The sequence below is a fragment of the Gilliamella sp. X-57 genome (genome assembly GCF_057063565.1).
In genome coordinates, this window is record NZ_JBXSQI010000007.1 from 57,672 (window position 1) to 99,107 (window position 41,436).

Sequence of the window (41,436 nt, forward strand, 5' to 3'; positions counted from 1 at the left end):
ACAGGGGAGTGCACCTTATTTAAGTATGGATGGTGGTGTAACCAAGGCAATGAGTGACGAAGGTTTGCTCGGTATAAAATTCCCAGATGGCAGCTTGTATATTGCTCCGGGTGCAAATACTGATTTATATCCTAACGCAAAGATAGATAATTCAAGCTTTAACACTCCTATAACATTACCCAGCGAAACCAAAACCTTTGCTGATATTCAAACATTAGTGCCATTAGTGGGTAATAGTCATTATCCTCGAATTGAACTGAATAATTTAATTGCTGAACCCTATAATTATTGGGGAGATACCGATGGTGATGGAAATGCCAGCGCGACAGGTAGCCTAACAGTTGCATGGAAAAACGCCAATAATAAAGATATTACAGCCGAAATTAAAGCCAACCCGAATAAATTATTAACGGCTTGTGATGTGCCTTATCAACTGACCATTACGGCAACTAAGGGTAGCTTATCAACCGAGTATGGCGTGCCACAAACCAGCACTTTTAATGATATCAGACACACTTATTATCTTGGAGTTAAGACAGACAAACCAGCAGCCTGTTATGCCTCCCCTAATATTCTATATTCGGGGGGAATTCGACATGACGACCGTATGAATGGTCCTAATTGGGTGTCATTTGTGGGATTTAAAGTGAATGATGCCGATAAGCCCAGTGATAACTTCCCGACAACTGGGGCAGATGGTTTACACTTTTTCTTAATATTATCAGGCATAACGCCAGAACAGATTATTGCCGCAAATGGTGCTACTGTTAGTGCGGAGAGTGGGCATGGCGTTACTTTGTCCCTCTCTGCTGACAAGGTAAATTGGGATCCGACATGGGGGAGAGCAGATGAAGAACGCTGGAATGCAAGACCGATAGATGTTAGAAGCGGTCTAAAGATAAAGCTAAAAGGGCCAACGCTTGATTCAAAAGATAAGCGTTTTTCGCCTTCGGTATTTAAGCTTTACGCAGATAGTAGCCATACTAAATTACTTTATAGCTTTAAGATAGAGCGTTGGTATATAAATAATCCAGTCATTCTAAAAAATCGGCATTTGGAATATAACCCGATGACATATGAGCAAGCTATACAGTTTTGTCAAGGGTTAGGTAGTCATTATCGTCTCCCCGATGTTAATGATTACACTAATAACAATGAACCGTGGCTCGGTTGGACTGGTGGTCTACCAGAGTTGGGTGATTTTTACGGATATCAACGACGCTTAAGTTTTAAGCGTGGCAACCGTTGGGTAGGGGGATTATTTAATGAATGGGGGCGTATGGCTAGTTCATATCCATGGAGCAATGAAGAGGATACCCTACAAGAAGGAGATTATGCTGTTCCTTGGGAGATAAGTGGTAGCTCTTCCGATGGATTTTGGACGGCTTCCCTGCGCGAGCCTAATAAACATTTTACCGTTTACGCAATCGATGGTGGTATATGGTCTTATGATGATTCTGGACGCAATGTACAAGCAGCATGTGTCAGTCCTTAAAGGTGATGATGTGTTAGATGTGCGATTATGTTAATTCTGTCACCAGTCATTAAAACAGTGATGATTAGCCACTTATCAAAAGATAGGTGGCATTGAGTGAAGGTCAATTAAAATAGCAATCTTGCGCGAATGGTGGCAGCTACATTCTTTTCTATATCTTTTATCTATCAAGCAATTCCTCGGGTTTATTTGAAAATACCTTTATACATATGGGAATTATTTGCTTTATTGTTTGTCTTTTAATTCTCCATGCAGTTTAGGGAAAATTGCAGTATTGGGTTCTTTGGTATTTTTAAAAGCAGCTAGCTTAACTTTCATCTTAATAAACTCTAATAAACGTTAATAAATCTTAATAAAACATGTTTTTTTGCTTTCAAGCAATGTTAATTTTTGTTTATAATTTACTTTGCTCCTTTCGTGATGTAGTGCCCTTTGTATATTTCAGGTGTTTATAGCATGATTTTTACAGGACTATTCATAAAAAAGGTGGGTAAACTATCAAAATTTATCTGGCAAATTAATTTGATTACATAAAAATAAATTAAGCTGAATAAGGCTTATATATGGAAATGGATAATAGTAATGATGGAACGAAAAGTCACATCTTTTGAACAATTAACAAAACGAACATCAACAGCATTATTGGGCTTAATGGTCTCAACAAAAGCTATTGCGTTATCGGCAACGACCACCAACATTATACAGGGGAGTGCACCTTATTTAAGTATGGATGGTGGCGTAACCAAGGCAATGAGTGACGAAGGTTTGCTCGGTATAAAATTCCCGGATGGCAGCTTGTATATTGCTCCGGGTGCAAATACTGATTTATATCCTAATGCAAAGATAGATAATTCAAGCTTTAACACTCCCATAACATTACCCAGCGAAGCCAAAACCTTTGCTGATATTCAAACATTAGTGCCATTAGTGGGTAATAGTCATTATCCTCGAATTGAACTGAATAATTTAATTGCTGAACCCTATAATTATTGGGGAGATACCGATGGTGATGGAAATGCCAGCGCGACAGGTAGCTTAACAGTTGCATGGAAAAACGCCGATAATAAAGATATTACAGCCGAAATTAAAACTAATCCGAATAAATTATTAACGGCTTGTGATGTGCCTTATCAACTGACCATTACGGCAACTAAGGGTAGCTTATCAACCGAGTATGGCGTGCCACAAACCAGCACTTTTAATGATATCAGCCACACTTATTATCTTGGAGCTAAGACAGACAAACCAGCAGCCTGTTATGCCTCCCCTAATATTCTATATTCGGGGGGGAATTCGATATGACGACCGTATGAATGGTCCTAATTGGGTGTCATTTGTGGGATTTAAAGTGAATGATGCCGATAAGCCCAGCGATAACTTCCCGACAACTGGGACAGATGGTTTACACTTTTTCTTAATATTGTCAGGCATAACGCCAGAACAGATTATTGCCGCAAATGGTGCTACTGTTAGTGCGGAGAGTGGGCATGGCGTCACCTTGTCCCTCTCTGCTGACAAGGTAAATTGGGATGCGACATGGGGGGGAGCAGATAAAGAACGCTGGAATGCAAGACCGATAGATGTTAGAAGCGGTCTAAAGATAAAGCTAAAAGGGCCAACGCTCGATTCAAAAGATAAGCGTTTTTCGCCTTCGGTATTTAAGCTTTACGCAGATAGTAGCCATACCAATTTACTTTATAGCTTTAAGATAGAGCGTTGGTATATAAATAATCCTCCTTCTATAGAAGGTATAGATGATTATAAAGGGATGACATATGAGCAAGCCATACAGTTTTGTCAAGGGTTAGGTAGTCATTATCGTCTCCCCGATGTTAATGATTACACTAATCACAATGATCCGTGGCTCGGTTGGACTGGTGGTCTACCAGAATTGGATGATTTTTACGCATATCAACGACGCTTAAGTTTTAAGCTTGGCAACCGTTGGGTAGGGGGATTATTTAGTGAATGGGGGCGTATGATTAGTGGATATCCTTTTGAAGATGAGGAGACAGTTCTGCAAAATGGTGAATACGCTGTTAGTTGGGCATCTCCTAGCAGTTTTCCTGAATATTTGACGGCTTCTCTGACAAATATGCCTAATAAACATTTTACCGTTAGCTTAATCGAGGGTGGTATACGGTATTATGATGATTCATGGGACTATGCACCAGTAGCATGTGTCAGCCCTTAAAGGTGATGATGTGTTAGATTAGCGATTATATTAATTCCACCGCTAGTTTAAATTAGTAATGATTAGCCACTTATCAAAAGATAGGTGGCATTGAGTGAATGTCAATTAAAATAGCAATCTTGCGCGAATGGTACCAGACACTTTTTTTAATCTATCAAGCAATTCTTCGGCTTTATTTGCATTTACTCTATCGATATCAATAACAACATAACCAATTTTTGCGTCGGTTTGTAAATATTGTGCTGAAATATTAAGCCCTTGTTCTGCAAATAAAGTATTGATAGCGGTTAATACACCAGGCTGATTATGGTGAATATTAATAAAGCGACTTGAACCTTTGGCTGGAATAGGTAACGAGGCTTCAGGGAAGTTAACCGCCGAAAGAGTTGCGCCAGTATCTGAATATTTTGCAAGTTTTGTGGCAACTTCAATTCCTATGTTTTCTTGCGCCTCGCTAGTTGAGCCGCCAATATGCGGTGTAATAATCACGTTATCAAATTGACATAATGGTGATTCAAAAGGATCATTGTTACTGGCTGGTTCTGTTGGAAAGACATCAATAGCCGCGCCACTGAGTTTGTTGGCTTTGAGGGCTTGAGTTAATGCATCAAGATCAATCACTTTACCGCGCGAAGCATTAATTAAAATTGCGTCTTGCTTCATTGCATCAATTTCGTTGTTACTTATCATTTTGATCGTGGTTGCATTTTCGGGGACATGCATTGAAACAATATCGCTTGTCGCCAGTAATTCTTTCATTGATGAAACTTGCTTAGCATTACCTAACGGTAATTTGGTTTCAATATCGTAAAAATAAACATTCATGCCTAGTGATTCAGCTAAAATGCTTAATTGACTACCAATATGTCCATAACCAATAATACCTAAATTTTTACCTCGTGCTTCGTGCGAACCCGTGGCAATTTTGTTCCATTTGCCTTGGTGCGCTTTAGCATTCGCTTCGGGCACGCGGCGCAATAATAAAATCGCTTCAGCTAGCACCAGTTCTGCAACAGATCGTGTATTAGAAAATGGTGCATTAAACACTGGGATACCTTTCACTGTGGCAGCATCCAAATCAACTTGATTAGTACCAATACAAAAGCAGCCAATTCCTGCAAGTTTTGGAGCTGCATCAATAATATCTTTGGTTAAATGTGTTCTGGAACGAATACCAATAAAGCGAACATCTTGCAGGGCTTGTTTCAGTTCTGCTGGTGATAATGCACTTTTATGATATTCAATATTGGTAAAACCAGCTGATTTTAATATTTCAATGGCACTAGGATGAACGCCTTCAAGTAATAAAAACTTGTTTTCATCTTTGGTTAAAGCCTGAATAGCCATTATTTCCTCTCTTTCTTTCCGTATACAAATTGGTATTTACTGTGGTATACCGTTATAAATTTGCTCTAATATATGATTTTACCTAAGCTCTTTCACACCCGTGCTACATCCGACAAGCGCAATATCAGCCCCTTTATTGGCAAATAATCCCACCGTTACCACACCCGCAATATTATTGATTCGATTTTCTAATTCTATGGGATTGGCGATGATAAGATCATGGACATCTAAAATCACATTACCATTATCCGTGACTACGCCTTGACGATAGATGGGTTTACCACCTAGTTTAAATAGTTCGCGAGCAACATAAGAACGCGCCATCGGGATCACTTCAATAGGTAATGGAAACTTACCTAACACATCAACAACTTTTGATTCATCAACAATACAAATAAATTGTTTGGCAATGGCTGAAACAATTTTTTCACGTGTTAAGGCCGCACCACCGCCTTTAATCATTTGTAAATGATGATTGATTTCATCGGCACCATCGACATAAACATCTAAACTATCGACCTCATTACAATCAAGAACTGGAATCCCATAGCTTTTTAATTTTTGTGTGGATGCTTCTGAGCTTGAAACTGTGCCTTTGATCTGATCTTTTATTGTGGCTAATGCATCAATAAAATACGCTGCCGTTGAACCTGTTCCTACGCCGACATAAGCATCAGGTTTGATAAATTTTAATGCTGACCAGCCTACAGCCTTTTTTAATTCGTCTTGTGTCATGGTATCACCCTATTTTGAGGATAATTTTTCTTAAAAAAATAAAATTTTGAAAGCAAAATGATTGAAGATATGGCATAGTACCCAATTGGAAAGTAAAAATCATTAGGATTTTAAGAAAATATATCAACTTTTGATATGTTGAAAACTTATTGCGATATTAAAGTAGTTTGAATATTCAAACAATGATCAAATCATTAGTGTAGAGATTATGAAGCGTCCAGATTATAGAGCATTACAAGCATTAGATGCAGTGATAAAAGAACGAGGATTTGAACGGGCAGCAGATAAACTGTGTATTACACAACCTGCGGTATCGCAACGCATTAAGCAGTTAGAAAGTTTTTTTGGTCAGCAATTGTTGGTTAGAACTATTCCCCCCAAAGCCACTAAGCAAGGTGAGCATCTTTTAGGATTATTGCACCAAGTTGAGTTATTAGAACAACAATGGTTGGGTGATAATGAACAAAACTCAACGCCATTGTCATTATCTGTTGCAATCAACGCCGATTCTTTAGCGACTTGGCTATTACCTGCGTTAAAACCCGTTTTAGATAAAAATATCTTACGTTTTGATATACAGGTAAAAGACGAAGAACATACCTTAGAACTGCTCCGTTTAGGTACAGTGGTTGCGGCAATTAGTATTCAAGCTAATCCTTTACCTGGTTGTTTATCTGATGTGTTAGGCGCGTTAGATTATATTTTTGTGGCTTCGCCTGATTTTGCTAAAAAGTACTTCCCACATGGTGTGAATCGCTCATCTTTACTAAAAGCGCCTGCTGTTGCGTTTGACCATTTAGATGATATGCATCAGGCTTTTTTGCAAGAAAATTTCAATCTTACCCCAGGTAGTGTGATTTGCCATATTACCAGTTCATCCGAGGCTTTTGTGCAATTAGCTAAACAAGGTTCAGCTTGTTGTATGCTGCCAAAGTTACAGGTTGAACAAGAGTTAAAAAACGGTGAGTTGGTTAATTTAACAGAAGGGTTATATCAAAGGCGTATGCTATATTGGCATCGTTTTGCGCCAGAAAGTAGCGTAATGCAAACTATTTCTGAAACTTTAATTGATTATGCCCAAAATACATTATCACAACCTTAAGCTTTGGAGCACAAATAATAGATAATTAGATGGTTTTATACTAAAACGCATACTTTCCTGAAACTTTTTGACAAACTAACATCTTTACTTAAAGAGCTGAGGATATGAGCCAATTAAAAAATGACCGTTATTTACGTGCTTTGCAATGTTTACCTGTAGATTACACGCCGATTTGGATGATGCGCCAGGCGGGGCGCTATTTGCCAGAGTATCGTCAGTTAAGAGCCCACGCGGGTGAATTTATGACGATGTGCCAAACGCCAGAATTAGCTTGCGAAGTCACTTTACAGCCATTACAGCGATTTGATCTTGATGCTGCTATTATCTTTTCTGATATTTTAACTATTCCTGATGCTATGGGACTTGGCTTATATTTTGAGTCGGGCGAAGGTCCAAAATTTTCAAAATCGATATCTTGTCTGTCCGATATTAAACAGTTACCCATCCCTGATCCTGAGCAATCACTTAAATATGTGATGGATGCGATTCGATTAACGAAAAAAGAACTCAATGGTAAAGTTCCATTAATAGGCTTTTCAGGGAGTCCATGGACATTAGCAACCTATATGGTTGAAGGGGGCAGTAGCAAAGCATTTACTAAAATCAAAAAAATGCTCTATAGTGAGCCCAAAGCACTGCATTTGCTACTTGAAAAGCTCGCCAATAGTATTGCGTTATATTTAAATGCGCAAATCCAAGCTGGAGCGCAATCTATTATGATTTTTGATACATGGGGTGGCGTATTGAGCCATCAAAGTTATCAAACATTCTCACTTGACTATATGCAATTAATCTTGTCGCAATTAAAGCAAGGTCAAAAAAGTAAAGTTATAACCTCGTATATCCCTGTCACTTTATTTACTAAAGGGGGGGGGTTATGGCTGGATAATATAATCAACACTGGCTGTGATGCTGTGGGGGTGGATTGGACGGTGAATTTAAGCCAGATCACCCAAAAAGGGCAAGTTGCGGTGCAAGGTAATTTAGATCCTTCTGTTTTGTATGCAGAAAAACAAACAATTGAATCCAATGTAGAAGCCGTTCTTAGTGAATTTGGGCATCACAATGGACATATTTTTAATTTAGGGCATGGTATTCACCAAGATATCCCCATAGAACATGTACAGCAACTAATTGAAGCAGTACATTGGCAGTCAAAAAGGTTTCATCATGATTAAAAATCCTGTTCAATTAAGAGTAGAAAAGTTACCACAATGGCAACAACGTTTGTTTATGGTTTGCCTGTGCGAACGAATGTATCCCAATTTTGTTTTTTATTGTCAACAACAGCAAAATGACGATGATGCAAAAAGTTACAAAAAAATACTAGATTTAGTTTGGGAATCATTATTAGTTGAAGATGTAAAAATCAATTTTGATTTACAGCTTGAAAAATTAGAAGCGATAATTCCGATTGTCACTGAAGATAGCCCTTATATGATTTATCCAGCTATCGATGCTTGTCAGGCGCTTGGTGAAGTTTTACACTCTTATTTGAGTGGTGAAATGGCCGAGCATACCGCTAAAGTAAGTAGCATATCGGCAACCACCGTTGCTGAATTTGAAATGACCAAAACCAATGTTAATCTTTCACAAGATGCGCAACAAACTTTACCTAGTGTGATTGATGAATTTGATTTACAGTGGGAAATATTAAGATTATTACGTGATGAAAATAATGAAATGATTGCGCTCATAAAAGGCTTAAAAGACGAAATTCGAGCCTCCAGAGTAAGTAATATTGGTGTTTTTTTAAGCGATTAAGCGGTTTAAAGTGTAATTTTTTTATTTTTTATTAAATTTTTCTTTAATATTAGACGAATATAGACTACATTTAACCACAATGTAATCTAAACACTATTTACAGTAGCGAAGCTGAATTTTAGCTTCGTTTATAATGTTAACTTTAACAATAAAATAATATGTAAGGATATACCCATGAATAAAACAGAACTTGTCGACGCTATTGCTAGCAAAGCTGATATCACTAAAGTTGCTGCTAAAACAGCATTGGAAGCGACACTAGCTGCTATTACTGAATCATTAAAAGCTGGTGAACCAGTTCAATTAGTTGGTTTTGGTACCTTTAAAGTTAATGATCGCAAAGCGCGTACTGGTCGTAACCCAAAAACAGGTAAAGAAATTAAAATTGCAGCAAGTAAAGTACCTGCATTTGTATCAGGTAAAAGTTTAAAAGAAGCAATTAAATAAGTTGCTTTTTATCTTTCTGTCAATTTGATTGATAGAAGAATAGGTCATAGGGTATAGCCTTATGGCCTTATTTTTCCGAGAAAGAAAAAACTCATAAAATAGCATATCTGTTGGTTTTTCTATCCTATTTATAAACAATATTGTTTCCCAATTAAAATTTATACTGTTAGTCATTTTAAACAGCTATTTCAATCAATTTAGCTTGTAATATATCGGCTAAATCTTGTGGTGTAATTTCAATTTCTAATCCTCTTTTGCCACCTGATATGAACATTGTTGTGTGTTTATTGGCACTTAAATCAATGAGTGTGGGCAGTTGCTGCTTTTGACCTAGTGGACTAATTCCTCCCACTAAATAACCTGTTACCTTTTGAGCTAAATTAGCATCAGCTAAATCTATTTTTTTACAGTTTAGTGCTTTGGCCACTTTTTTTAGATCTAAATGACACTCAACTGGCAATACGCAAACCGCTAACATTTTATTGTTACCGTTCAAACTCACAATCAGCGTTTTGAATACTTGCGCTGCAGTGACATTTAAACTGGGATCAAGTTTAGCAACCGCTTCTTGCCCGTAGTTGGTTTGATTTGGATCATGCTTATACTGGTGAATGTTAAATTTAGTTTTTAACTTTTTAAGTAAATAAATAGCGGGTGTCATAATTGTTATCCAAATGGTTTTTCATTATAACAAATATAATACACAGCAAATTGATATAGCAAGTGAGTTTCCTCACCAATCTAAATTGGTAAGGATGAGAATGATTAAACGATCAAACTATTAGTTTCTTGCTGATCATCTTTTGTTGGAAAGTTTGAGTTAGCATCATTAGTTACTAACCAATAAAGACGATAGAAAAAGCTCGTCAGGAAGATATCAAAAAAGACAGAACAGAACGAAAAGATAATATTAACTACTATAATATTGTTTTCATCGATTATCATAGACAATATAGTAATAATCATTAAATATGCGATATTAATTAATAGCATAAGAAAAGAAGGATGCCATTGCATTTTTGTCAGTTGACAACTTAACGAAAATAAATCAGAGAAACTTTTTTGTTTAGATTCAGCCAATAATCCAAAAAAGAAGCTAGTGAAAATAAAGAAAAGTACAGAGGAAATAATTAGCGTTATAAAAATTAATGAAATAATCAAAGATTTGGGAAGTAGTAAATTTAAAATAATAAGGATTAAAAATAAAAATAATACTATAACAACTAAGTGAAAAATCATAACAAGGTAAAAAGCAATAATTTTTAATAGATTTTCTAATACTCTAGACAGTAATAATTTGGGGTTAAGTTTATCACTTACATAAAGGTTATAAACTGTTGCAATACTAATTGATTTCATAACAATAGAGATTGCAACTGCTATAATAATAACTGATACATAGCTAGTGGTATTTCCTGATAAATATAATTGTGTATACGTTTCTGGTTTGTAAAGGTAGTAACTTATAACTGAGCTCATTAGTGCTACTAATAGACTTACAAGCGCAATTGGTATAATACGATTACGAAAAAAATTGCATGTTTGTGTAAAAACTAAAGAAAAAGAGATTTTTTTTTGCATTTCCATATAAGTTCCTTACAAGTGGTAACCGATTTAGTTACCACTATTATTTTTGAATGATTGAATTCGCAAATTAAGCTTGCAATAATGAAATATCAGCGACTTTTAAGAATAAGTTTTGTAGCTTTTTCAAAAGTGCTAATCGATTAAGTTTAATCTGTTCATTGTCAACCATAACCATGACAGAATCAAAAAACGCATTCACCGTTTCTTTTAGTGACGATAATTCAACTAACGCATCTTGATAACGACCTTCATTAAAATAAGGTGAAAGTTTATCGGTTAAAATTGCCAATTTTTTAGCTAATTCGCCTTCAGCGCCTGCTTCTAGCAAGGCTGCATTGATCTGCTCTGGAATAGCAATTTCGGCTTTAGATAAGATATTTGATACTCGTTTATTAGCTTCAGCTAATGATGAGGATTCTGGCAAGGTTCTAAAGTGAGTGACTGCTTTAATGCGCGCATCAAAATCAGCCGGTTTTGTTGGATTAAGCGCTAAAACTGCTTGAATAGTATCAATGGCAAAGCCTTGTTCTTGATACCATGCGCGGAAACGACCTTGCATAAAATTAACAATATCTTCAACCACATTTTTATTATTCAGTTTTTCGCCATATAACGATGTGGCATAATTGGCTAATTCAACAAGATCTAAAGATAATGCCTTTTCTACAATAATTCGTAAAACACCAATCGCAGCGCGTCGCAATGCAAAAGGATCTTTATCACCTTTAGGGTGCTGGCCAATGCCAAAAATACCCGCTAAAGTATCCATTTTTTCAGCGATAGAAACTGCACAAGACACTGCCGTACTCGGTAATTCATCACCTGCAAAACGCGGTTTATATTGTTCTTCAATAGCGGTGGCAACTTCTATGCTTTCGCCATCTTTAAGTGCCAAATAGCGCCCCATAATACCTTGCGTTTCAGGGAATTCAAAAACGGTGTTGGTCACTAAATCGCATTTTGTTAATTTACCTGCTCGTTTAGCTTGCTCAATATTAGCGCCAATTTTGTCGGCAATAAAGCCTGATAACGATGCTATGCGAATTGCTTTATCTTTAACAGTTCCAAGTTGTTGTTGAAATAACACCGTTTCAAGACGAGGCAAACGATCTTCTAAACGTTGTTTTAAATCGGTTTGATAAAAGAATTCTGCATCAGCAAGGCGTGGGCGAACCACTTTTTCATTACCCGAAATCACAACTTGTGGATCTTTCGATTCAATATTAGCCACAAAAATAAAGTTTGGTAATAATTTGCCTTGTTTATCATAAACAGGAAAGTATTTTTGATCCCCTTTCATGGTATAAACCAGTGATTCAGCCGGCACTTGTAAAAATCGCTCTTCAAATTTAGCGGTTAGCACAACAGGCCATTCAACAAGAGAACAGACTTCTTCAAGTAGCGTGTCAGTTAAATCAGCCTTACCATGAAGTTTAGCCGCTTCGCTTTCAGCTTGTTGCTTAATCATAGCTTTTCGCTTGTCATAATCAGCAATGACTTTACCACGCTGTTCCAAAATTTCGGGGTACTGATCGGCATTATCGATAGTGAACTCTTGTTCACCCATAAAACGGTGACCACGAATAACGCGGTTTGACTCAATATCTAAAATGGTACCAGGCACAAGCTCATCACCATACAACATGGTGACAGTATGGCATGGACGAATAAATTCGACTTGACTAGCTGCCCAACGCATTGGTTTAGGGATAGGTAATTTGCTTAATGCAGTTTTAACCATATCACATAAAAGATTAACTACGGGTTGACCTTTTTGATTGTGAGTATACGACAACCATTCGCCTTTATCGGTTTTTATACGCTGGGCTTGATCAACTGTAATACCACAACCTCGCGCCCAACCTTGAGCGGCTTTAGTTGCATTACCATTGGCATCAAATGCCGCACTGACCGCAGGACCGCGTTTAACAATTTGGCTATCGGGTTGTGTGTTATTTAAATTTAAGACTTTTAACGCTAAACGGCGGGGAGATGCATACCAAAGTACTTTGCCATGTTCTAAATTGGCATTATCAAGCTGCTGTATAAAATTAGCCGCAAAGCTTTCTGCTAAAGTGCGGAGTGATTTTGGTGGTAACTCTTCGGTACCAATTTCCACTAAAAATGTTTTTTGCATAATCTTTTAATTCCTACTTTGATGCACTTTCGTTAGACTGTGAATTTTGGCACATAGGAAATCCAAGTGCTTCACGTGATGCGTAATAGGCTTCCGCCACCATTTTGGTTAATGTTCTGATGCGTAAAATATAACGTTGTCGCTCAGTCACTGAAATCGCTTTACGTGCATCAAGTAAATTAAAACAGTGGGCGGCTTTTAAAATACGCTCATAAGCTGGTAGTGGAAGTGGTTTTTCTAACTCAAGCAAAAATTTTGCTTCTTTTTCGTGTTGCTCAAAACAATAAAATAAAAATTCAACATTCGCATATTCAAAATTATAAGTGGATTGCTCAACTTCGTTTTGGTGGAATACATCGCCATAAGTGGTTTTACCAAATACACCGTCGCTCCAAACTAAATCATAAACGCTATCCACACCTTGAATATACATCGCTAAGCGTTCAAGCCCATAAGTGATTTCACCGGTAACAGGCTTACATTCAAGTCCACCAACTTGTTGAAAGTAAGTAAATTGGGTTACTTCCATCCCATTTAACCAAACTTCCCAACCTAGCCCCCATGCCCCGAGCGTTGGGTTTTCCCAATTGTCTTCAACAAAACGAATATCATTAACAGTGGGATCAAGTCCTAACTGTTTTAACGAGCCTAAATACAGCTCTTGGATATTATCAGGAGAAGGTTTTAAGATAACTTGAAATTGGTAATAGTGTTGTAACCTATTTGGGTTTTCGCCATAGCGGCCATCTGTTGGGCGTCGCGATGGTTGAACATAAGCGGCATTAATTGGTTCTGGCCCCAGTGCGCGTAAGCAGGTCATAGGGTGAGAAGTGCCGGCACCAACTTCCATATCTAAAGGCTGAATCACGGTGCACCCCTGATTGGCCCAGTAATCTTGTAATGTAAGAATTAACCCCTGAAAGGTTTTGACATTAAACTTTTGCATGATGTTATCTTTATGGTTGAATTGATATTTCGATAATTTAAATAGTGCTATATATTATACTTTTTATCAATACTTGTGAAATGCCTAATCGTATTCTATTTGCCTAGCTTAGTTTATTGTAAGAATACGACGGACCGTTTATACATTATCATGAAAATAATCCACTAAAAATTCATAAAATCTTTTATCTAAAAGCAAATTATGCGGTTTAACGATATTGTAGTTATTAATAAATCGCTCAAGGTATAGTAATTACTCGCATTTTTTACAGTCATTTTCAAGTTATAGTCAATAATGTGGGTATTTCTCTCATCATGTTCTCTGATAAAAAATAAAAAACTTTCTTCTGTTCATTTTTCAAAAAATCCAATCTACATCACACTTTTTCACATTGGTGATTTACTTTGAGAAAATGTGAATATAAAGTTGTTTTAACATTTGTGATTTAAATAGAGAATTTGTGAGGGTGCTAAATGAATATTATTTTGGCTGGACACGGAAAAATTGCCTATGAAATGAAAAATAGTATTGAGATGATTGCGGGGCAATACTCTCATTTGTATGCGATAACTTTTGAACCAGGGGATAGCATTGATAACCTAAAAGATAAATATCTAAAAATTATTAGCCAATCAGAATCCAAACAGTTCATTATTATCACTGATATATTTTCTGGCAGTCCTTATAACGCAGCCTCTATTCTAGCCATACAGTTAGGTAATATCGAAGTAATTAGCGGTTTATCTCTGCCACTTTGCTTAGAGTTATTAAATCTTGATTTGTCTTTAATGAATATTGAAAACGTCTATGCACAACTCGACGAAGTTAAATTAGATTTTATTAAATCTTTCAAATCACTATCTAAAAATATATCTACAGAGGAGGAGTTATAAATGATCATAAATTTAGTTCGTATTGATGACCGATTGATTCATGGTCAAGTTACCACTGTTTGGACAAAAGAAGCCAAAGCAGAAAGAATTATCATTGTGAGTGATGAAGTTGCTAATGATCAAATTCGTTCAGCACTAGTTAAACAGGCTGCTCCCCCAGGAATTAAAGTGTCTGTGGTTAGTATCGATAAAGCTGCTGCAGTCTATAAAAATCCTAAATATGAAAATGATACTGTTTTTTATCTTTTCACCAATCCAACCGATGTCTTGCGATTAGTCAATGCGGGCGTTCCTATTAAAGAGGTTAATATTGGAGGAATGTCGTTTAAAGAGGGAAAAAAACAGATTACCAAAGCGGTTTCTGTCGACGGAAATGACATATCTGCATTCAAAAAAATGCATGAGATGGGTATCAATCTATGTTTAAAAGTCGTTATTACCGATCCAAATGTTGATTTTATTAAACTTCTTTAACAAGGTTATTCAAATTAACTAACATAATAAATGGTAGGAGGGAAACATGGACATTTCAGTACTGCAAATCATGTTCATATTTATTTTCTCGTGTATCGCAGGAATGGGAAGTGTACTTGATGAGTTTCAAACACATCGTCCATTGATTGCATGTACCGTAATTGGCCTAATATTAGGTGATATAAAAACAGGTATCATTTTAGGTGGTACGCTTGAACTAATCGCATTGGGTTGGATGAATATTGGGGCAGCACAATCTCCCGATTCTGCATTGGCGAGTGTGATATCAACAATCTTGGTTGTTATAGGACAGCAAGATATCCAAACAGGAATAGCCATCGCTCTTCCTGTTGCCGCGGCAGGGCAAATATTAACCGTTTTTGCAAGAACTATCACGGTAATTTTTCAGCATGAAGCAGATAAAGCGGCAGAAAAAGTTCAATTCCGAAAGATTGAATTACTCCATTTTAGTGCTCTTTTTGTACAAGCATTAAGAGTTTCTATTCCTGCCACGCTCGTTGCCATTTATGTTGATGCAAATACTGTGCAATCCCTATTAAACATGTTACCTGATATTGTCACTGGTGGGCTTGCTGTTGCTGGTGGATTTATCGTTGTTGTCGGTTATGCAATGGTGTTAAACATGATGATTGTTAAATATTTAGCTCCTTTTTTCTATTTAGGTTTTGTTTTAGGTGGATATCTAAATTTTAGTTTACTTTCATTTGGTATTTTGGGGGTTATTTTTGCCATTATTTATGTTCAATTAAACCCAAAGTTCAATGTAATAAAAGTTAATAACGAAATTGCAAATCCAATGGCAAATACCAACCAAATAATCACTGATGATGAATTAGAAGAATAATTTATAGGAATTTTATTATGAAAGAAATGTTAAAAACTATTCAAAAAAAAGATGTGATTAGTACTTTTATTCGTTCTAATTTCCAGCAAGCTTCTTTTAATTATGAACGTATTCATGCGCTTGCTTTTTGTGTAGATATGATTCCAACAATCAAACGAGTTTATCAAACACAAGAGGAACAACGTCAAGCGTTAAAAAGACATTTAGCCTTTTTCAACACCACTCCTGCAATGTGTGGCCCTGTGCTTGGTGTCACTATAGCAATGGAAGAAGCAAAAGCAAATGGCGCACCAATTAATGATGGAACAATCAATAGCCTTAAAATTGGATTAATGGGACCTTTAGCAGGAGTCGGTGATCCCCTTGTATGGGGTACATTGCGACCTATTACTGCAGCACTTGGTGCATCTTTAGCACTCAACGGAAATATTGCAGGTCCATTATTATTTTTTATTTTGTTTAATTTCGTCAGACTTGCCATGAAATGGTATGGTTTAACCTATGGATTATCGAAAGGAATCGGTATTGTTAAAGATCTTTCGGGTAATATCTTGCCTAAACTGACAGAAGGCGCTTCTATTCTTGGTTTATTTATTATGGGGGTATTGGTGACTAAATGGACTTCAATAAATGTCCCTTTAGTGGTATCTAAAACTGCTGATGCAAATGGTAATGAAATTGTTATGACAGTACAAGGTATACTCAATGATCTTGTACCAGGTTTACTACCGTTGGGTCTAACACTCTTAATGATGAAATTGCTCCGAAAAAAGGTCAGCCCAATTATCTTAATTTTTGCATTATTTGCCGTGGGTATTATTGGTTATGGGTTAGGTATTCTAGCTTAAAATACAAATAAACAGTCTTAAACATCTATGTAATATTTTTGAACCAAAGGAAATAAAGCAAATTGTTATAAATACATTTTTCCTTACAACTGCAGTATAACAAGGTATTTATGCATTATTGAGTATAAATTTGTATCAAATTTAATTTATTAAAGAGGAATATATGAAAACTCGAGCTGTTCGATTATATGGGAAAAATGATCTTCGCTTAGAATCTTTTGAACTTCCACCTATCACAGATGAAGAAGTGTTAGTATCAGTCATTGTTGACAGTATGTGCATGTCTTCATTAAAGCTAGTAAATCAAGGCGAAAACCATAAAAAAACACCACCAGACCTAAAAAATAATCCAATTGTTATTGGACATGAATGCTGTGGTGATATTTTGCAAGTAGGTAAAAATTGGCAACATAAATTTAAAAAAGGGCAAAAATATGTCATACAAGCCAACTTACAGCTCACTAATAGCCCTTATTGTGTAGGTTATTCTTATCCTAATACGGGTGGGTGTGCAACCTATATGATAGTCAATCACGACGTATTACAACAAGATTGTTTGATACCTTATGATGGAAAAACTTATTTTGAAGGTGCGTTAATTGAACCCTTATCCTGTGTTATTGGTGCTTTTAATGCTAGCTATCATTTGAAACCAAATAGTTACGATCATATTATGGGAATAAAGCCTAATGGTGAATTGCTTATATTAGGGGGAACTGGCCCTATGGGGATGCTTGCAATAGACTATGCTTTGGGGGGGGCGATAAAACCCAAAAAAGTGGTTGTCACTGGGCGAAACAAAGAAAAAATAGCGCATCTGAAAACACTATATCAATCACGCAATGGGGTCGAACTTGAATTCGTCGATATATCTGAGAGCGCAGATCAATTGTCTCTATTGAAAAGTAAATCTTCCAAAAATTGTTTTGATGATATCTTTATCTTTTTACCATCAAAAGAGTTAATTCATTTAGCATCGCAATTATTAGCATTTGACGGTTGTCTGAATTTTTTTGCTGGTCCTCAAGATAAAAATTTCGAAGCAGAAATTAATTTTTATGATGTACATTATAATTTTACTCATATTGTTGGAACATCAGGAGGAAATACTGATGATATGCGCTTAGCTGTTAAGTTAATTGAGTCAGGCAAGGTTGAAGTTGCTAAAATTGTTTCGCATATAATGGGAATTGATCAAGCCAGTGACATAACTCAACGACAAGATAAAATTAGAGGTGGAAAAAAATTAGTCTATACTCACAAGCAGTTTGCGCTTAAAAGTTTAGAATCGTTAACAGATAGTAGTGATGATGTAGCATTAAAGAAAATATTAAATAAAAGCCATAATATTTGGTCAAAAGAAGCTGAAGATTTTGTATTAAACAATTTTCCTGATATTGAGTCTTAATTTTTTTGATATACTTTAATAGCATCAAGATGCCATAATATGAATTACCATACATGACATCTTGATATTTTTTTAATAAATAGTGATTTAAAAACATGACTAATAAGATAATACGAACATGATCAATAATAACTTTGGTAACTACGATTTTGAGCAACACAAATTATTAATAAAAATAGCTCAACTCTATTATGAAGAAAATAAAACTCAATCCGAAATAGCCAAAATCGTTAATATACACAGATCAAGTATTAGTCGAATGCTAAAAGTAATACGAGAATTAGGTATTGTTTCTATTTCAATAAATTACGATCTATTGCCCAATATTGCATTAGAAGAAAAAATTCTTAATAAATATAATTTGAAACAAGTTATTATTGTACCTGTCAATCAATATGTTGATAATGACAGCAAAAACCAAATTGTTTGTAATGTTGCTGCAAATGTATTAGTCAAAAATATCCATGATAATGATGTCATTGGCATTTCATGGGGACGCACAATTAATTATATTGTTAGCAGTTTAAAAAATGACAACACTCAATTCAATAATACGACCATTGTACCAATGATTGGAGGACCATCAGGAAAAATTGAAACAAAATATCACGTCAATAATATTGCTTATAAACTTTCGAATAAATTAAATAGTCAAGCCATACTGATTGATTACCCAGCCATTGTTGATACCGAACTATTAAGAATAGAAATTGAAAAAACTCAACATATGAAAGAGTTGAAAGATTGGTGGAGCAAGATAACCGTCGCTCTATTTAGTATTGGTTGTCCTGCTATTTCAAAAAGTTCTATTTGGTATGGATTTTATGGTGAGTTGTTCCAAACGATAGCCAATAAGGACATTGTAGGCGATATTTTATCCCGCTTTTTCGATCAAAATGGAACTGAATTAACGACACCATTTTGTAATCAAATTATCGGAGTGACATTAGATAATCTGAAAAAAATTCCTTTAAAAATATGTGCAAGTGGCGATTGCGAAAAAATTAATAGTCTAAAAGCGGCACTAAATGCCAATTACATTGATATATTAGTAATTAGTGATGAAATGGCTACCCAATTAATTAACTAAGTTTTCAATTAAAACGATTAGCAAATCGCCTTGGGTACTACACAATAATACTGCCTATAAGACTTAATGCTAAAAAAACTATAATATATCAAATATTAAAATTTTGGAATTTCTTTGATAATTATAAAGTTGTTTCTTTTTAATAGGCAAGTCATCTACTTCTGCTGGATTAAAGCCTTTTTCTCTAAACCAGTGAATGCTTCGTGTCGTTAAAACAAATATTTTTTTAAGGCCTAACTGAATTGCTTTTTCCGTTAACTTTTCGATAAGAACGTTTCCTCGAGATGAGTTGCGATATTGCGGATGAATAGCCACACAGGCCATTTCACCCATTTTTTCTTCAGGATAAGGGTAAAGTGCAGCACAACCAATTGTCATGTTATCTCGTTCAATAATGGTAAATTTATCAATTTCCATTTCTAATTGTTCACGTGAGCGTTTGACCAAAATACCTTGCTCCTCAAGCGGACGAATGAGCTCTAAAATTCCACCAATATCGTTAATCGTTGCCGAACGAACCTGTTCAGAATGTTCCATTGAAACTTGTGTTCCAATGCCATCGCGCGAGAATAGTTCTTGTAAAATCGAACCATCAATCAAATAACTTACTAAATGGCTTCGCCTGACGCCACTACGGCACGCTTTTGATGCTGCGCGTAAAAAGCGTGCTTCACTGGATAAATGTTTGCCTTGCATTTCTTTTTGGTTGACATAATTATCTGCATCAACCGGATAAAGATCAATAATGACATGACCATGTTCATCTAAAACTCCTTGCTCTGCACAAAAACTAATTAATTTATCAGCTTTTAAGCGAATAGCTACTTCGGCTGCAACATCTTCAGACGCTAAATTAAAACTTTCACCAGTCACTGAAACACCAACTGGGCCCAACAATACAATAGAGCCTCGCTCCAACTGCTGTTCAATGGCCTCTTTATTTATACGGCGGATTTTTCCTGTATGGCAATAATCAACGCCATCATCTACCCCCAAAGGTTGCGCAATGACAAAATTACCACTGACAACACTAATATGTGCGCCTTGTAATGGTGTATTGTTTAAGCTCATTGATAAACTCGCTGTGATATTGAGCTGTAAAAGTCCGGTGATCTGTTTAACAATATCGAGTGTGCAAGCATCGGTAATTCGAGTATTTTTGTAATATTTAGGTTGAATGTTATGATTTTTAAGCGATTCATCAATTTGATTACGTGCACCGTTGACAATAACAAGTTTAATGCCAAGACTATAAAGTAAGCCGATATCATTGATAATATTTGAATAATGATTACTTTTTAATACAGCACCAGTCAATAAAATAACAAAGGTTTTTCCATGATGTGCGTTGATATAAGGTGCAGAATGTCTCAATCCTTCAACTAACTCTGTTGTACGCTCTTTCATTTGACATCACCCTTAAAATGAATAGTTATTCATATTTTATGTATTTTTATTTATTTTTGGGTTGATCGCAAGGTATTTTTGTAAAATATTTAAGATAAAATTTTCTAAATGCCGGATAGTTAATATGAATATTTAAGATGAATTATTAAGTCAGTTTATTTTATAATCAGATCGTTTTTAATAACTAGAACTAATGAAGAAAACAAAAATGAAAAAGGCATTAATTGCGTTAACAACTTTTGCATGTTTCCCAAGTTTTGTTTATGCTGAAACAAAATAGAAAACTTTATATAAAAATTTGATTTTAATGAAAATATTAAAGAATACTTTAATAAAATCAATACTCCACCTGAACGTTTTTTATGAAAAAACACACTGATTTTTCACAGCATTGGAATGTTGCTATTTATTGCTTTTGAATGTGCTTATAACAAAAATCAAACTAAAAAGTAGTCAATGCCGCAAAATGAAATTACAACATACTTGGTATGTGGTTTTCATTTTGCATCTTTACCTATTTATCGGTATAGTGGCAACCATATTATTGCTTGGTTACAAATTATAAATACAACGCCATGTCTATTTGTCAAAAAATTGTTGTTATTGCTTTTATTGGATTAATGAAGATTAATTTTTTATATGCTGATGATAATCAGCAGCTTCAATCTTTACGTCATGCAATTGAAGAACAAGAAAAGCGTTTAGCACAGCAAAAAAAAGAGCGTAATGAGCTTGTTAATAACCTCAAAGAACAAGAAACCGAAATTGCTAAACTTTTAACATCAATTGAAAGAAATGATTTATCACTCAGAAAGCTCGATCAAGAAATCAATAATTTAATTGAACAAATCGATGTATTAACGATAAAACAAAAACAACAACGAATGATATTATCAAAACAGCTAGAAAGCGCATTTAAATTAGGCAATACAACTGGGTTGGAGTTGATTTTTTCGGGTGAGAAAAGTGAACGTAATGACCGTATAATCACTTATTACGGTTACATTAACCAAGCACGTCAACAACAAATTCACGATCTTCAAGATACACAAACCCAATTAAACGAAAAAAGAGTTGAGTTACAAAAAAAGCAAGCTTTGCATAAAACATTACAAAGTAAACAGAAAGAGCAACAAGCAGGGCTTGAAAAAAACCGTCAAAATCGGCAAAACACGATAACTTCTCTTGAGTCATCCATGCAAGTAAATCAACAAAAATTAATTGATTTACGTCATAATGAAATTAAATTACAAGCGAAAATCGCCCAAGCGGAAAAAGAAAATCGGCGCATAGCAGAAGAAGAAGCAAAACAAGCAAAAAATATTGAAGAAAAGCAAAAGAATACGCGTTATAATCCGAATTCTGATGAGCGGTCATTAATGGCGCGTGTAAGTGGTATTGGTAAACCTCAGCACCAGTTTAGTTGGCCTGTGAATGGTCGTGTTGTACATAGGTTTGGGGAGTCACTCCAAGGTGAATTACGCTGGAAAGGAATAGTGATTAATGCCAAAGATGGCACGCAAGTTAAAGCCATTGCTGATGGTCGAGTTATATTGGCAAGTTGGTTACAGGGCTATGGCTTTGTTGTTGCGCTTGAGCATGGTAAAGGTGATATGAGTTTATATGGCTATAATCAACGCATGTTGGTTGCGGTGGGGGACAAGATTCAAAGTGGGCAACCTATTGCATTAGTTGGTTCAAGTGGTGGGCAAAATACGCCTGCTTTATATTTTGAGATCCGTCGTGATGGTAAGGCACTTGACCCGAGTGGGTGGTTAAAATAGTGCGTTATTTTATTATTATTCTTATTATAAGCCTATGGGCGTTAAATACTCACAGTGTTTGGGCTGCAAAACTTGCTATCGTCATTGATGATTTTGGATATCGTCAACATAATGAAGAGCAAGTAATTTCATTGTCGCCTAATATTAATGTTGCGGTTTTACCCAATTCGCCCCATGCTAGGCGTATTGCAAATAGGGCTCATGATCATGGTAATGATGTGATAATTCACTTACCTATGGCACCACTAGGTAAACAGCCTCTAGAGAAAGACACGCTATTTCCCTCTATGAGCGACGTTGAAGTAAATCGCATTGTAACCAATGCGATTGAGCAGGTGCCGCATGCGATTGGTGTTAATAATCATATGGGTAGTTTGATGACATCAAATCTTACTGGTATGGCACATGTTATGAAAGCATTGAGCCATTATTCAATGTTTTTCTTGGATAGTAAAACAATCGGTAAAACTCAAATAAAAAAAGCTGCCAGCTATTATAATATCCCAGTGTTAACGCGAGATGTATTTTTAGATGATGAGCAAAAAGAAAGTGCTATTAGCCAGCAATTTGATTTGGCCGTTAAGCTGGCACGAAAAAATGGTATAGCCATTGCTATTGGTCACCCTCATCCGCAAACGATTAATGTATTAAGAACAAAGCTTGCTAATTTACCTGAAGATATTGAATTGACCAAACTGAGTCATTTGATTACGACAATACCAACATCAGCGAAGCATAAAACTACGCTGAAAGACATTTTTGAAAAATGTAAAAAACAAATTGAAGAATTATCAAATTATAAAACTTTAGACGAATAATGATTACCTTTTTTCTAAAGTTCGATGCCGAATTTGCACTTGCTTGTTTTGGGCTTTAAAAAATGCGGCTAATTGTTCCACAATAAAGACAGAGCGATGTTGACCTCCAGTGCAGCCAATTGCAATGGTTAAGTAACTGCGGTTATTCTTTTCTAACAAAGGTAGCCATTGATTTAAGTAATTGGCAGTTTGATAGATAAAATTAGATACTTCGTCGTGTTTTAATAAATATTCTTTTACAGGCTCATCTAATCCTGTTAGTGGCCGCAAGCTGACATCCCAATGCGGGTTGGGTAAAAACCTAACATCAAACACAAAATCGGCATCAACCGGTAAACCATGTTTAAACCCAAATGATTCAAAAATTATGGTTAATTCGCGTTCTTTTTTACCCAAAATACGTGATCTTAATATGCCAGATAGTTCATGAACTGAAAGGTTATCGGTGTTTATAACTAGGCTTGCATGCGATTTTAAAGGTTCTAGATATTTTTCTTCAAGATCGATTGCTTCTTCAAGAGAATATTGTTGATTGGTTAATGGGTGAATTCGCCTTGTTTCACTATAGCGCCGAATTAATGTATTGCGACTACAATCAAAGAAAATAATTTCGGGTGTGACTGTTTGAGGTAAGCGTTGAAAAATATCGCTATTAAAATCAAAATTCTCAGGTAAGTTTCGAATATCAATACTAATAGCAACAGGGGTATTATTGTCTTTTAATGAGTTGGCTAATTGCGGTAATAAAACAACGGGGATATTATCAACACAATAAAATCCCATATCTTCTAGCGCTCGCAGAGCGATTGATTTGCCAGAACCCGAGCGACCACTTACTATCAATAGAATCACAATATTAACTCCAATATCATTGATGGTTTAATTATATACTGTTTATTTCTTTATATACAATTTCGAATATAAATAATAGTGTTAACAATTAATATTCAGTTTTAATTTTAGTGATCAATTGTTTAAGTGCTTGACCTCGATGTGATATTTGGCTTTTCTGTTCTTTAGTTAGCTGCGCTGCGCTGCAGCCTAATTCTGGCACATAAAAAAGTGGGTCATAACCAAACCCCCCTTCGCCTTGTTCTTCATTTAAGATTAAACCATGCCATTTGCCTAAACAGATGATAGGAGTTGGGTCGTTTTCGTGTCGCATAAAAACCAGCGCACAATAAAAGTAAGCGGTGCGTCTTTCTTTTGGCGTGTTTTGTAATGCCTTAAGTAATTTTTTATTGTTGCTTTTATCATCACTATGTTCACCCGCATAACGAGCAGAATAGATGCCAGGTTGTCCACCTAGCGCATCGACCGCTAAGCCAGAGTCATCAGCAATGGCTGGGAGTCCTGTTAATTTGGCGGTATGCCTTGCTTTTAAAATTGCATTTTCAATAAAGGTTAAACCGGTTTCCTCGACATCGGGCACATTAAATTGGCTTTGCGCAATAATATCAAAACCTGCATCGGCGAGTAATTTTTGCAATTCATTGACTTTGCCTTGATTATTTGTTGCTAAAACAATTTTTTGCATTTTATTTCCTTTATATCAATTGGTTATAATTTATTAGTACGAGCAGATTTTATATAATTGGCGCTAATGTTATATCCCTATTTTAAAAATCCGGTTCACAGCTAAACGTCATACTTTCGCCTGTTTTGGGGTGATTAATTGTGAGTAATTGCGCATGTAATAGCAGTCTTTTAGACATGGCAAATGCTTCGGGATGCGCATAAAATTTATCACCTAAAATCGGGTGACCAATGGCTTGCATATGAACACGTAATTGATGCGATCGCCCTGTAAAAGGCAATAATTTTACTCGTGTTGTATTATCTGGATTGCGTGAAATCACCTGATATTCAGTTAGCGCATGTTTGCCATTTTCTAAATCGACCATTTGCCTTGGGCGATTGGGCCAATCACAAATTAAAGGTAATTCGACACAACCTGTGTCATTTTGAATATGCCCATGTACAACAGCAATATAGATTTTTTTAGGGATCCTTTCTCGAAACTGTTTTTTTATTTCTCGATCAGCCAGTTTAGACAGTGCGGCAACCATAATGCCACTGGTTGCCATATCTAACCGATGAACGGATTCGACGTAGCTATATTTTTGCTGTAATCGATGAATAATACTATCAATAAATTGGGGTTTATTGCCTGAAACTGACAAAATACCAGGTTGTTTGTTTACAACCACAATATGGTCGTCTTGATACAAAATAGATAGCCAAGGTTCAATAGGCGGGTGATATTCCAAAAGCATTTATGTGTGACAATTTGTAAAATAAAATTGCCACACATTCTAACAAACTCAACAAAAAGTGCCAGTGTTATAAATAACGTTACTTATTACTCCAGATTGAACCTTTAGGCGATGGGAAGATCTGTGAGATTAACACGCCTAAACCAACAATAAGATAGCAGGCAAAAATAATAATCATCCATTGTGACATTTCGATGGTTAAAAATGACCAAATTTTATCGGCACAAGAACCATAAGCTTTAAACATGCTAGGAAACCAAGAATCTAAGGGCAACCAAACGGGAAATTGCGCATTAATTGTGCAAGTGTCGCTTAAGTTAGGTTCGAACTGTAAATGGGCATGGAATGCTGCTAAAGTAAAGCCTTGATAGGCGCTAAAAAGCCAAATTAAAAGCCCCATTAACCGAACCACAATATTAGAAGGTGCAATAAATCCAATAATACTCGCCAGCATGATACCGAAAATAGCACAACGTTGATAAATACAGAGAGTACAAGGAGCAAGCCCTAAACTATGTTGAAAATAAAGTGCGGTTATTTCAAAAGTAAGAGTAGAAAAGAACAATAAGAACCAAGCAAATCGACCTTTTGAGTATTGATTAAGCAACGATAACATACTATTTTATTCTCCCATATTCCGTTATAATCTTTTCTTTAATTATATCGAATATAATCTATCTTATTTTTTAATTACGATAGTGTAGTTTATTTTTGAATAATGTAAACGACTTTATCTATAGATGGCGGGTTAATCATTTCTTATGGACTCAACTGTTCCACAATCAAAATTACAAGTCTCATTTGTTACTATTTCAGAGGAAAATGCGACGCAGCGAATTGATAACTTTTTAATCACCTATTTAAAAGGTGTGCCAAAAAGTATGATTTATCGTATTTTAAGGAAAGGTGAAGTTCGTGTTAACAAAAAACGGATCAAACCTGAATATAAATTGAATATTGGTGATGAAGTCCGAATTCCTCCTGTTCGCATGACAGAAAAATCTATGCCCGAAATTTCGACTAAGCTTAATAAAGTTGCTGACTTAGAAAAAGCAATTATCTATGAAGACGAGGTAATGCTGGCGATCAATAAACCATCAGGTATTGCCGTTCATGGTGGTAGTGGCTTAAGTTTTGGCGTAATTGAAGGCTTGCGCGCCTTAAGACCAGAAGCGAAGTTTTTGGAGTTGGTTCATCGCATCGACCGTGAAACATCGGGTGTGTTGTTGATTGCTAAAAAGCGCTCTGCATTAAAAGCGCTACACGAACAATTACGACTTAAACAAATGCAGAAAAATTATTTGGCACTTGTTAAGGGGAATTGGTCTTCTGACTGTAAAGTGATACAAGCACCATTGCTTAAAAATGTATTAAAAAGTGGTGAGCGAGTGGTGAAAGTTGATAAAGAAGGTAAACCATCTGAAACGCGTTTTAAAGTTGAAGAACGTTTTAATTTTGCCACGTTAATTAAAGCAAGCCCTGTTACTGGGCGTACCCATCAAATCCGTATACATACGCAATATGCTAATCATCCAATTGCTTTTGATGATCGCTATGGTGATAGGCAATTTGATGCATTATTGGCTGATACAAAGCTTAATCGATTATTTTTACATGCCGCCAGTGTTAAATTTATTCATCCTAAAAGTTTACAAGAGATGCAATTACATGCGCCAATGGATGCTACTTTACAGGCTTGTTTAACCTATCTTAGAAAAGATAAATATCAGCAAAAAGAATTTTAAAATAAAAAAGGTAGTGAGTACGAATGAAAGATATTAATTTATATTTAATTAGACATGGTCAAACGCAGTGGAATATTAAAGATCAGATGCAAGGGTCACAAAATTCACCGTTAACCGAACAAGGTATTTTAGGTGCTAAAGTCACGGGGCAACATTTAAAAAATGTTCCTTTTATGCAAGCATACTCAAGTCCCCAACAACGCGCAATGGAAACCCGCGATTATATTGTGAACGAAAATAATCTTGCTATTCCTACTTATGAGCTTGCTCATCTACGCGAAATGGATTTTGGCATTTGGGAAGGTAAACATGTACCAACTTTAAAACAAGAAGTGCCCGAATTTAACGTTTATTTAACTGATCCCGCTAATTTTGATGCCGCTGTCAATCAAGGCGAAAATTACCTTGATATACTCGCGCGTATGAAGCAGGGGCTAAACACTATTGTACAAAACGCACCCCAAGATACCGGTAATATTTTGGTTGTATCGCACGGTACAGTATTACGCATATTACTTTGTGTTTTAAATGGTGGCGATTGGCGTTTACATCGTGATGAGGCTTATTTTCCACGGATGTTAAATACCAGCATTAGTGTAGTTAACTATAAACAAAGTAATGATCAGGATGAAGGTATATTTACTGTGAAATTTTTCAATAATGTGGATCATTTAGCTGAAAAATAAAGGCGTTATCTTCTCGACTAGTGGTTATTTCAATGATTAGTCGAGAAGTTATCGTTACAGTCAATTATCGCTTATAAGCTGCATAACGTTTTTGTAGCTGTTTTAATTGATTGATTCTGGCATCAATTTTGGAAATCATTGTTTGATTACCTTTGGTTTGAGTTTTAGCATTTTGTAGTAATTGAATGGCTTGCTGAAATTGACCTTCTAGTGCAATTGCTTCGGCTTGCGCACTCATTTCTTGAGCCCTTGAATGTAACCCGCCATAAGCTTTAATGAGTAACTCCCAGCCATTGGTATCATCATTGTGGTCAAACGTATAGCGGTGTAACAAGCTTACAGCTTGTTGATAGTTTGCATTTTTTATATATGCATTAGCTAAATTCAACTGCAATGCAGAGCTATCCGGTGCTTTTTTTAACGCTGCTTGTAGGCGGGTTATTGCGGTACTACTATTGTTGAGCGCCAAATCAATATCAGTCATTAAATCAATATACCAAATATTATTCGGGTCACTGTCTAATAATGGTTGCAGTTGTTGTTTTGCTTTTTGATTATTTCCACTTAGGTTGTCAGTTAAAGCATTACCATAAATAATGGCTATTTTACTTTGTTCATTATTTAGTTTTTTGTAATCCTCAATTAATCGTTTTGCGGTATTTTTATTTTTAGCCATCAATATTGCTAACCGAGCTTTTACTAAATAATAGCTTAACGATGGCGATACGTTCTTTTTACTATATTGCATTGAGCGATTGCGGATATCAGTTAATCGGCTATTAGGTAATGGGTGAGTAAGTAGTATTTCAGGCGCTTTACTACTAAAACGGCTTTGATCGGCGAGTTTTTGTAAAAATTCAGATGAAGCATAAGGATCAAATCCAGCTTTAGCAAGCGTTCTTAAACCAACACGATCGGCTTCTTGTTCATTACTTTGCGTAAAGCTAATCATACTTTGAGCCGAGCCTGCCATGGTGCTGGTCATTGCCGCCATACCAGCTTCGGGATTGGCTAATGTTAGTAATAAAGACCCTAATGTTGCCCCCCAAACATAAGGACTATTACGGTTTTGGTTTTCCATTGCTCTGGCCAAATGACGTTGGGTGACATGCCCAATTTCGTGAGCCATAACAGAGGCCAATTGGCTTTCATTATCGGTATCTAATATGAGCTTAGAATGAATGACAACATTTCCACCAAAAAAAGCGAATGCATTAAGTACATCACTTTTCATAATATAGAAATGAAAAGGCGTTTTTACTGATTCTGATTTAGCAACTAATTTATTACCTAAATCATTAATATATTGGTTTAAAACTGGGTCGTTTATGATAGGAGAGCCTGCTCGTAGCATTCGCATATAATAATCGCCCATTTCCATTTCTTGGCCGATACTTAATGTTGTAGCTGCTGCGGTGCCAATATCTGGCAGATTGATATTATCCGCATATACGATAGATGTGTTTTGTAATAACAACGAGGTAGAGAGTGCAAATGCAATGGCTTTTTTTAACATTCTTTCAACCAATTGAGATAAGATTTTTGTTGATCTATTTTAGCCGAAAAAAAGAACTATATCACTTTGAATTTATCATTAGGATGCTTAGTTTGTTTGAGGTGATAAGCATAAAAAGTGACTATTTTTATGATTGAAATGACAAAAACTCAACAACCGTATCAGTACGGCCGTTGAGCTTTGATGTTAATAATCGAGTTTTATTATGCTTTATGGTGGCGATTTTTAATGAATTCAATAATATTATCAACGTTTACCATTTCTTTATCGCCACCAGCACGATGTTTGTATTCAACTTCGCCATTTTCAAGATTGCGCTCACCAATGACAATCGTATGAGGAATACCAATAAGTTCAGCATCAGCAAACATCACCCCTGGTCGCTCTTTACGGTCGTCAAAGAGTACCTCAATGCCAGCAGCTTGTAGATCAGCGTAAAGTTTTTCAGCTGTTGCTTGGACTTTTTCTGATTTGTGCATATTCATTGGAATAATCACGACACTAAACGGCGCAATAGCTTCTGGCCAAACAATACCACGTTCATCATGGCATTGTTCAATAGCCGCTGCTACAATTCGACTAACGCCAATCCCATAACACCCCATGATCATGACATGATTTTGCCCATCCTCACCTTGCACTGTGGCTTTCATTGCTTGTGAGTATTTTGTACCAAGTTGGAAGATATGCCCAACTTCAATCCCTCGTTTGATTTGTAATGTCCCTTTGCCATCAGGGCTAATATCACCCTCAACCACATTGCGAATATCTTCAATGCGAGGTAAAGCAGCGTCACGTTCCCAATTGATATTAAAATAGTGTTTATGATCGATATTGGCACCAGCACTAAAATCGCTCATCACGGCCACGTCACGGTCAATAATAATTGGCATATTTAAGTTAATTGGACCTAATGATCCCGGTCCTGCATTAACTAACGCGCGAATTTCTTCTTCGGTTGCAAATTCTAACGGTGAGGCAACGATATCAATTTTTTCGGCTTTTATTTCATTTAAAGTATGATCGCCTCGAACTAATAAAGCGACTAATTGGTGACCGCTTTCTTTGGTGGCTTTCACCATTAGGGTTTTCACGGTTTTTTCAATCGGCAAATTGAACTGTTCGACTAATTCGTCAATGGTTTTGGCATTTGGGGTATCGACCAGTTCCATGGCTTTAGTTGGCTCTGCACGTTTTTGCATTGGTGCTTGTGCTTGTGCCATTTCGATATTAGCTGCATAGTCCGATTCCGTTGAAAACACGATGTCGTCTTCACCGCTGTCAGCTAATACTTGGAACTCATGTGACCAGTTACCACCAATCGATCCTGTGTCAGCGCGCACTGCTCTAAAGTTTAAACCTGCACGCGTAAACACAGCGCTATAGGCTTTATACATATCATCATAAGTTTCTTGCAATGATTCTTGTGAGGTATGGAAAGAATAGGCATCTTTCATAATAAATTCACGCGAACGCATCACACCAAAGCGAGGGCGCACTTCATCACGAAATTTAGTTTGAATTTGATAGACATTAAGTGGTAATTGTTTGTACGAACTTACTTCATTACGGAGTAAGTCAGTAATTACTTCTTCATGGGTTGGGCCCAACACAAAATCACGATCACCACGGTCTTTAATCCGTAATAGTTCTGGGCCATATTGTTCCCAACGCCCACTTTCTTGCCAAATATCAGCAGGTTGTACGACCGGCATTAATACTTCTATTGCTCCTGCTTTGTTCATCTCTTCACGAACAATATTTTCTACTTTTTTAAGGACTCGGTAACCAGTGGGAAGCCAAGTATATAAACCCGCAGCCACTTTACGGATCATGCCTGCACGTAACATTAATTGATGGCTAATGACTTCTGCATCAGCGGGGGTTTCTTTTAACGTTGAAAGAAGATATTTACTGGTTCGCATAAATTTATCCCGAAAATAATTTATTTATAAATATAATAAAAATGTGAGCTAGTTTAGCAGCACCCAGCGCAACACTAAAGTAATTTTATCGCTATTTTAAATATAAAACTAACGGTAAAACCTTAAGACAACATTAAGTAAACGTTTTTTAGGTTATTGGTCGACTGTAAATTATTTTGCGATATAGATGCTAATACTTTTGTCTATGAATTCTTAGTTACTGTGATTTAACCGACAATGCAATTTGCGGTAAAACCGTAGATTGTTTTATTTATTATGAATCAAAATTGATACTTTATTTGTTTTTAATTTGTTTGGTATCAAATTGAATATTATTTATTGTGTTGATTATATTTAATTTTTTATTGATAGTGTGATTGGGATCACTTTGTAATAGTCGTTAATTTGATATTATATCTACAGCATATTTGATTAAGGAGTAGTATAAAATGAGTAAGTCAATGACTAACAAAGCTGTAATAGATTCAAAGAATGGAGCAGTATTACCCAAATGGCAAAAAAGTGATACATTATGGATGCTTAGTCTTTATGGTACTGCGATTGGCGCTGGAGTACTTTTTCTACCAATTAATGCGGGGGTAGGCGGATTAATTCCATTATTGGTTATGCTGATTCTTGCTTTTCCAATGACATTTTTTGCGCACCAAGCTTTGTGTCGATTTGTATTATCAGGCAAAAGTCGTGAAGGTGATATCACCGTTGTGGTTGAAGAGGCTTTTGGGCGAACAGCAGGAAACTGGATAACAGTGCTTTATTTTTTTGCAATTTACCCAATATTATTAGTCTATAGTGTTGGCATTACCAACACGGTAGATAGCTTTATGGTTCATCAATTGGGAATGGAATCACCACCGCGAGCTTTACTTTCATTTGTTTTAGTTGCATTTTTAATGTCAATTGTGCATTTTGGTGAAGAACTTATTGTTAAAGTTATGTCAATATTAGTTTTTCCATTTATTGCTGTTTTAATGATTTTAGCTTTATTTTTAATTCCGCAATGGAATGGTGAAATTTTTGCTAATTTATCTCTTGGCGGTAATGGCAGTGATGGTGAACAAAGTATTTTAATGACACTTTGGCTAGTGATTCCTGTTATGGTTTTTGCGTTTAATCACTCGCCTATTATTTCATCTTTAGCAGTAGCTAAACGTAAAGAATATGGTGAAACTTATGCTGCTCCAAAATGTACTAAAATTATTGCAGCAAGTAATATAATGATGGTTGTAACGGTTATGTTTTTTGTTTTTAGCTGTGCATTTTGTTTAACGCCAGCAGAGCTTTTAGAAGCGAAAGCGCAGAATATTTCAACGTTATCTTATTTGGCTAATCGATTTAACTCACCTGTTATTGAATATATTGGTCCTCCAATTGCGTTTATTGCTATGGCAAAATCATTTTTAGGTCATTATCTAGGTGGTAAAGAAGGTTTTAATGGTATTGTCAATAAATTCTTGCGTAGCCGCAATAAAACCATTTCAGAAAAGAAACTTGATAAACTTGCTATTGTATTTATGTTTGTAACAGCATGGGGTGTTGCCACATTGAATCCCAGTATTTTAGGTCTTATTGAATCACTTGGTGGTCCAATTTTAGCGGTATTATTGTTCTTAATGCCAATGTATGCAATTCATAAATTACCCGTATTAGCAAAATATCGAGGAAAGCCAAGTAATGTGTTTATTGTTGTTATGGGGCTAGTTGCGATTTCAGCTGCTATCTATAATTTATTATAAAATTGATTAAATGGGTAATAACCACCTATTTATGCAATAAATAAAACCCGTCGATATTTATCGATGGGTAAAAAGTCTATTGGTAAACCTGACTAACTGTAAAATAAACATTAATTACTAATGAATATTAAAAACTTATTTTCATAATCTTTAAAAGTGATGTTTAGCTATCACTATGACAATTAATGCGATGTGTTGATAAGATTATTTTTATTTAACTAGTAAAAAGAATTTATAAAGTTATAACTAGGCCAGCAGTATTAATTTATTTTTGGCATCAAAAAGGAAAAAATATGAGTTCAGTATTTGAAATATTTAAAATTGGTATTGGTCCTTCAAGTTCGCATACAGTAGGGCCAATGAGAGCAGGGAAGGCATTTGTTGATCAACTAATTGATAATGATATGATGTCATCAGTAACCAAAATTGTAGCTGATGTTTATGGTTCTTTGTCATTAACAGGTAAAGGCCATCAAACAGATATTGCTATTATCATGGGGTTAGCGGGTGAAAAACCTGATACTGTTAATATTGATAATATTCCTATTTTTATCGAAAAATTAAGCCAAACTCACCGTTTACCGATTTATCATAATCGTTACGAAATCGACTTTCCTTTGGATAGTTGTATGGTGTTTCATTCCAAATTTTTGCCATTACATGAAAACGGCATGACGTTGACTGCCTATAATGGTGATACATTACTCTTTCAAAAAACGTATTATTCCGTGGGTGGTGGTCAAATTGTTGAAGAGGAGCAATTTGGTTTGCAAAAACAAGATTCCACAAAACTGCCTTATCCATTTTCTTCCGCTGCACAGCTATTAAAACATTGTGAAGATAATTCATTGTCAATTTCTAGTATTATGATGAAAAATGAGTTGCAATTACATACCTATGAAGAAATTGAAGATTATTTTTCTCGCGTTGGGCAAACTATTTTAGAATGTATCAAACGTGGAATGAATACTGAGGGATTATTACCAGGACCGCTTAAAGTTCCTCGTCGTGCGTTTTCGTTATATCGTCAATTATCTACTACCAAAGATAAAATTATCAGTGATCCCATGGTGATTATTGATTGGGTAAATATGTTTGCGCTTGCCGTTAGTGAAGAAAATGCAGCAGGTGGTCGAGTTGTTACTGCACCAACAAATGGGGCATGTGGAATTATACCTGCTGTGCTGGCTTATTATGATAAATTTATTAATCCGGTTACGCCTGATATTTATATTCGATTTTTTCTAACTTGTGGTGCAATAGGTCAACTTTATCAAATCAATGCGTCTATTTCTGGTGCAGAGGTTGGGTGTCAAGGCGAAGTTGGCGTTGCGTGCTCAATGGCTGCTGCAGGGCTTGCTGAGCTTTTAGGTGGTAATCCTGAGCAAGTTTGCATGGCCGCAGAAATTGCAATGGAACATAACTTAGGATTGACCTGCGATCCAGTTGCTGGTCAAGTGCAGGTGCCTTGTATTGAGCGTAATGCTATTGCTGCCGTCAAATCAATCAATGCAACGAGAATGGCTTTAAGACGAATTACTGCGGCAAAAGTATCTTTGGATAAAGTGATTAAAACCATGTATGAAACAGGAAAAGATATGAATGCAAAATATCGAGAAACATCACGTGGTGGGCTTGCAATTACGGTTCATTGTAATTAGTAGCGTGAAAATTGTATTGAATTCGCCGATTTTATGATCGGCGAAAGCTTAACTTATATTTAGTGCTTCCAGCACATAGTATTAACCTTAGAACGCAAGAAATCATTCTCTGTTAGCATATCTATTTGCTCTACTTTTACTGTGCGTTGTTTTCTTTTTCGTTTGGGCTGCTCTGCTGAGGTAATATGGATAATTTCGTTGTAAGCTAGTAAATTATTAAGCTGATCAAGTTCATCTAATCCACGAAGAACAGAAATCAAAGTTTGTAATGTAATCGATTCACCTTGTTCAATACGTTTTATTGTTGCAATACCAATTTCGGATTTTTGAGCCAATTCTTGCTGAGATAAGTTTTTTTCAATTCTTGCCATTTTTATTCTGCGGCATATCATAGCAATCATATCAGTCGTTTCATTCATGAAATATCCTTTTTATATGATATTCCACGTGATGTGGCATATCATATATTGCTATCAAATCGTTATTTGATTAATGGTAATTTTTCTTGATTTTTGATTTGTTGCTTTTCTAGTTTCTCTAAAATCTTTTTATGAATACCACTAAAACCACCATTACTCATAATTAAAATTGCATCTGTAGGACGGGCTGATTTGGTGATCATTTCAACCAGTAAATCAATATCGCCAGTCCAGTAAGCTGGTTGAATACAAGCATCAACCACATCAGCAACTAGCCAAGGAAGATGTTCAGGTTGGAAGATGAAAATTTCGTCAGCACGTCCAAGCGATGGAGCTAGCTCATCTTTAGACACTCCTAATTTCATTGTGTTTGAACGAGGCTCAAGCACGGCTAAAATACGGCGATTAGCACCGATTTTACTGCGTAATGCTTCTAATGTTGCTAAGATTGCCGTTGGATGATGCGCAAAATCATCATAGATTTCGATATTATTCATTTCACCGTAGAGTTCTAAACGCCTTTTTGCATTTACGAACGTACCTAATGCCAAACAAGCATCAGCAGGTTCAATGCCTACATTATGAGCGGCAGCAATTGCCATTAGTGCATTATGCATATTATGTTCGCCGACTAATGAATATTTTACTTCGCCCACTTTTTTATTGTTATAGAAAACAGCAAAATGGCTTGCGTCGTTATTGATACGTTGTGCTAACCAGCCTGTTTCTGATTCAGTAAATACTTGTTCGCTCCAGCAGCCTTTAGCCAATACCTGTTTTAAATTCACATCTTCTTGAGGTGCAATAATCAGCCCTTTGCTAGGTACTAAACGAACTAGATGGTGAAATTGTTTTTGAATTGAGCTTAGATCATCAAAAATATCTGCATGATCAAATTCTAAATTGTTCATGATAAGTGTTTTAGGGCAGTAATGCATGAATTTTGAACGTTTATCAAAGAAAGAACAATCATACTCATCCGCTTCAATAACAAAATAGTTACCTTCACCTAACCTTGCTGATACATCAAAATTACCAGGTACACCACCAATAACAAAACCTTGTTTATAATTTTGTTTTTCTAAAATCCAATTGACCATACCGGCTGTTGTGGTTTTGCCATGAGTTCCCGCAACCGCAATGACCCAGCGATCGCGTAACACATTATCATGTAGCCATTGCGGTGCTGAAATATAAGGAATATTGTTATCCAAAATATATTCAACGCAAGGATTGCCTCGCGATAGGGCATTGCCAATAATAACTAAATCAGGCGTAGATGTCAGTTGCAATGGATCATATCCGTCAATGATATCAATGTGTTCTTTTTGTAAAAGTGTACTCATTGGTGGGTAAACATTTTTATCTGAACCTGTTACTTGATGACCTAGAGAACGCGCTATTAATGCAATCCCTGCCATAAATGTGCCACAAATTCCAAGAATATGAATATGCATTTTGAATCCTTAACGTTGTATAAATTTTATCTCAATGATGTTGCGTAACCATTGTCTATTTGACCAGTAATCAGAGTAAATTTAGTGCAATTTTGTCATTATAATCGATTCTACTTGCTTATGCGATAGGCCATAGATGTTTAATCATTAGTTGCGGAGCTTGGTTGCCACGAAACTCATCTACATCTAAATGATAAACGACTTGTACATTTTTTATTGATTGATCAGGCCATTGCTGTCGATTTACATTAAAAAATATGCCCTCAATAAGTGGACCACCATTTTTGGGTTCTAAGACTAATTTAAGGTGTTTATCTGCAAATAAGAGTTGTTGATGAATAATAAATTCACCATCAAAAATGGGGGTACCAAACCCTTCGCCCCATGGACCTGATTCTTTTAACTGTTTGGCGATTGCATAAGTAAAATCTTGCTTATCTATTTCACCATCAGTTTCGATGATTTGTTCTAGCACATCGGGGTGTAATCGAGTGTTTACAAGTGCTTCAAAACAGCTTCTAAAACGTTCTAAATCTTCTTCGCGAATGGTTAATCCAACGGCCATCGCGTGGCCACCAAAGCTCACTATTAAATCGGGATGTTGCTGATTTAATTCATCAATAAAATCACGCAAATGAATGCCCGGAATTGAGCGTCCAGAGCCTTTTAAAAAACCATCTTGAGTTGAGGCGAACGATATAACGGGGCGATAATATTTATCTTTTAAACGTGCGGATAATATCCCAATAATGCCTTGATGCCACTCAGGATGATAAAACACGAGCAAGCTAGGTATAGAAGCGTTTTGTTTTTCAATTTCTTGAATAAATGACAAAGCTTCTTTATGCATTGTTTGTTCAATGAGCTTTCGATCGTTATTGAGATTATTAAGATCTGTTGCTTTGCTAATAGCAGATTCATAATCATCACAAAGTAATAATTGAACACCTAATGTCATATTGTCCATTCTACCGGCTGCGTTTAATCGTGGGGCAATATAAAATGCTAAATCGGTTGAAGTTATCGAAGTAGGCTCTTTTTTGGATATCTGTAATAAGGCCTTGATTCCTTCACTACAATAACCAGATCGAATCCTATTTACACCTTGGTGAACCAAAATGCGATTATTATGATCAAGTTTAACGACATCAGCAATAGTACCTAAAGCAACTAAATCTAATAAATTTGCCAGATTATATTCGGTCAAATTATTATTAGCGAACCAATTCTCTTGTCGTAATTTTGCGCGTAAAGCCAGCATAAAGTAAAAGGCGACACCAACTCCAGCTAAATGCTTAGAGGGAAAAACACAATCAGGTAAATTAGGATTGATGATGGCATCGGCATTAGGTAATTGTGCTGGGCATAAATGGTGATCAGTAATAATAACAGACAAGCCTGATTGCTTTGCAAAGTCAACGCCTTCATTGGCAGAAATGCCGTTGTCAACAGTAATAATAAGCTGTGCACGTTGTAAAATAGCTTTTTTAACAACCGAAACGCTTAACCCATATCCATCATCAAAACGATCAGGAATAATGTAATCAACAAAAAGACAACCCATATTTTTAAGTGCCTTGACGGTTAAGGCCGTGCTTGTCGCACCATCAGTATCAAAATCGCCAACAACCATAATGCGCTCATTATTTTTCATGGCTAAAAAAAGTATTTCGACTGCTTTTTCAATACCCTCTAATTTATCGTAATTACATAGATTGCGTGTGGTATAGTCGAGCTCATGCATACTAGTAACGCCACGCAAGGCATAAATTCGCTGTAGCAATAACGGGATATCATGAGTAAATTCTGGATAGACTTCAGGTAATTTGCGATGTCTTAATCTATTTTTTTTCATATTTAATATGCTAGCACATTTGTGCTAACATGTATTTTCATCTTATATTTAAATTTCAACAGTAATCACTGACCAACTGTTATTTAGTTGCTTTTTTATCTAAAATTTCAATTAATTTATCTGCTGGCACATAACCTGAAACAAGTTGCCCATCAGGTAATACAATTGCTGGTGTACCGCTAATACCTAACTTTTTACCAACGTTAAATTGTTGTGTTACATAAGGTATCATACTACTAGCAGGTGAGATAGGCTTATCTTTGTATGCATTGTCAAATGCTGCTTTACGATCAGTCACACTCCAAATAGATTGCATGTTTTTACCCACATCACTGTCAGCACCCGCACGAGGGAACGCAAAATAGTGCACAGAAATACCTGCATCTAAATATTTATCGATATTTTCATGGAGTAGTTTACAGTAGTGGCAAGTATAATCAGTAAAGACTGAAATGATGTACTTTTCATTTTTTGCCTTATACACAATGGCATCTTTTTCAATTGGTTTTATTAGCTGAAGATTACTGCTATTAGCTATATTTTCAGGTTCATCACCTTGAATATCATAAATAGGGCCTTTGGTTAAATATTTGCCATCTTGTGTAACATAATAAATACCATCTGGAGTACTAACGTTTTTAAATCCCTGAACTGGGCTATCAGTAATTTTTAACTCTTTTTTTTCGTAACCCAATTTATTTAAAGATTTTATAATATCAGTATTACTTGCTAATACCGAAGTTGAAATTAAAGCTAAACCTAAACATAAAACTAATTTTTTCATTCAATTATCCTTATTTTTTCGAACACTATGCTCGAGGATGATGTTTACTGTGTAACTGTTTTAACCTTTCTGTTGCCACATGTGTATAAATTTGGGTAGTTGATAAACTACTGTGTCCAAGTAACATTTGTACAACACGCAAATCAGCCCCATGATTAAGCAGATGCGTAGCAAAAGCATGTCGCAATACATGGGGTGAAAGTGCTTCAATATTAATACCAGTTAGTATGGCATAATATTTGATTCGATGCCAGAATGTCTGTCGAGTCATTTTTTTACCTAATCGGCTTGGAAAAAGAACATCAACAGGCCCTGTTTTTAGAAGATCATTTCTAGCATATTTAAAATAATATTCAAGCCAGTAAATCGCTTCTTCTCCAAGTGGCACTAAACGTTCTTTATTACCTTTACCAATTACTCTTACCACCCCTTGGCGTAAGCTAACATCACTAATTTCTAAATTCACTAGCTCAGAGACGCGTAAGCCTGTGGCATAAAGCACTTCTAACATGGCTTTATCCCGAAGTTCAATCGGATCTTCTATATTAGGTGATTCAAGTAGCGCATCGACTTGTGATTCGGTTAAATCTTTAGGCAATTTTTTAGGAAGCTTGGGCGATGATAACACCGCAGAAGGATCATCAGTGCGATAATTTTCTTGATATAAATACTGAAAAAAACGTTTAGTTGCGCTAAGCAAACGCGCTGAACTACTTGCTTTATACCCGTCTTTGACGCGTTGCATTAAAAAGTCTTGTAAGTTAAGCGTTTGGGCAGTTAGGAAAGTGACATTTTGTTGTTGTAAAGATTGACTTAATGCCAACAAATCAAGTTTATAAGAAGCAATGGTATTTTCAGCTAAGTTCCTTTCTAGCCATAATGAATCTAAAAATCGTTCTATTAACATTTTATTTTGGGCGGGTGTGTCTTGACTAGACATCAATAATTATCTCTACCTCACAGTTATTTGTTTCATTATATACTAACTGTCAATAAGTTGTAGTTTAAGCTAAATTGCTATTTTTAGTATCATTGTTACCATTAAAAATAATTTGTATCAACTCACCACTTACTATTCTAGTTGCAATAAGCTTTTCAACAGTTGTTACATACCTGTTTAACTAACAGAACTGATTAATATTAAACAATATTTATTTAACCATTTTTTAAAAAAGATTAAATTTCACACTAAAATAACGTATAGCTTTTTAACTAAACTGCTTGTTATTTGCATTCAGTGATAAAAGGATAAGATATAAATACTATATAGGAAAACATTGAGTTATTTACATTTTATGACTATCGCGTTTCCGTTACTCTACCAATTAATCTTTAAATTTATTATGGTTATAACATAGTTAGCAATAAAACAGAGTTTTTCTTTATTAAAAAGCCAGAATTTTTTGTAAAAAATATTCAGGAGTCTATACCGTTTCAGCGTGTAACTATTTTAAATGCAATCATTTAATAAATTATTTTTGATAAAGAATAAGATTGCTTAAATCCCTTATTTAACAAAGGGATTAAGCCGCTATCAGTTACTGGTTTAAGTAACTGAACTTATTGATATTAAACAATATTTATTTAACCATTTTTTAAAAAAAAGGTTAAATTTCACACTAAAATAATGTATACTTTTTAGCTAAACCGCCTGTTATTTAAACTTAATAATTAAAATATCAGTGTTAAATAAAAAAATAACTAAAAATAACACCGATTAATTTTTATAAACTGGATATAAGGGGGGAGGAAAACATGTCAAACGAACTTAATCGTCTTTTGGGTCAGCTCGGTGACGGGTTTGGCGATTTAATGGCGGGATTGAGTGGGGTTAGCCATAATCGCTATACCTTAACCGTTGACGGGCTGGGCGCGCCGATGTCGGTTTTGCATGTCGACGGTGATGAGTCGTTAAACCAGCCTTGGCGTTATGTTATCTCCTTTACTAGTACTGACAAAACCTTATCGCCTGATTCCTTTCTTAATCAAAAATCGACTTTCTCCTTTAATCCCGTTA

Annotated in this window: 38 protein-coding genes (1 of these 38 cut by a window edge); 20 read left to right on the plus strand and 18 right to left on the minus strand. The window is 35.7% G+C overall.

Annotated features, from left to right (window positions below):
* The 3 genes from ACYIAL_RS04840 to ACYIAL_RS04850 form a co-directional block, all read left to right on the plus strand.
* Positions 1 to 1,495 carry the 3' portion of a PH domain-containing protein gene (locus ACYIAL_RS04840; RefSeq protein ID WP_483751119.1) on the plus strand. The gene continues 119 nt to the left of window position 1, outside the view, so only the last 1,495 of its 1,614 coding nucleotides appear in the window; its start codon lies off the left edge, out of view; it ends in the stop codon at positions 1,493 to 1,495.
* A 582-nt stretch (positions 1,496 to 2,077) separates the two neighbouring features.
* Positions 2,078 to 2,797: a hypothetical protein gene (locus ACYIAL_RS04845; protein WP_483751120.1), complete on the plus strand. Its 720-nt coding sequence runs from the start codon at positions 2,078 to 2,080 to the stop codon at positions 2,795 to 2,797.
* A gap of 7 nt (positions 2,798 to 2,804) precedes the next feature.
* On the plus strand, positions 2,805 to 3,689 hold the full coding sequence (locus ACYIAL_RS04850) for a hypothetical protein (RefSeq protein ID WP_483751121.1): 885 nt from the start codon (positions 2,805 to 2,807) through the stop codon (positions 3,687 to 3,689).
* Between the two features lie 105 nt (positions 3,690 to 3,794).
* Here the strand turns inward: ACYIAL_RS04850 and serA are convergent, their stop codons facing one another.
* Together serA and rpiA are read right to left on the minus strand one after the other, a co-directional pair.
* Positions 3,795 to 5,036 (minus strand): phosphoglycerate dehydrogenase, encoded by a 1,242-nt coding sequence (gene serA / locus ACYIAL_RS04855; RefSeq protein WP_174797063.1) that lies wholly within the window; start codon positions 5,034 to 5,036, stop codon positions 3,795 to 3,797.
* 78 nt (positions 5,037 to 5,114) lie between these two features.
* Complete coding sequence (gene rpiA, locus ACYIAL_RS04860; RefSeq protein WP_483746915.1) at positions 5,115 to 5,771, minus strand: ribose-5-phosphate isomerase RpiA; 657 nt, start codon at positions 5,769 to 5,771, stop codon at positions 5,115 to 5,117.
* A gap of 208 nt (positions 5,772 to 5,979) precedes the next feature.
* On the opposite strand from rpiA, the gene ACYIAL_RS04865 reads away from it, so the two are divergent.
* The 4 genes from ACYIAL_RS04865 to ACYIAL_RS04880 all read left to right on the plus strand — a co-directional run bounded on the left by ACYIAL_RS04865 (position 5,980) and on the right by ACYIAL_RS04880 (position 9,084).
* Positions 5,980 to 6,873, plus strand: a complete 894-nt coding sequence (locus ACYIAL_RS04865) for a LysR family transcriptional regulator ArgP (RefSeq protein WP_174797065.1) — start codon at positions 5,980 to 5,982, stop codon at positions 6,871 to 6,873.
* A 104-nt stretch (positions 6,874 to 6,977) separates the two neighbouring features.
* A complete protein-coding gene (hemE, locus tag ACYIAL_RS04870) occupies positions 6,978 to 8,051 on the plus strand; it encodes a uroporphyrinogen decarboxylase (protein WP_483746914.1) in 1,074 nt (357 codons plus the stop codon).
* Positions 8,044 to 8,637, plus strand: a complete 594-nt coding sequence (locus tag ACYIAL_RS04875; RefSeq protein WP_483746913.1) for a YjaG family protein — start codon at positions 8,044 to 8,046, stop codon at positions 8,635 to 8,637. The genes hemE and ACYIAL_RS04875 overlap by 8 nt, the downstream gene beginning before the upstream one ends.
* A gap of 174 nt (positions 8,638 to 8,811) precedes the next feature.
* The gene (locus ACYIAL_RS04880; RefSeq protein WP_110434661.1) at positions 8,812 to 9,084 is read left to right on the plus strand and encodes an HU family DNA-binding protein; all 273 of its coding nucleotides are present in this window, start codon (positions 8,812 to 8,814) and stop codon (positions 9,082 to 9,084) included.
* A 175-nt stretch (positions 9,085 to 9,259) separates the two neighbouring features.
* Here the strand turns inward: ACYIAL_RS04880 and ybaK are convergent, their stop codons facing one another.
* From ybaK to glyQ, 4 genes are all read right to left on the minus strand, one after another.
* A complete protein-coding gene (ybaK, locus tag ACYIAL_RS04885; RefSeq protein WP_483746912.1) occupies positions 9,260 to 9,745 on the minus strand; it encodes a Cys-tRNA(Pro) deacylase in 486 nt (161 codons plus the stop codon).
* Between the two features lie 104 nt (positions 9,746 to 9,849).
* Entirely contained in the window at positions 9,850 to 10,671 is an 822-nt protein-coding gene (locus tag ACYIAL_RS04890) for a hypothetical protein (protein ID WP_483746911.1), read from the minus strand.
* 67 nt (positions 10,672 to 10,738) lie between these two features.
* Positions 10,739 to 12,811, minus strand: coding sequence for a glycine--tRNA ligase subunit beta (gene glyS, locus ACYIAL_RS04895; protein ID WP_483746956.1), 2,073 nt, complete (start codon positions 12,809 to 12,811; stop codon positions 10,739 to 10,741).
* Between the two features lie 10 nt (positions 12,812 to 12,821).
* The gene (gene glyQ / locus ACYIAL_RS04900) at positions 12,822 to 13,754 is read right to left on the minus strand and encodes a glycine--tRNA ligase subunit alpha (protein ID WP_065638543.1); all 933 of its coding nucleotides are present in this window, start codon (positions 13,752 to 13,754) and stop codon (positions 12,822 to 12,824) included.
* Positions 13,755 to 14,227: 473 nt separating this feature from the next.
* On the opposite strand from glyQ, the gene ACYIAL_RS04905 reads away from it, so the two are divergent.
* The 6 genes from ACYIAL_RS04905 (at position 14,228) to ACYIAL_RS04930 (ending at position 19,332) form a co-directional block, all read left to right on the plus strand.
* Complete coding sequence (locus ACYIAL_RS04905) at positions 14,228 to 14,647, plus strand: PTS sugar transporter subunit IIA (RefSeq protein WP_483746910.1); 420 nt, start codon at positions 14,228 to 14,230, stop codon at positions 14,645 to 14,647.
* On the plus strand, positions 14,648 to 15,121 hold the full coding sequence (locus ACYIAL_RS04910) for a mannose/fructose/sorbose PTS transporter subunit IIB (RefSeq protein WP_174797071.1): 474 nt from the start codon (positions 14,648 to 14,650) through the stop codon (positions 15,119 to 15,121).
* A gap of 46 nt (positions 15,122 to 15,167) precedes the next feature.
* The gene (locus tag ACYIAL_RS04915; protein ID WP_174797072.1) at positions 15,168 to 15,986 is read left to right on the plus strand and encodes a PTS mannose/fructose/sorbose transporter subunit IIC; all 819 of its coding nucleotides are present in this window, start codon (positions 15,168 to 15,170) and stop codon (positions 15,984 to 15,986) included.
* A gap of 26 nt (positions 15,987 to 16,012) precedes the next feature.
* Positions 16,013 to 16,834: a mannose/fructose/sorbose PTS transporter subunit IID gene (locus ACYIAL_RS04920; protein WP_483746955.1), complete on the plus strand. Its 822-nt coding sequence runs from the start codon at positions 16,013 to 16,015 to the stop codon at positions 16,832 to 16,834.
* A gap of 163 nt (positions 16,835 to 16,997) precedes the next feature.
* On the plus strand, positions 16,998 to 18,242 hold the full coding sequence (locus ACYIAL_RS04925) for an alcohol dehydrogenase catalytic domain-containing protein (protein ID WP_483751122.1): 1,245 nt from the start codon (positions 16,998 to 17,000) through the stop codon (positions 18,240 to 18,242).
* Positions 18,243 to 18,360: 118 nt separating this feature from the next.
* Positions 18,361 to 19,332: a sugar-binding transcriptional regulator gene (locus tag ACYIAL_RS04930; protein ID WP_483746908.1), complete on the plus strand. Its 972-nt coding sequence runs from the start codon at positions 18,361 to 18,363 to the stop codon at positions 19,330 to 19,332.
* 78 nt (positions 19,333 to 19,410) lie between these two features.
* Here the strand turns inward: ACYIAL_RS04930 and argA are convergent, their stop codons facing one another.
* Complete coding sequence (argA, locus tag ACYIAL_RS04935; RefSeq protein ID WP_174797076.1) at positions 19,411 to 20,739, minus strand: amino-acid N-acetyltransferase; 1,329 nt, start codon at positions 20,737 to 20,739, stop codon at positions 19,411 to 19,413.
* Positions 20,740 to 21,314: 575 nt separating this feature from the next.
* On the opposite strand from argA, the gene envC reads away from it, so the two are divergent.
* Both envC and ACYIAL_RS04945 read left to right on the plus strand, forming a co-directional pair.
* On the plus strand, positions 21,315 to 22,523 hold the full coding sequence (gene envC / locus ACYIAL_RS04940; protein ID WP_174797077.1) for a murein hydrolase activator EnvC: 1,209 nt from the start codon (positions 21,315 to 21,317) through the stop codon (positions 22,521 to 22,523).
* Positions 22,523 to 23,341 (plus strand): divergent polysaccharide deacetylase family protein, encoded by an 819-nt coding sequence (locus ACYIAL_RS04945; protein WP_483746907.1) that lies wholly within the window; start codon positions 22,523 to 22,525, stop codon positions 23,339 to 23,341. Before envC ends, ACYIAL_RS04945 begins: the two co-directional genes overlap by 1 nt.
* Before the next feature lie 3 nt (positions 23,342 to 23,344).
* On the opposite strand, the gene rapZ is transcribed toward ACYIAL_RS04945, so the two are convergent.
* The 4 genes from rapZ to dsbB all read right to left on the minus strand — a co-directional run bounded on the left by rapZ (position 23,345) and on the right by dsbB (position 26,233).
* The gene (gene rapZ / locus ACYIAL_RS04950; protein ID WP_174797078.1) at positions 23,345 to 24,193 is read right to left on the minus strand and encodes an RNase adapter RapZ; all 849 of its coding nucleotides are present in this window, start codon (positions 24,191 to 24,193) and stop codon (positions 23,345 to 23,347) included.
* 88 nt (positions 24,194 to 24,281) lie between these two features.
* Entirely contained in the window at positions 24,282 to 24,878 is a 597-nt protein-coding gene (locus ACYIAL_RS04955; RefSeq protein ID WP_483751123.1) for an XTP/dITP diphosphatase, read from the minus strand.
* A gap of 82 nt (positions 24,879 to 24,960) precedes the next feature.
* Positions 24,961 to 25,617, minus strand: a complete 657-nt coding sequence (rluA, locus tag ACYIAL_RS04960) for a bifunctional tRNA pseudouridine(32) synthase/23S rRNA pseudouridine(746) synthase RluA (RefSeq protein ID WP_065638549.1) — start codon at positions 25,615 to 25,617, stop codon at positions 24,961 to 24,963.
* Between the two features lie 79 nt (positions 25,618 to 25,696).
* Positions 25,697 to 26,233: a disulfide bond formation protein DsbB gene (dsbB, locus tag ACYIAL_RS04965; protein ID WP_483746906.1), complete on the minus strand. Its 537-nt coding sequence runs from the start codon at positions 26,231 to 26,233 to the stop codon at positions 25,697 to 25,699.
* Positions 26,234 to 26,378: 145 nt separating this feature from the next.
* On the opposite strand from dsbB, the gene rluC reads away from it, so the two are divergent.
* Both rluC and ACYIAL_RS04975 read left to right on the plus strand, forming a co-directional pair.
* Entirely contained in the window at positions 26,379 to 27,362 is a 984-nt protein-coding gene (gene rluC, locus ACYIAL_RS04970; RefSeq protein WP_483746905.1) for a 23S rRNA pseudouridine(955/2504/2580) synthase RluC, read from the plus strand.
* A 23-nt stretch (positions 27,363 to 27,385) separates the two neighbouring features.
* The gene (locus ACYIAL_RS04975; RefSeq protein WP_174797082.1) at positions 27,386 to 28,048 is read left to right on the plus strand and encodes a histidine phosphatase family protein; all 663 of its coding nucleotides are present in this window, start codon (positions 27,386 to 27,388) and stop codon (positions 28,046 to 28,048) included.
* Between the two features lie 64 nt (positions 28,049 to 28,112).
* Here ACYIAL_RS04975 and bepA read toward each other — a convergent pair whose 3' ends face one another.
* Together bepA and proS are read right to left on the minus strand one after the other, a co-directional pair.
* A complete protein-coding gene (bepA, locus tag ACYIAL_RS04980) occupies positions 28,113 to 29,564 on the minus strand; it encodes a beta-barrel assembly-enhancing protease (protein WP_483746904.1) in 1,452 nt (483 codons plus the stop codon).
* Positions 29,565 to 29,767: 203 nt separating this feature from the next.
* Entirely contained in the window at positions 29,768 to 31,489 is a 1,722-nt protein-coding gene (gene proS / locus ACYIAL_RS04985) for a proline--tRNA ligase (RefSeq protein ID WP_483746903.1), read from the minus strand.
* A 461-nt stretch (positions 31,490 to 31,950) separates the two neighbouring features.
* On the opposite strand from proS, the gene ACYIAL_RS04990 reads away from it, so the two are divergent.
* Both ACYIAL_RS04990 and ACYIAL_RS04995 read left to right on the plus strand, forming a co-directional pair.
* Positions 31,951 to 33,243 carry a serine/threonine transporter gene (locus ACYIAL_RS04990; RefSeq protein WP_483746954.1) on the plus strand — a complete coding sequence of 431 codons (1,293 nt, stop codon included), beginning with the start codon at positions 31,951 to 31,953 and terminating at the stop codon, positions 33,241 to 33,243.
* Between the two features lie 293 nt (positions 33,244 to 33,536).
* Positions 33,537 to 34,904, plus strand: coding sequence for an L-serine ammonia-lyase (locus ACYIAL_RS04995; RefSeq protein WP_174797085.1), 1,368 nt, complete (start codon positions 33,537 to 33,539; stop codon positions 34,902 to 34,904).
* 59 nt (positions 34,905 to 34,963) lie between these two features.
* On the opposite strand, the gene ACYIAL_RS05000 is transcribed toward ACYIAL_RS04995, so the two are convergent.
* The 5 genes from ACYIAL_RS05000 to xerD all read right to left on the minus strand — a co-directional run bounded on the left by ACYIAL_RS05000 (position 34,964) and on the right by xerD (position 40,359).
* Positions 34,964 to 35,323 carry a helix-turn-helix domain-containing protein gene (locus ACYIAL_RS05000; protein ID WP_174797086.1) on the minus strand — a complete coding sequence of 120 codons (360 nt, stop codon included), beginning with the start codon at positions 35,321 to 35,323 and terminating at the stop codon, positions 34,964 to 34,966.
* A gap of 62 nt (positions 35,324 to 35,385) precedes the next feature.
* Positions 35,386 to 36,780 carry a UDP-N-acetylmuramate:L-alanyl-gamma-D-glutamyl-meso-diaminopimelate ligase gene (gene mpl, locus ACYIAL_RS05005; RefSeq protein WP_483751124.1) on the minus strand — a complete coding sequence of 465 codons (1,395 nt, stop codon included), beginning with the start codon at positions 36,778 to 36,780 and terminating at the stop codon, positions 35,386 to 35,388.
* 118 nt (positions 36,781 to 36,898) lie between these two features.
* On the minus strand, positions 36,899 to 38,635 hold the full coding sequence (gene recJ / locus ACYIAL_RS05010) for a single-stranded-DNA-specific exonuclease RecJ (protein WP_483751125.1): 1,737 nt from the start codon (positions 38,633 to 38,635) through the stop codon (positions 36,899 to 36,901).
* Between the two features lie 79 nt (positions 38,636 to 38,714).
* Positions 38,715 to 39,419 (minus strand): bifunctional protein-disulfide isomerase/oxidoreductase DsbC, encoded by a 705-nt coding sequence (dsbC, locus tag ACYIAL_RS05015; RefSeq protein WP_174797089.1) that lies wholly within the window; start codon positions 39,417 to 39,419, stop codon positions 38,715 to 38,717.
* 25 nt (positions 39,420 to 39,444) lie between these two features.
* Entirely contained in the window at positions 39,445 to 40,359 is a 915-nt protein-coding gene (xerD, locus tag ACYIAL_RS05020; protein ID WP_174797090.1) for a site-specific tyrosine recombinase XerD, read from the minus strand.
* Between the two features lie 815 nt (positions 40,360 to 41,174).
* On the opposite strand from xerD, the gene ACYIAL_RS05025 reads away from it, so the two are divergent.
* Positions 41,175 to 41,436: hypothetical protein (locus ACYIAL_RS05025; protein WP_483751047.1), on the plus strand; the 262-nt coding region annotated here is incomplete at its 3' end.

Bases quoted from the DNA above. Each gene is read 5' to 3' on its own strand.
- ybaK (WP_483746912.1), bottom strand. From the start codon at position 9,745: ATGACACCCGCTATTTATTTACTTAAAAAGTTAAAAACTAAATTTAAC.
- recJ (WP_483751125.1), bottom strand. From the start codon at position 38,635: ATGAAAAAAAATAGATTAAGACATCGCAAATTACCTGAAGTCTATCCA.
- bepA (WP_483746904.1), bottom strand. From the start codon at position 29,564: ATGTTAAAAAAAGCCATTGCATTTGCACTCTCTACCTCGTTGTTATTA.
- ACYIAL_RS04995 (WP_174797085.1), top strand. From the start codon at position 33,537: ATGAGTTCAGTATTTGAAATATTTAAAATTGGTATTGGTCCTTCAAGT.
- ACYIAL_RS04875 (WP_483746913.1), top strand. From the start codon at position 8,044: ATGATTAAAAATCCTGTTCAATTAAGAGTAGAAAAGTTACCACAATGG.
- hemE (WP_483746914.1), top strand. From the start codon at position 6,978: ATGAGCCAATTAAAAAATGACCGTTATTTACGTGCTTTGCAATGTTTA.
- serA (WP_174797063.1), bottom strand. From the start codon at position 5,036: ATGGCTATTCAGGCTTTAACCAAAGATGAAAACAAGTTTTTATTACTT.
- ACYIAL_RS04915 (WP_174797072.1), top strand. From the start codon at position 15,168: ATGGACATTTCAGTACTGCAAATCATGTTCATATTTATTTTCTCGTGT.
- glyQ (WP_065638543.1), bottom strand. From the start codon at position 13,754: ATGCAAAAGTTTAATGTCAAAACCTTTCAGGGGTTAATTCTTACATTA.
- ACYIAL_RS04920 (WP_483746955.1), top strand. From the start codon at position 16,013: ATGTTAAAAACTATTCAAAAAAAAGATGTGATTAGTACTTTTATTCGT.
- dsbC (WP_174797089.1), bottom strand. From the start codon at position 39,419: ATGAAAAAATTAGTTTTATGTTTAGGTTTAGCTTTAATTTCAACTTCG.
- argA (WP_174797076.1), bottom strand. From the start codon at position 20,739: ATGAAAGAGCGTACAACAGAGTTAGTTGAAGGATTGAGACATTCTGCA.
- ACYIAL_RS04975 (WP_174797082.1), top strand. From the start codon at position 27,386: ATGAAAGATATTAATTTATATTTAATTAGACATGGTCAAACGCAGTGG.
- rluC (WP_483746905.1), top strand. From the start codon at position 26,379: ATGGACTCAACTGTTCCACAATCAAAATTACAAGTCTCATTTGTTACT.
- rluA (WP_065638549.1), bottom strand. From the start codon at position 25,617: ATGCTTTTGGAATATCACCCGCCTATTGAACCTTGGCTATCTATTTTG.
- ACYIAL_RS04845 (WP_483751120.1), top strand. From the start codon at position 2,078: ATGATGGAACGAAAAGTCACATCTTTTGAACAATTAACAAAACGAACA.
- ACYIAL_RS04930 (WP_483746908.1), top strand. From the start codon at position 18,361: ATGATCAATAATAACTTTGGTAACTACGATTTTGAGCAACACAAATTA.
- ACYIAL_RS04910 (WP_174797071.1), top strand. From the start codon at position 14,648: ATGATCATAAATTTAGTTCGTATTGATGACCGATTGATTCATGGTCAA.
- ACYIAL_RS04880 (WP_110434661.1), top strand. From the start codon at position 8,812: ATGAATAAAACAGAACTTGTCGACGCTATTGCTAGCAAAGCTGATATC.
- ACYIAL_RS05000 (WP_174797086.1), bottom strand. From the start codon at position 35,323: ATGAATGAAACGACTGATATGATTGCTATGATATGCCGCAGAATAAAA.
- mpl (WP_483751124.1), bottom strand. From the start codon at position 36,780: ATGCATATTCATATTCTTGGAATTTGTGGCACATTTATGGCAGGGATT.
- ACYIAL_RS04865 (WP_174797065.1), top strand. From the start codon at position 5,980: ATGAAGCGTCCAGATTATAGAGCATTACAAGCATTAGATGCAGTGATA.
- xerD (WP_174797090.1), bottom strand. From the start codon at position 40,359: ATGTCTAGTCAAGACACACCCGCCCAAAATAAAATGTTAATAGAACGA.
- ACYIAL_RS04925 (WP_483751122.1), top strand. From the start codon at position 16,998: ATGAAAACTCGAGCTGTTCGATTATATGGGAAAAATGATCTTCGCTTA.
- ACYIAL_RS04890 (WP_483746911.1), bottom strand. From the start codon at position 10,671: ATGGAAATGCAAAAAAAAATCTCTTTTTCTTTAGTTTTTACACAAACA.
- ACYIAL_RS04905 (WP_483746910.1), top strand. From the start codon at position 14,228: ATGAATATTATTTTGGCTGGACACGGAAAAATTGCCTATGAAATGAAA.
- ACYIAL_RS04990 (WP_483746954.1), top strand. From the start codon at position 31,951: ATGACTAACAAAGCTGTAATAGATTCAAAGAATGGAGCAGTATTACCC.
- ACYIAL_RS04955 (WP_483751123.1), bottom strand. From the start codon at position 24,878: ATGCAAAAAATTGTTTTAGCAACAAATAATCAAGGCAAAGTCAATGAA.
- envC (WP_174797077.1), top strand. From the start codon at position 21,315: ATGTCTATTTGTCAAAAAATTGTTGTTATTGCTTTTATTGGATTAATG.
- proS (WP_483746903.1), bottom strand. From the start codon at position 31,489: ATGCGAACCAGTAAATATCTTCTTTCAACGTTAAAAGAAACCCCCGCT.
- ACYIAL_RS04850 (WP_483751121.1), top strand. From the start codon at position 2,805: ATGAATGGTCCTAATTGGGTGTCATTTGTGGGATTTAAAGTGAATGAT.
- rpiA (WP_483746915.1), bottom strand. From the start codon at position 5,771: ATGACACAAGACGAATTAAAAAAGGCTGTAGGCTGGTCAGCATTAAAA.
- dsbB (WP_483746906.1), bottom strand. From the start codon at position 26,233: ATGTTATCGTTGCTTAATCAATACTCAAAAGGTCGATTTGCTTGGTTC.